General features: G+C 50.8%; 66 protein-coding genes and 1 tRNA gene (1 of these 67 cut by a window edge). 24 read left to right on the top strand and 43 right to left on the bottom strand.

The genetic code is table 11. The annotated features are described in order from the left end of the window. From QQ055_RS05370 to QQ055_RS05395, 6 genes are all read right to left on the bottom strand, one after another. A partial coding sequence (locus QQ055_RS05370) for a hypothetical protein (protein WP_286004322.1) occupies positions 1–357 on the bottom strand: 357 nt, incomplete at its 3' end. A gap of 1 nt (position 358) precedes the next feature. Then, on the bottom strand, positions 359–733 hold the full coding sequence (locus QQ055_RS05375) for a hypothetical protein (RefSeq protein WP_286004323.1): 375 nt from the start codon (positions 731–733) through the stop codon (positions 359–361). Next, positions 720–1,604 carry a hypothetical protein gene (locus tag QQ055_RS05380; RefSeq protein WP_286004324.1) on the bottom strand — a complete coding sequence of 295 codons (885 nt, stop codon included), beginning with the start codon at positions 1,602–1,604 and terminating at the stop codon, positions 720–722. Before QQ055_RS05380 ends, QQ055_RS05375 begins: the two co-directional genes overlap by 14 nt. Continuing rightward, positions 1,564–2,727 (bottom strand): hypothetical protein, encoded by a 1,164-nt coding sequence (locus QQ055_RS05385; protein WP_286004325.1) that lies wholly within the window; start codon positions 2,725–2,727, stop codon positions 1,564–1,566. The genes QQ055_RS05380 and QQ055_RS05385 overlap by 41 nt, the downstream gene beginning before the upstream one ends. Then, on the bottom strand, positions 2,672–3,298 hold the full coding sequence (locus QQ055_RS05390; RefSeq protein ID WP_286004326.1) for a hypothetical protein: 627 nt from the start codon (positions 3,296–3,298) through the stop codon (positions 2,672–2,674). The genes QQ055_RS05385 and QQ055_RS05390 overlap by 56 nt, the downstream gene beginning before the upstream one ends. Beyond that, entirely contained in the window at positions 3,264–4,121 is an 858-nt protein-coding gene (locus QQ055_RS05395; protein ID WP_284475461.1) for a hypothetical protein, read from the bottom strand. Before QQ055_RS05395 ends, QQ055_RS05390 begins: the two co-directional genes overlap by 35 nt. Here QQ055_RS05395 and QQ055_RS05400 point away from each other — a divergent pair. The 6 genes from QQ055_RS05400 to QQ055_RS05425 all read left to right on the top strand — a co-directional run bounded on the left by QQ055_RS05400 (position 4,120) and on the right by QQ055_RS05425 (position 7,620). After that, the gene (locus QQ055_RS05400; RefSeq protein ID WP_284475462.1) at positions 4,120–4,587 is read left to right on the top strand and encodes a hypothetical protein; all 468 of its coding nucleotides are present in this window, start codon (positions 4,120–4,122) and stop codon (positions 4,585–4,587) included. The two genes, QQ055_RS05395 and QQ055_RS05400, sit on opposite strands and share 2 nt — an antisense overlap. Positions 4,588–4,638: 51 nt before the next feature. Then, the gene (locus QQ055_RS05405; RefSeq protein ID WP_284475463.1) at positions 4,639–5,022 is read left to right on the top strand and encodes a type II toxin-antitoxin system RelE/ParE family toxin; all 384 of its coding nucleotides are present in this window, start codon (positions 4,639–4,641) and stop codon (positions 5,020–5,022) included. Beyond that, on the top strand, positions 5,019–5,345 hold the full coding sequence (locus tag QQ055_RS05410) for an XRE family transcriptional regulator (RefSeq protein WP_284475464.1): 327 nt from the start codon (positions 5,019–5,021) through the stop codon (positions 5,343–5,345). The genes QQ055_RS05405 and QQ055_RS05410 overlap by 4 nt, the downstream gene beginning before the upstream one ends. 366 nt (positions 5,346–5,711) lie before the next feature. Continuing rightward, positions 5,712–6,221 (top strand): Crp/Fnr family transcriptional regulator, encoded by a 510-nt coding sequence (locus QQ055_RS05415; RefSeq protein WP_284475465.1) that lies wholly within the window; start codon positions 5,712–5,714, stop codon positions 6,219–6,221. 37 nt (positions 6,222–6,258) lie between these two features. Beyond that, positions 6,259–6,672, top strand: a complete 414-nt coding sequence (locus tag QQ055_RS05420; RefSeq protein ID WP_284475466.1) for a Crp/Fnr family transcriptional regulator — start codon at positions 6,259–6,261, stop codon at positions 6,670–6,672. A gap of 99 nt (positions 6,673–6,771) precedes the next feature. Further along, a complete protein-coding gene (locus QQ055_RS05425; RefSeq protein ID WP_284475467.1) occupies positions 6,772–7,620 on the top strand; it encodes a sugar phosphate isomerase/epimerase family protein in 849 nt (282 codons plus the stop codon). Positions 7,621–7,747: 127 nt separating this feature from the next. Here QQ055_RS05425 and QQ055_RS05430 read toward each other — a convergent pair whose 3' ends face one another. The 16 genes from QQ055_RS05430 to QQ055_RS05500 all read right to left on the bottom strand — a co-directional run bounded on the left by QQ055_RS05430 (position 7,748) and on the right by QQ055_RS05500 (position 19,737). Further along, a complete protein-coding gene (locus tag QQ055_RS05430; RefSeq protein WP_286004327.1) occupies positions 7,748–8,365 on the bottom strand; it encodes a non-canonical purine NTP pyrophosphatase in 618 nt (205 codons plus the stop codon). Position 8,366: 1 nt separating this feature from the next. Then, complete coding sequence (locus QQ055_RS05435; RefSeq protein ID WP_284475470.1) at positions 8,367–8,993, bottom strand: hypothetical protein; 627 nt, start codon at positions 8,991–8,993, stop codon at positions 8,367–8,369. An 83-nt stretch (positions 8,994–9,076) separates the two neighbouring features. Continuing rightward, positions 9,077–9,490, bottom strand: coding sequence for a PIN domain-containing protein (locus QQ055_RS05440; RefSeq protein ID WP_284475471.1), 414 nt, complete (start codon positions 9,488–9,490; stop codon positions 9,077–9,079). Further along, a complete protein-coding gene (locus QQ055_RS05445) occupies positions 9,468–9,710 on the bottom strand; it encodes a hypothetical protein (protein WP_284475472.1) in 243 nt (80 codons plus the stop codon). The genes QQ055_RS05440 and QQ055_RS05445 overlap by 23 nt, the downstream gene beginning before the upstream one ends. Before the next feature lie 90 nt (positions 9,711–9,800). After that, positions 9,801–10,925, bottom strand: coding sequence for an NADP-dependent isocitrate dehydrogenase (gene icd / locus QQ055_RS05450; protein ID WP_432805997.1), 1,125 nt, complete (start codon positions 10,923–10,925; stop codon positions 9,801–9,803). Further along, on the bottom strand, positions 10,817–11,119 hold the full coding sequence (locus QQ055_RS10880) for a hypothetical protein (RefSeq protein ID WP_432805998.1): 303 nt from the start codon (positions 11,117–11,119) through the stop codon (positions 10,817–10,819). Before QQ055_RS10880 ends, icd begins: the two co-directional genes overlap by 109 nt. 114 nt (positions 11,120–11,233) lie before the next feature. Next, positions 11,234–12,619 (bottom strand): PEP-CTERM sorting domain-containing protein, encoded by a 1,386-nt coding sequence (locus QQ055_RS05455; RefSeq protein ID WP_285963130.1) that lies wholly within the window; start codon positions 12,617–12,619, stop codon positions 11,234–11,236. Positions 12,620–12,848: 229 nt separating this feature from the next. Then, entirely contained in the window at positions 12,849–14,129 is a 1,281-nt protein-coding gene (locus QQ055_RS05460) for an MFS transporter (RefSeq protein WP_285963131.1), read from the bottom strand. A 9-nt stretch (positions 14,130–14,138) separates the two neighbouring features. Then, entirely contained in the window at positions 14,139–15,911 is a 1,773-nt protein-coding gene (gene ptsP, locus QQ055_RS05465) for a phosphoenolpyruvate--protein phosphotransferase (protein WP_284475476.1), read from the bottom strand. A 126-nt stretch (positions 15,912–16,037) separates the two neighbouring features. Further along, positions 16,038–16,334 (bottom strand): HPr family phosphocarrier protein, encoded by a 297-nt coding sequence (locus QQ055_RS05470; protein ID WP_284475477.1) that lies wholly within the window; start codon positions 16,332–16,334, stop codon positions 16,038–16,040. A 6-nt stretch (positions 16,335–16,340) separates the two neighbouring features. Beyond that, complete coding sequence (hprK, locus tag QQ055_RS05475; RefSeq protein WP_284475478.1) at positions 16,341–17,168, bottom strand: HPr(Ser) kinase/phosphatase; 828 nt, start codon at positions 17,166–17,168, stop codon at positions 16,341–16,343. Beyond that, positions 17,165–17,287, bottom strand: coding sequence for a hypothetical protein (locus tag QQ055_RS05480; protein ID WP_286004328.1), 123 nt, complete (start codon positions 17,285–17,287; stop codon positions 17,165–17,167). Before QQ055_RS05480 ends, hprK begins: the two co-directional genes overlap by 4 nt. 35 nt (positions 17,288–17,322) lie before the next feature. Next, complete coding sequence (locus tag QQ055_RS05485; protein WP_349775321.1) at positions 17,323–17,727, bottom strand: ribosome hibernation promotion factor; 405 nt, start codon at positions 17,725–17,727, stop codon at positions 17,323–17,325. 255 nt (positions 17,728–17,982) lie between these two features. Further along, a complete protein-coding gene (locus QQ055_RS05490; RefSeq protein WP_286004329.1) occupies positions 17,983–19,131 on the bottom strand; it encodes a Na/Pi cotransporter family protein in 1,149 nt (382 codons plus the stop codon). Further along, positions 19,128–19,607, bottom strand: a complete 480-nt coding sequence (locus QQ055_RS05495) for a Na/Pi symporter (protein ID WP_286004330.1) — start codon at positions 19,605–19,607, stop codon at positions 19,128–19,130. The genes QQ055_RS05490 and QQ055_RS05495 overlap by 4 nt, the downstream gene beginning before the upstream one ends. A gap of 54 nt (positions 19,608–19,661) precedes the next feature. Next, positions 19,662–19,737, bottom strand: a tRNA-Gly gene (locus tag QQ055_RS05500). 3 nt (positions 19,738–19,740) lie between these two features. Here QQ055_RS05500 and QQ055_RS05505 point away from each other — a divergent pair. From QQ055_RS05505 to QQ055_RS05515, 3 genes are read left to right on the top strand one after another with little or no spacing between them, the layout of a single operon-like run. Continuing rightward, on the top strand, positions 19,741–21,699 hold the full coding sequence (locus tag QQ055_RS05505) for an ABC transporter ATP-binding protein (RefSeq protein ID WP_286004331.1): 1,959 nt from the start codon (positions 19,741–19,743) through the stop codon (positions 21,697–21,699). Further along, the gene (locus QQ055_RS05510; protein WP_284475484.1) at positions 21,696–23,510 is read left to right on the top strand and encodes an ABC transporter ATP-binding protein; all 1,815 of its coding nucleotides are present in this window, start codon (positions 21,696–21,698) and stop codon (positions 23,508–23,510) included. Before QQ055_RS05505 ends, QQ055_RS05510 begins: the two co-directional genes overlap by 4 nt. A 30-nt stretch (positions 23,511–23,540) precedes the next feature. Then, a complete protein-coding gene (locus tag QQ055_RS05515) occupies positions 23,541–24,281 on the top strand; it encodes a sulfite exporter TauE/SafE family protein (protein ID WP_284475485.1) in 741 nt (246 codons plus the stop codon). A 6-nt stretch (positions 24,282–24,287) separates the two neighbouring features. Here the strand turns inward: QQ055_RS05515 and QQ055_RS05520 are convergent, their stop codons facing one another. The 8 genes from QQ055_RS05520 to QQ055_RS05555 all read right to left on the bottom strand — a co-directional run bounded on the left by QQ055_RS05520 (position 24,288) and on the right by QQ055_RS05555 (position 31,916). After that, positions 24,288–26,339 carry a M16 family metallopeptidase gene (locus QQ055_RS05520; RefSeq protein WP_349775322.1) on the bottom strand — a complete coding sequence of 684 codons (2,052 nt, stop codon included), beginning with the start codon at positions 26,337–26,339 and terminating at the stop codon, positions 24,288–24,290. Next, positions 26,317–26,964 (bottom strand): M16 family metallopeptidase, encoded by a 648-nt coding sequence (locus QQ055_RS05525; protein WP_286004332.1) that lies wholly within the window; start codon positions 26,962–26,964, stop codon positions 26,317–26,319. Before QQ055_RS05525 ends, QQ055_RS05520 begins: the two co-directional genes overlap by 23 nt. A gap of 58 nt (positions 26,965–27,022) precedes the next feature. Beyond that, positions 27,023–27,466, bottom strand: coding sequence for a Minf_1886 family protein (locus tag QQ055_RS05530; RefSeq protein ID WP_284475488.1), 444 nt, complete (start codon positions 27,464–27,466; stop codon positions 27,023–27,025). Next, entirely contained in the window at positions 27,444–27,599 is a 156-nt protein-coding gene (locus tag QQ055_RS05535) for a hypothetical protein (RefSeq protein WP_284475489.1), read from the bottom strand. Before QQ055_RS05535 ends, QQ055_RS05530 begins: the two co-directional genes overlap by 23 nt. A 92-nt stretch (positions 27,600–27,691) precedes the next feature. Further along, a complete protein-coding gene (locus QQ055_RS05540) occupies positions 27,692–27,928 on the bottom strand; it encodes a hypothetical protein (RefSeq protein ID WP_284475490.1) in 237 nt (78 codons plus the stop codon). Beyond that, positions 27,925–28,785: a hypothetical protein gene (locus tag QQ055_RS05545; protein WP_286004333.1), complete on the bottom strand. Its 861-nt coding sequence runs from the start codon at positions 28,783–28,785 to the stop codon at positions 27,925–27,927. Before QQ055_RS05545 ends, QQ055_RS05540 begins: the two co-directional genes overlap by 4 nt. Before the next feature lie 107 nt (positions 28,786–28,892). Further along, complete coding sequence (locus tag QQ055_RS05550) at positions 28,893–30,944, bottom strand: thioredoxin domain-containing protein (RefSeq protein WP_285963138.1); 2,052 nt, start codon at positions 30,942–30,944, stop codon at positions 28,893–28,895. Positions 30,945–31,085: 141 nt separating this feature from the next. Further along, a complete protein-coding gene (locus tag QQ055_RS05555; protein ID WP_284475494.1) occupies positions 31,086–31,916 on the bottom strand; it encodes a phytanoyl-CoA dioxygenase family protein in 831 nt (276 codons plus the stop codon). Between the two features lie 245 nt (positions 31,917–32,161). Here QQ055_RS05555 and QQ055_RS05560 point away from each other — a divergent pair, with 245 nt between their 5' ends. Beyond that, the gene (locus QQ055_RS05560; protein WP_285963139.1) at positions 32,162–33,016 is read left to right on the top strand and encodes an AraC family transcriptional regulator; all 855 of its coding nucleotides are present in this window, start codon (positions 32,162–32,164) and stop codon (positions 33,014–33,016) included. 40 nt (positions 33,017–33,056) lie between these two features. Here the strand turns inward: QQ055_RS05560 and QQ055_RS05565 are convergent, their stop codons facing one another. From QQ055_RS05565 to QQ055_RS05575, 3 genes are read right to left on the bottom strand one after another with little or no spacing between them, the layout of a single operon-like run. Continuing rightward, positions 33,057–34,697 (bottom strand): PqiB family protein, encoded by a 1,641-nt coding sequence (locus tag QQ055_RS05565; protein ID WP_284475496.1) that lies wholly within the window; start codon positions 34,695–34,697, stop codon positions 33,057–33,059. Next, entirely contained in the window at positions 34,694–35,326 is a 633-nt protein-coding gene (locus QQ055_RS05570) for a paraquat-inducible protein A (protein WP_284475497.1), read from the bottom strand. The genes QQ055_RS05565 and QQ055_RS05570 overlap by 4 nt, the downstream gene beginning before the upstream one ends. Next, a complete protein-coding gene (locus tag QQ055_RS05575) occupies positions 35,323–35,841 on the bottom strand; it encodes a paraquat-inducible protein A (protein ID WP_286004334.1) in 519 nt (172 codons plus the stop codon). Before QQ055_RS05575 ends, QQ055_RS05570 begins: the two co-directional genes overlap by 4 nt. A 252-nt stretch (positions 35,842–36,093) precedes the next feature. On the opposite strand from QQ055_RS05575, the gene QQ055_RS05580 reads away from it, so the two are divergent. Beyond that, positions 36,094–36,537 (top strand): acylphosphatase, encoded by a 444-nt coding sequence (locus QQ055_RS05580; RefSeq protein ID WP_284475499.1) that lies wholly within the window; start codon positions 36,094–36,096, stop codon positions 36,535–36,537. 42 nt (positions 36,538–36,579) lie between these two features. On the opposite strand, the gene QQ055_RS05585 is transcribed toward QQ055_RS05580, so the two are convergent. From QQ055_RS05585 to QQ055_RS05595, 3 genes are all read right to left on the bottom strand, one after another. After that, the gene (locus tag QQ055_RS05585; RefSeq protein ID WP_286004335.1) at positions 36,580–36,861 is read right to left on the bottom strand and encodes a hypothetical protein; all 282 of its coding nucleotides are present in this window, start codon (positions 36,859–36,861) and stop codon (positions 36,580–36,582) included. Next, positions 36,846–37,619: a Clp protease/crotonase-like domain-containing protein gene (locus QQ055_RS05590; RefSeq protein ID WP_286004336.1), complete on the bottom strand. Its 774-nt coding sequence runs from the start codon at positions 37,617–37,619 to the stop codon at positions 36,846–36,848. Before QQ055_RS05590 ends, QQ055_RS05585 begins: the two co-directional genes overlap by 16 nt. An 89-nt stretch (positions 37,620–37,708) precedes the next feature. Then, positions 37,709–38,494, bottom strand: a complete 786-nt coding sequence (locus QQ055_RS05595; RefSeq protein ID WP_284475501.1) for a phytanoyl-CoA dioxygenase family protein — start codon at positions 38,492–38,494, stop codon at positions 37,709–37,711. A gap of 109 nt (positions 38,495–38,603) precedes the next feature. On the opposite strand from QQ055_RS05595, the gene QQ055_RS05600 reads away from it, so the two are divergent. The 3 genes from QQ055_RS05600 to QQ055_RS05605 all read left to right on the top strand — a co-directional run bounded on the left by QQ055_RS05600 (position 38,604) and on the right by QQ055_RS05605 (position 40,695). Further along, complete coding sequence (locus tag QQ055_RS05600) at positions 38,604–39,485, top strand: helix-turn-helix domain-containing protein (RefSeq protein ID WP_284475502.1); 882 nt, start codon at positions 38,604–38,606, stop codon at positions 39,483–39,485. Positions 39,486–39,607: 122 nt separating this feature from the next. Beyond that, complete coding sequence (locus tag QQ055_RS10885; protein WP_432805999.1) at positions 39,608–39,805, top strand: toxin-antitoxin system HicB family antitoxin; 198 nt, start codon at positions 39,608–39,610, stop codon at positions 39,803–39,805. Then, positions 39,802–40,695 (top strand): DNA-methyltransferase, encoded by an 894-nt coding sequence (locus tag QQ055_RS05605; RefSeq protein WP_284475503.1) that lies wholly within the window; start codon positions 39,802–39,804, stop codon positions 40,693–40,695. The genes QQ055_RS10885 and QQ055_RS05605 overlap by 4 nt, the downstream gene beginning before the upstream one ends. Here QQ055_RS05605 and QQ055_RS05610 read toward each other — a convergent pair. Beyond that, entirely contained in the window at positions 40,676–41,446 is a 771-nt protein-coding gene (locus QQ055_RS05610; protein ID WP_284475504.1) for a hypothetical protein, read from the bottom strand. The two genes, QQ055_RS05605 and QQ055_RS05610, sit on opposite strands and share 20 nt — an antisense overlap. Before the next feature lie 64 nt (positions 41,447–41,510). Between QQ055_RS05610 and QQ055_RS10815 the strand changes: the two genes are divergently transcribed. Beyond that, positions 41,511–41,624: a helix-turn-helix domain-containing protein gene (locus QQ055_RS10815; RefSeq protein ID WP_349775323.1), complete on the top strand. Its 114-nt coding sequence runs from the start codon at positions 41,511–41,513 to the stop codon at positions 41,622–41,624. 70 nt (positions 41,625–41,694) lie between these two features. On the opposite strand, the gene QQ055_RS05615 is transcribed toward QQ055_RS10815, so the two are convergent. The 4 genes from QQ055_RS05615 to QQ055_RS05630 form a co-directional block, all read right to left on the bottom strand. Beyond that, positions 41,695–43,014 (bottom strand): hypothetical protein, encoded by a 1,320-nt coding sequence (locus QQ055_RS05615; protein WP_285963140.1) that lies wholly within the window; start codon positions 43,012–43,014, stop codon positions 41,695–41,697. A gap of 390 nt (positions 43,015–43,404) precedes the next feature. Next, positions 43,405–44,154, bottom strand: a complete 750-nt coding sequence (locus QQ055_RS05620) for an ABC transporter ATP-binding protein (protein WP_284475507.1) — start codon at positions 44,152–44,154, stop codon at positions 43,405–43,407. Positions 44,155–44,161: 7 nt separating this feature from the next. Continuing rightward, on the bottom strand, positions 44,162–44,857 hold the full coding sequence (locus tag QQ055_RS05625) for a PHP domain-containing protein (RefSeq protein ID WP_286004337.1): 696 nt from the start codon (positions 44,855–44,857) through the stop codon (positions 44,162–44,164). Beyond that, the gene (locus QQ055_RS05630) at positions 44,854–45,522 is read right to left on the bottom strand and encodes an outer membrane lipoprotein-sorting protein (protein WP_286004338.1); all 669 of its coding nucleotides are present in this window, start codon (positions 45,520–45,522) and stop codon (positions 44,854–44,856) included. Before QQ055_RS05630 ends, QQ055_RS05625 begins: the two co-directional genes overlap by 4 nt. An 81-nt stretch (positions 45,523–45,603) precedes the next feature. On the opposite strand from QQ055_RS05630, the gene QQ055_RS05635 reads away from it, so the two are divergent. From QQ055_RS05635 to QQ055_RS05645, 3 genes are read left to right on the top strand one after another with little or no spacing between them, the layout of a single operon-like run. Next, on the top strand, positions 45,604–46,281 hold the full coding sequence (locus QQ055_RS05635) for a phosphatase PAP2 family protein (RefSeq protein WP_284475510.1): 678 nt from the start codon (positions 45,604–45,606) through the stop codon (positions 46,279–46,281). Next, positions 46,278–46,967, top strand: coding sequence for a glycosyltransferase family 2 protein (locus tag QQ055_RS05640; protein ID WP_286004339.1), 690 nt, complete (start codon positions 46,278–46,280; stop codon positions 46,965–46,967). Before QQ055_RS05635 ends, QQ055_RS05640 begins: the two co-directional genes overlap by 4 nt. Positions 46,968–47,021: 54 nt before the next feature. Further along, positions 47,022–47,231: a hypothetical protein gene (locus tag QQ055_RS05645; RefSeq protein ID WP_286004340.1), complete on the top strand. Its 210-nt coding sequence runs from the start codon at positions 47,022–47,024 to the stop codon at positions 47,229–47,231. A 123-nt stretch (positions 47,232–47,354) separates the two neighbouring features. Here the strand turns inward: QQ055_RS05645 and QQ055_RS05650 are convergent, their stop codons facing one another. Both QQ055_RS05650 and QQ055_RS05655 read right to left on the bottom strand, forming a co-directional pair. Then, positions 47,355–47,633: a hypothetical protein gene (locus tag QQ055_RS05650; protein WP_286004341.1), complete on the bottom strand. Its 279-nt coding sequence runs from the start codon at positions 47,631–47,633 to the stop codon at positions 47,355–47,357. Then, entirely contained in the window at positions 47,630–49,081 is a 1,452-nt protein-coding gene (locus QQ055_RS05655) for an ArnT family glycosyltransferase (RefSeq protein WP_286004342.1), read from the bottom strand. Before QQ055_RS05655 ends, QQ055_RS05650 begins: the two co-directional genes overlap by 4 nt. A gap of 767 nt (positions 49,082–49,848) precedes the next feature. Here QQ055_RS05655 and QQ055_RS05660 point away from each other — a divergent pair. The 6 genes from QQ055_RS05660 to QQ055_RS05685 form a co-directional block, all read left to right on the top strand. Next, positions 49,849–50,997: a tetratricopeptide repeat protein gene (locus QQ055_RS05660; protein WP_286004343.1), complete on the top strand. Its 1,149-nt coding sequence runs from the start codon at positions 49,849–49,851 to the stop codon at positions 50,995–50,997. Next, positions 50,994–51,302, top strand: coding sequence for a hypothetical protein (locus QQ055_RS05665; RefSeq protein WP_286004344.1), 309 nt, complete (start codon positions 50,994–50,996; stop codon positions 51,300–51,302). The genes QQ055_RS05660 and QQ055_RS05665 overlap by 4 nt, the downstream gene beginning before the upstream one ends. Then, positions 51,299–52,045, top strand: a complete 747-nt coding sequence (locus tag QQ055_RS05670) for a hypothetical protein (protein ID WP_284475517.1) — start codon at positions 51,299–51,301, stop codon at positions 52,043–52,045. The genes QQ055_RS05665 and QQ055_RS05670 overlap by 4 nt, the downstream gene beginning before the upstream one ends. Next, the gene (locus tag QQ055_RS05675; protein WP_286004345.1) at positions 52,042–53,796 is read left to right on the top strand and encodes a hypothetical protein; all 1,755 of its coding nucleotides are present in this window, start codon (positions 52,042–52,044) and stop codon (positions 53,794–53,796) included. The genes QQ055_RS05670 and QQ055_RS05675 overlap by 4 nt, the downstream gene beginning before the upstream one ends. 6 nt (positions 53,797–53,802) lie before the next feature. Further along, a complete protein-coding gene (locus QQ055_RS05680; protein WP_286004346.1) occupies positions 53,803–54,849 on the top strand; it encodes a hypothetical protein in 1,047 nt (348 codons plus the stop codon). A 231-nt stretch (positions 54,850–55,080) separates the two neighbouring features. Continuing rightward, positions 55,081–55,309: the start of a hypothetical protein gene (locus tag QQ055_RS05685; protein WP_284475521.1), read on the top strand. It continues 563 nt past the right edge of the window; only the first 229 of its 792 coding nucleotides appear in the window; its start codon is at positions 55,081–55,083; its stop codon lies beyond the right edge, outside the window.

Below are 55,309 nucleotides of genomic sequence, written 5' to 3' on the forward strand. Positions count from 1 at the left end.
TTTTGATGTGAGAATAAAGTCTTTTTCTGGGTCAGAATTATCATGCAGCATATTTACTAATACACCTGCATAAGGCTTAAACCATGTTCTATCATTAAAATAGTTTTCAAGACCGTGAGTTGACACATACTCTTTGGCAGATTGAATATTTTTAGATAACTCGGGTGGATTTTTAGTAAAAGAATCAGTATCACTGAAATCTCCATCAACCAAAATTGAAAAATATACATTTTTTCCAGAATGTTTAAAAAATGAAAAGTAATATTCTACTGGAATGCCAAATCTAAAAGCACGAGATAACTGAGTATTAAACTTAATTTTAAAATTATTTTCACTGATAAAACTATCCCATCTCATTTTAAAATCTCATCCCTGAAACAATAAAGATATCATTATCGATTTCTTGACTATTCCATAAAACTTTTTTTACTTTGAACGGTTTAATTTGATTAGGTATTTTGAGATAGATATTTTGACTTTGACTCTTTGGAATTATCATATCATTATTTCTATTAAGATCAGGAGAAACAAGGACAACAGCTTTTAAATTACTGAGTAATGAATTTGCGTATAGGGTGCTCGCATATTCAAAATATAGCTCTCTAGATTTTTTTTGTCCGGCAGTAACCGCGCTCAATTTACAAGTATTGTAATTATAGCTGAAGATCAAAAATATTATTATAATTATTCTAATTATCGCTTTCATCCCAAGATTCTCTTCAATTTTGCTCACTTTTCTTCTCAAAATATTTCACAAGCTTATCCAGAACAGAACGACCAAGGTCGGTCTGAAGCTGTGAACGTAGAACCTGCACATCTGGGGGCAGTTCGGTCACAGGGTTACCAAATTTATTGATCATTAAAGTGTAATCTTCAACGAATTTTGATGTGAGAATAAAGTCTTTTTCTGGGTCAGAATTATCATGCAGGATTTTTACTAATACACCTGCATAAGGCTTAAACCATGTTCTATCATTAAAATAGTTTTCAAGACCGTGAGTTGACACATACTCTTTGGCAGATTGAATATCTTTAGAGAATTCGGGTGGATTTTTAGTAAAAGAATCAGTATCACTGAAATCTCCATCAACTAAAACAGAAAAGTATAAATTTCTTTCAGAATCTTTAAAAAATAAAAAGTAATTTTCTACTGGAATGCGAAATCTAAAAGCACGAGATAATTCACTATTAAATCCGATTTTAAAATTATTTTCACTGATAAAACTGTCCCAGCTTATATTTATAAATCTCATCCCCGAAACAATAAAGATATCATTATCGATTTCTTGACTATTCCATAAAACTTTTTTTACTTTGAATGGATTAATTCGACTTGGAATTTTTAGATCATTATAAATATTTGTTTTTCTAATATCTTCCGCCTTATCAAGATCGGGAGAAACAAGGACAACAGCTCTCAAATTACTGAGTAATGAATTTGCATATAAGCTGCTCGCGTATTCAAAATGCAACTCTCTTGGAGATAATTTTTTTGTGTCAGCTCTAGCCTTACTGTCGATTAGATTTGAGTTAAACAGTATAAATACAATTAAGATAAATCTATTAATTAATTCCATTCCAAGACTCCCTTCTGTTTTGTGCATTGTCATTATCTGGCTCAAGTTCAAAATTATCTTCTAAATGATATGTAAAGTAATATAGATAAGCCTGTTTGAATATGTTTTCTTTTGCTTTCCACTCCATATATTTTGGCCTCTGCCAAACTGGCTTATTCTCTTCTGGTTGTCGTTGTAAAAATCTCATTGTAAATTGCAGTTCTTTATCAATTGCTGCTGAATACATTCCATATATAAGGCTTTTTGCTACCGAATCAGCTTGAGATTGATTTGCAAGAACCTCCATATTGAATCGAGCTTTTCCATTAGTTTGCATTTCGACATTGCTGTATGAATTTGTAATAAAGTGATGAACCCCTGCATTAATTGCTACATCACCACACCCACCATCCCCGATAGATTTGACTCCCAAATATTGATCCCGATGAAACTCTTCCTCAGCTTGAACCAGATTATAATACTGATTTGATACAGTATTAAATAGGTATGTGCCATTTGTTATCATAGCGCCTTGAGGCCATGCATCCATAATGACATTAAAATGTCCATCTCCCAGTTGCGTCATGCTAATTAATTGAAAATTCAAGTTTGTATTTGCAACATCATAATGAGAATTCACCCCTCCGTCTCCAATGGGAAGATTAACATTAATATTCGTTGTGACTGTTGTGCTAAATGGCTGACCACCTAATTCACCACTGATATGAGCCGTAATATAATAGTTTGGTTTATTGTCCTTACCCAGAGTCGTTGCTGGTTGGGTGAGGCTATATTGCCCGTATCCATACCAATAAACCTTTTCCACAGCCCCTGTCCAGGATTGCGATGGACTTTGGGTTGTATTTGTTATCGCATTATCTCCACTACCTGATCCGACGAGCACTTTTCCGATATGGTTGGTGGGGTTTTGTGTGTCCAAGGTGACCAACCAAGTCACATTGCTGATTGTAAGGACATTAGCTGGTGTTGTTGTAATAATAAATCGATTCGATTGACTGTCTTGTGCTGTATACGCATCAGGGGTCAGATTAAACTTAATCACATTGACATTGAGATTGGTGGTGCTTGTGCCCACGGTTGCCGTGACAGTGAAATTACTCATCGCATTGGTGGGGAAGACCACGGTATTCGATGCTGTCGTCCCGGACATGGCTGTTCCATTGGTTTCCCATTTCGGCCAGCCCGACGGAAATGTGCTTCCTCCCGAGGGAACCGCTGTGTAATTGTTTGTCGATCCGGCCAACACGTTTGTGGCTCCGATAATATTGCTGATCCCCACGATTGTCACGCTGATATTCGTCGTCCCGGTATTCGTGTAGCCCACTCCATTTAATAAGCCTGTGTGCGTCGCTGTCAGGGAAATATTTGTCTCCCCGAGGGTTGTGATGGATTGGATACTTGTATTTGTGATTCCTCCACCCGCCCACGAATACGTGGTGCTGTTTGTCGTCACAGTTTGTCCCGGAACAGATCGCCGAAGCCACCAGATATGCATTCGTGTCCCCGACGGCGATCAATCCCGATGGACTCGGGGTGATTGTCACCACCAAGGAACTGCTCGCCGCTCCCACTGCCAGCATCATTCCTCCCCCCATCACCACCATAATCAATTGTATCCGCAATCGTCCCAAGATTCCCCTCTCCTTTTCCCTGTTCTTCATCGTTTCCCCTTGCTTCATATTCTTTTTACTCCTTGGCTCCGAGATTTTGTGTGTTGTCATTGTTTACTTTGAAACTGATTCCCACCTCATCCAGAGGGATGTCCACGCCGGGTTCACCCTGTTGCGGGGTGTCGGTGCAGACTTCGCCCTGGGCGTTGACCACGGTGTTTAGCGCCTCGTTTTTCATCGCATTGAGTCCGTGTTGATCCGGCGAACCCGCCAGCAGGGGGAATTTCTCCAGATTCAGCGTTTTCTCGAAGCCCAGCGGCGGCTCCGCTTTGACCTCGATTCTTTTGCCTTTGAGGGATTCCCCCTCCAGCACCAGGCCAAATCGTGGCACTGACCACCATCCCATGACCCGCCCGTAAATGAAGTTCCATCCTTCCTTGAGAAAGATTTGTTGGTTCTTTTTCGGGTGCCAGTGGTAACCATTGTGATTGGAATATTGGTCATGCTCGATCAGGACATGATTGACCCAAACCATTTGCGTGGAGCCGAACATGCCGATATCCCCGTTGAATTGGGGTTCATACGCCGGGAAATGCGCCGTCACGACCATGTCCTCAGGACTTTTGATCCATGTGGCAAAAAAACACACACCGGAGGTTTGATCGTCACGGGCGGTGACGATATTGTCCGACACCTTCGACATCCGCTTGGTCCAGCGGGCGGTGTTTTTCTGTCCTTTGGCATCAACCGTCAGATCGTCCCGGTAGGAGGCGCTCGCCTCCAGCTCCTTGTCCGCCGGATATTCCGTCCGGAAAAGCAAGTCCATCAGATAGAGATTCGCGGAATGCGCATCCTGCGGATGATTCGGCATTTCCTTGTGCCCAAATGTGCCCCCGACCAGCCAGGTGCGAATCGGCACTTTCGCCTGTGCCATGACAGGAGCACACAGACACAGGAGCAAAAGCACCAAAGTAGAAGCGGCTTCCAGCCGCTTAACCTTGCTCCTGACACAAGCGGCAAGAGGCAGTTTCCACTTTGTGGACAAATGGGACAAGCGGGAGCTTATCCCTCCAAAAACACAAGCGGTAAGATGCCGCTTCCACTTGCCGAACGAAGCTTTCACGGCACAACCCCTCCAGAGTTTCGTGAGTGAATGTGTGCGCCATGAAAATCACGGGCGCATCTTTAACAACATCCTCAAATTTTTTTCAAACAGTTTCTTTTTATTGACTGAATATTATCAAATATATAATTCAATTTTTTTCAATGCCCGCTTGATTAAAATTAACTTTTCAAAATTTTTAATAACAGAAAACTGTCAATCATTAAACCTTTATCTTGACGTTATTATTTCATTCAAAATGAACCCTCTCTTTTCCTCTTCCATAAGAATCCGATGAGCAAAGACATCGACTTTGCGATTGACAAAGTCGCAATATTGCGAATATCCTATGAGGAACATGCCAGCGATTAACGTCCTGATTTATTGTGAGGAAAACGGGTCTTGTCCTTTGTTGGATTGGCTAGATGACATGCCTCAAAAGGTTCGTGCTAAATGTCTGGTGAGAATTGAAAGGCTGTCTGTCATGGGGCATGAATTGCGCCGTCCTGAGGCGGATTATCTTCGGGACGGCATTTATGAACTCAGAGCCACCTATCAGGGTGTCCATCACCGCATCCTTTATTTTTTCCATGGAAAAACAGCGGCTATTCTTTCCCATGGGATCGTCAAAGAGTCCGCTGTTCCTCCCAAGGAAATTGATCGTGCCATTGAAATGATGAAAAAATTCAAGTCGGATCCCGTCAAACACACTTATCAGGAGAAAACCCAATGAAAAAACGAACATCACGCACAAACGCCGTCAGCATCATTCACCGCCGTTATGTGAAATCCAGTCAGAAACGGTTGCTGGAACTCGAAGAGGAGCGGTTGAATGCCAAGGTCGCCAGGGAAATTCATCGCCTGAGGCAAGAGCATCAATTGACTCAGGCACAATTGGCCAAGCGGGTGGGAACAACCCCTTCTGTCATCAGCCGTTTGGAGGATGCCGACTATCAAGGCCACTCATTGTCGATGCTCCGCCGGATTGCCTCATCTCTTGATCAGCAGGTGGAAATCCGATTCATCCCGGTCAAACACAAACTCCAAGCCGCCTGATCTCTTGACTGGTTCGAATATTCCGTTCAATTCGCAGTGATTCTGAACCGCTCATCTCCGGTTTTGAATCCAGATGACCTCGGGCAGATCCAGTTTGTCGATCTCAAAGTGGAGCTTCTGCCCCATGACTTTCCCCTCCATGGGTTTCAGGGTCAAGGGGTTGACAGCTAGACACGCCCGCAGACATCTGTAGGCCCATCAAAAGAATTCCATTTCATTTTTCAATCTCCCCCCAGGGTGGAATCATCATTCGGGATCATTTCGATATTTTTGTGGACACCTGACTTTGATTCGGTTTGTCTGATGAAGGGAATCGGGCATCCGAAAATGGTTCCCAATCAAAAATAATCCGGGGATAATTCCATCATGACTTCCTTTATTGAAATGCTCACCCCTCTGCCGGTGAAAGTTTTTGAGCCGGGAGACGCCATCATTGATGAGGAATACGCCCATGCGCCGCTTTATTTTCTCAAACAAGGGCGTGTTCTGATCTCCCGTGGCGGTGTGTCCATCTGTGAGGTTTCTGAACCCGGCGCGATTTTTGGCGAATTGTCTTTTCTCCTCTCAACCCCCGCTACGGCCACTGTCAAAGCTTTGGATCGCTCGGAATTGTATTATGCGGAAAATGCGGAGCAATTCCTGCGCGAATACCCCGACACACTGCTGGAAGTGTCCCGCCAGCTTGCACAAAGGTTGATCGCCATTGACCGGCATTTTGTGGAAAGCAAAAACGCCTTTGATGAATTGCTCGCCGATCAGGAGTCCAGCCCCACTCATCAACCTCCCCCACCCACCACTGAAAATCATCCTCTCGTCAGTCTTTGGCAAAAAACACAAAAAAGCCTCGTGCGCTACTGGCACGGCGCCAAAGATTAATTTGATTTAAACAATCGTTCACTCAAGGAATCCTCCCATGAAGCCATTCGTCGAAATCGTCGCCTCACTGCCCGTCAGGCAATTTGCACCGGAGGAATTCCTCATTCGTCAACAATCTCCTGCTGGGCATGTTTTCATTTTGGCGGAAGGAACCGTTCGCATCATTCGCGACGACATTGAAATTTGCCAGATTCATGAGGTGGGGTCTTTTTTCGGTGAAGTCTCCAGTCTGACCAATCAACCCACCACAGCCAGCGTTCAGGCCGTCACCCCGGTCAAAGCCCATGTCATTGAGAATCCCATGCAATTTGCCTTCGACTATCCCGTGGCTGTTTACATGATGGCGGTGCAACTTGCCCAGCGTCTCGCACATGTGGACACGCAGTTGACCCAGATCAAACGGGACTATCAGGAGATGTATCGGCGACTGTCGGAAATTTCCATGGTCTAAAATAGTCCTGATACTTTCTTTTCCCAAAAGATTTCACTGTTCCCAACAACAACAAAAGATCACATTACACGTCAAACCCAAAACAAGGAGAACCCTGCAATGGCTATTAAAGTTGGTTGTTTTGCATTGATTAACCCTTTCCGCATTCTGGACGCTCAACTCCAGCAAATTCAAGATTGGGGATTCAAATACGGTGATGTCACGGATAATACCGACGGGGCTTGTCTCGGCGCTGAATTTGGATTCACGGCCGTCGCCAGTTTGGACGCAAATCCCTTCGATCTCAAACGCATGTTTGAGAGTCATGGAATCACGATCACCAGCTACTGTTGCCACGCCAATCTGCTGGATCCGGCGGCCCCGTGGCGCTACGGCACAGCCCAGATCATCAAGGGGGTTCGGTCCGCCGCTGCCATCGGTGTCAAACATGTCATCACCACAGAGGGGGAACCGCACACATCCTTCGGGCAAAAACTCTCGGAAAAAGAAATGGTTTTCAGCGTGCGTGAAAAATTGGCCGAACCCCTCCGCGTCGCCGCTGATCATGGGGTGAAAATTCTTTTCGAACCCCATGGGCCTGTGTCCTGCCGGATGAACCTGACTGAGGCGGTGCTTCATGAGTGTGATTCATCCGCCCTCGGCATTAACCTCGACACGGGCAATCTCTGGCTCGGCGGCGGCGAACCTGTCGAATACGTGAAAAAATTCGGCAAAAAAATCGAGCATGTTCATTGGAAGGACATGCCGAAGGATTTGGAGCATCAAAGGGGGAAAGTGTTTGGCTGTGGCATGGCCTTGATTCCGCTGGGCGCAGGGGTTGTCGGGATCAAATCCGTTTATGAGGAACTCGTCAAAGCGGGCTTTCACGGATTCACCACACTGGAAGTCGCCGGCGAGGATGCCGTTAAGGGAAGTTACAAATTCCTCAAAGACTTGGGCGCCGAATAGTCTTTCCAAACCCAAATTCACTCAAAAACCCCCTGAGTCTTCACACTCGGGGTTTTTCATGCCTTTTCCCTCTCTTCTAAAATGAGTGGCCGCAGTGAGCCGAATCACGGGGAGAGGAAAAACTCTCTCAACTGCTCCAATGCCCGCGCCCGGTGGCTGATTTTATTTTTTCATCATCCCCGAGCTGGGAAAATGTCTGGCAATATCCCTCGGGCACAAAAAGAGGATCGTAGCCAAACCCCCCCTCCCCTTTGGGTTGATGAATGATGACACCCCGGCAAATGCCCGTGAAAAGCCCTGCCAATGAATTTCTTTTTGCGAGGGCCATCACGCACTTGAATTGAGCCGCCCGCTCCCTCCCTTTCACCTCGGAGAGTTCCCGGAGCAATTTGCGGTTATTGGCGGCGTAAATGTGTTCATCAGGATGTTTTTCATCATCCGCATAGCGGGCGGAGTAAACTCCCGGTCTCCCCTTGAGCGCATCCACCTCCAGCCCTGTGTCATCGGCAAGCACGTAGTCAATCTCACGGCCTTCAGTCATCCGCGCCATTTGCCTGGCCACTTCCAAGGCTTTTTTTTCGGCATTCCCTTCAATGGTCGCCGCGTCTTCGACAACCTCGGCAATTTGCTCGAAAGCGCTGACAGGAAGCAATTCGACCCCTTGCCCGAGAATCTGCCCGATTTCCCGGAGCTTGTGTTCATTGCGTGTGGCGACGAGTATTTTCATTTGCGCAAATTGTTTCAAATCATCTTTGGGAGGTTTTTTTGTCTTTGGCTTCCGAAATCGTGATGACAACGGCAAAACCCACATCCTGATCATGATGTTTTTGAAATGAACCGCTCACGACAGAATACTCGTCCATTCGCAAAAACACTTTTGACTGCGTTTTGTGTTCTGAAAACGGCGGGTTCCGGGAATCATCAGCGCCCCGAATCTCCTCATCATGTGAAGACGGTTGATGAATTTCGATGTCACTGATCTGGAAATCCAGCATTGCCGAGCGTCCTTGGGGAACAGTTTCAATTTTGGCGGTCATGGAGACACCTTCACGCATGGAAGTTTTTTGGTCATTCCGGGTGACAATCACCTCCTGGAAATCTTCCGCACGCCCCACCTCACCGGGAATCACCCTGATTTTAAGGGTTTTATGTTGGATCTTTTTATCGCGCAGCAATCGAAAATATCTCGACTGAGGAATGCTGCGCACCCTTTGCTCCGTTTGCCCTGCTTGAGGCAGCAAATCTTTCATGGTGTCCGGATGCCCCTTAAAAATCGTGGCCTCAATTTCATACAGGCTCTGGGCTGCGAGAAATTGACCCGACGCAAAAAAACAGAGCCCCATGAGCGCAAACATGTGTTTCCATAAATTCATGGGAAGCACTCAAAAGGTTTTTTCCGATTAATTCAATCTCAGAGAAAATCACACGGACTCTGGTTGATAAAAATTGTCTGGGCTCAAGAAAATGGGTTGACCACGCTCAATCGTCCAAATTTCATGCCGTTTTGAAGGTCTTCGCTGCAAAGTTCACGACATTCCAGAGACTGTGCCGCCGCGATGATGGCCGCGTCCCAATAGGAGATTTGATACTGAGCTTTGATCTTGAGAGCGTTGTCAAAAATAGCGATGGACATATCAACCACTGGAAATCTTCTCCAAACATGAATAAATTCCAAAGCCTCGGCATGAGAGAGACGAACAGCGGACAGCTTTGTCGCATTCACATAGAACTCCTGCAATACTTGAACAGACAGCCCCAGATCATCCCTTTGAAGCAATTCTCTGGCCTTGTCCGTCTTGGGCTTTTCAACGGCATCCGTGCTCACGGCATAGAGCAGGATATTTGTGTCAACGAAGGCTCTTGCGGTCATGCAATTTGTCCCGGGATATTTTTGCCCCCACCTTAAATGTGCGTTTTCTGGAAAAGAGTTCGTTCATCTTTTCTTTCCTCACTTCGAATTCGCTTTTCTGTCCGGCAAGATTTTTGAGGAATCCGGTGACCAACATGCTGACCGAGGTGTCATTTTCCGCCGCCTTGATCCGGGCGGAACGATAGACATCATCTGACACAGAAACTGTGATATTTTTCATATTCTCACAGTATCACAGTATTTGAATAAAAACAAACAAAAAACCAATCAGTGTGCATCTGCGCCCATCTGCGGATAAACCCTCTGCTTCCTACATGTGGGCGATGATATTGTCGCCGAATTCGGAACACTTGATCTGGGCGGCTCCGGACATCAGGCGGGCGAAGTCATAGGTGACTTTTTTCGAGCCAATGGCGCCATTGAGTCCTTTGACGATCAGGTCGGCGGCTTCGATCCAGCCGAGGTGGCGGAACATCATTTCCCCGGAGAGAATGACAGAACCGGGATTCACCATGTCTTTGCCCGCGTATTTGGGCGCGGTTCCATGTGTCGCCTCGAAAATGGCGTGACCGGTGATGTAATTGATATTGCCGCCGGGGGCGATGCCGATGCCGCCGACTTGGGCCGCCAGCGCGTCGGAGAGATAGTCACCGTTGAGATTGAGTGTGGCAATCACATCGAAATCCTCCGGACGGGTGAGCACCTGCTGGAGGGTGATATCCGCAATCGCGTCTTTGATCACGAGACCCGCGCCGGGTTTTCCTTCCGGAATTTTGCACCACGGCCCCCCGTCGATTTCCACCGCGCCAAAATGTTTTTTGGCGACTTCATAACCCCAATCACGGAATCCTCCCTCGGTGAATTTCATGATATTGCCCTTGTGAACCAATGTCACAGACTTGCGCCCGAGACGAATGGCGTATTCAATGGCCGACGACACCAGACGGGCTGTTCCCAAACGGCTCACGGGTTTGATGCCGACACCCACCTCGACCTTGTGTGCTTCCGTCGATGTGCATCCCGCAGCTTTGGCGAATGCCTCCGTTTTTTCCGCTGTGCCAAAACGAATTTTCTGAAAGTCCTTCGGAGACTCTTTTTCCAGCCAGGACAAAAACTTTGCGGTCAGATCGGAGTCTGACGCCCAATCGATTCCCGCATAGATGTCTTCGGTATTCTCACGGAAAATCACCATGTCCACTTTCTCCGGAGCTTTCACGGGCGAAGGAACCCCGCTGAAATACTGGACTGGACGCAGACAAACATACAGGTCAAGCATCTGGCGCAGGGCGACATTGAGGGAACGAATTCCTCCACCGACCGGAGTGGTCAGGGGGCCTTTGATGCCCACGAGAAATTCCTTAAAAGCCTCCACCGTGTCATCTGGCAGCCAGCTATTGAAGCGTTTAAAAGACTCTTCCCCTGCAAAAACCTCCATCCAAGCGATTTTTTCTTTCCTCCGTAGGCTTTTTGCACGGCGGCGTCCATCACCCGTTCACTCGCCGCCCAGATGTCCGGCCCGGTACCGTCGCCGCGAATGAAGGGAATAATCGGCTGGTCGGGAACAGTCAGGTTGCCGTTTTGAATCGAAATTTTTTCCCCTGCGGGAACCTTGCATGTCGTGTAAGCCATAATCTTTGAATGTCCTTCGCGTGTGAAATTTCAGTAATTGAAGCAATTTGTTTTATCCGGAAAGCCGGATGGTTCAAGAAAATCTTTCCGATCATGTCATTTGATGGGAAAACGTCATTTGACAGATATTTCAACCGGCTGATAGGCGCGGCGCTTGCGACAAAGCGCCCCAAGTATCAAAACAGTCAGTAAAAGGGGCCAAGTGGCGGGTTCAGGAATGCTTTGAACCTCTTGTAGAAATGTGAAATAGGCGCCTTGAAGGCCGAGATCGTCAGCATATTTTAAATTCCAGACCAGGGAATGAGGGTCTGCTTGGAGAAGGGCAGAGGCAAATTTTTGAATTTCAGACTGAAAGCTCACACCCATCATGATATCACCCACACCAGAAAAATCCCCGGTGTAAGCAGGAGACCAAGCGTTGTCGGCAAATGACAATCCGGACAGAGATCCCCAAAAGCTGGTCAATTCAGAACCAATGCCCGCCATGAACACATTGTTACTGATGAGGGAGGCATCATGGGTGTTCGGGGCGATGACATCGAAATGAATGAGGCCAATCGTCGCATTGGTCGTAAAAAATGTGTTGTCAAAGACCAGACTCAAATCGAAACCGCCTCCTTCCATGTAATCCCCATAATAAAATCCCGAACGCCCACCGATCACAAAATTATCATGAATAACATTGCCCGATGAGAGAAAGACTCTGGGGTCATCTGCTGGCAACTCAGATGCGACTTGAATCCCCGAGGCGGGCCCATTTCCAAATCCATTCGTGACAAAAAAAGATTCGTCATACGTGCTGTATATCACATTTCTCCGCAGGATTCCTCCGACAGAACCATCCAGATAAATGCCCGCTGAGTAGACATCAAAAACCACATTCTCCTCTGCAATATTGCCAATGCCCGCCAAAATAATCCCCTCCCCATAACCACGATGAACGACATTATTCCGAACAACAGAATTTGACGAGCCGATCCCGATGCCATTATTCCAATGATCAGTGGCAGATCGCTCCTGATTGTGAAGGGCATACAGCGTGACGGTGTTCCCCTCGACAAGGAGGCTGTGGGTGCGTGTGCCATCAGCATTATTCCCCGTAACGATCGCGCTCCTGTATGCATTGCTCACCACATTGCCCACAATCGCGACATTGCTGATGGTGACCCCCGGATCAGCAAAAAAAGTGATCCCGCTTTCACGAGAGTTCCTGACCACGAGGTTGGACACAGTGATAAAGGAGCCACCGATTGTAATGCCATTTCCACCCCCACCGGGAGCAAGCCCATTGGAGCCGTCATATCCTCCGTCAAAAATCGCCTCTTGCCCAGGCACACTGGTCAGCAGGGTGCGATTCAACTCTGTGCCTGAAATCGAATTTGGAAGATAGGGCATGGAGCTGTAAACACCTCCATACATGAAAATTCTATCTCCAGGGGAGATGTGATTCCAAATCACATTCTGTAATCCCGAGCCTGCATCCGCATTGATCGGAGTCATATCTCCTCCGATCAATCCTGAGTCTGCCTGTGTCCAATCATACAAAGCTCCATTTGTGGAGAAATACCAATCCCGAGATTGGAGAGTTGTCATGCTTGCGAGAAAAACAACAGATGTCATCCACAGAGCAACAATTTTATGTGAGAGGAGCATATTAATTCTGTTTATTTGTATATATGCAGTGTTTTTGGGTTGATCGTGTCAATGAGGTTGTAATCATGCCTTAACTTTACACCACTTCCTTCTGTTCCTCATCAAACCGTCTCAGTGGCAGGAAAAAGATCGTGAGCATGCCGGGAATCGTTGCCAGGCACACCATCGTGAAAAACCAAGCATATCCGAGGCTGGCTTGGAGGTAACCACTGACCATGCCGGGCAACATCATTCCCATGGCCATGAAGCCGGTTGAAATCGCGAAATGAGACGTTTTAAAGCGTTCATCCACACTCCTCATCAGGATGACTAGGAAAGCAGTGAACCCAAAACCGTATCCAAATTTTTCCAGCACCACAAAGACCCCTGCGATTCCGATGTCCGGCAGCGCTGTCGCCATGTAGATGTAGGCGAGATTCGGGAGATGAATCGCCCCAACCATCGGCCAGAGACATTTGCGCAGACCAAATCGGGCAATCAAAATCCCTCCCAGAATTCCACCCACCAACAGCCCGATGGTTCCATAAGTGCCATTGATGATGCCGACTTGTTCGGTGTCAAACCCCAGCCCACCCGCGCCCGATTGATCCATCAGGAAAGGAGAGATCATTTTCACCAACATCGCCTCACCCAGTCGGAAGAGAAGGATGAAGGCGACAATGATCCCGATGTCTTTCTGGCGGAAATAACAGGCGAATGCGTCCAAAAATCCTTTGCCCATTTCCTTCAAACTGCTTTTTTCCCGTTGGCTGTCCGCAGCGGGCTTTGGCAAATAAATCCAATGAAAAAATGCAAGAAGCAGAAAAAGGCCGCAAACGAGTAAAAACACATATTTCCAACTCTCCGCCGGACTGATGCCTTGATTCATCCAATACCCGGCCAAGGCAACGAGCAATCCGGCCCCGGTAATCGCGGCGAGCCGGTAAAATGTGGAACGAATGCCGACATAGAACGCCTGCTTTTGCTTGTCCAATGCCAACAAATAAAAACCGTCCGCAGCGATATCATGGGTCGCAGAGGCAAATGCGATCAAAATCAAAAAGGCCAAAGATGTGGCAAAGAAAAACCCCGTGCCAAAGGACAGGGCCACCAGAAAAAATCCGATCGCCATGAGCGCTTGTGTGGCAAGAATCCAGGAACGTTTGGTTCCGGTCAAATCCACCACCGGCCCCCAGAGAGGTTTGATGACCCATGGCAAATAAAGCAGACTGGTCAAGCCGATGAGTTCATTCGACACTCCCATTCCTTTGTAAGCGACCACAGAGGCGTCATTGACCATCACATACGGAAGCCCCTCGGCAAAATAGAGTGTGGGAATATAAACCCAAGGCCAAGGGGACTTAAAAAAACGGCTCATCAGATAGGATTACTCCAAAAGTTGCGGATAATGCCTCTGCGCAAAAGCCTTGCAATGATCGAGAATCTCCTGGGGGTAATGCATTTGCATGACCTCTTGGGCCAGTTGTTGCGCCTCCTGATGGCTGAAGAGACGAATCGCCTGTTTGATAAAAGGAACCTGAATGGAGCCAGTGCTGATCTCGTCAATGCCCAGTCCAATCAGCAGTGGTGTCAGGGTGATTTCCCCGCCCATCTCACCGCAGATGCCACACCAGATGCCTTTGCGGTGCGCGGCTTCAGCAGTGAGCTTGATCAATTGAAGAATCGCGGGATGCGTGGGTTCGTAAAGGTAGGCAATTCGCTCGTTCACACGATCCACGGCGATGGAATATTGAATCAGATCGTTGGTTCCAATGCTCAGGAAATCAACCTCCTCAGCGATTCGATCCGCGGTCAGGGCGGCTGAGGGAACCTCAATCATCGCCCCCGTGCTGATGTGTTCATCAAAGGCTTTGCCCTCTGCTCTCAACTCATTTTTGCATTGTTCCAAAAGGGCATTTGCATCCAGCACTTCCTTCACCCCGGAAATCATCGGATACATGATTTTGACATTGCCCTCCGCGCTGGCCCTCAAAATCGCGCGCAGTTGCGTCTTGAAAACATCCTGTCTGGCCAGACAGAAACGGATGGCCCGCCAGCCGAGGAAAGGATTCATCTCCTGGGGAATTTGAAGATGCGACAAAAATTTGTCCCCACCAATGTCAAGAGTTCGAACAATGACAGAATGCGGCTTAATGGTTCTGGCCACCTGCGCATAAGCCTCATATTGCTCATCCTCCGAGGGCAATGTGTCACGGTTGATAAAGAAAAACTCTGTGCGGTAGAGTCCGATCCCCTCCGCGCCATTTTCGACGACATGCGCGACATCCTCCGGCAGTTCGATATTCCCTGCCAGATGAATCCGGCGTCCGTCAGTGGTCACCGGCTCGACAAAACGAACCTCGTCGAGCTTGTCCTCGATTGTTTGTTTCTGCGACTCGATCTGGCCGTATTCCCACAGGGTTTTTTCTGTGGGGTTAATGACCAACACCCCTTTGTAACCATCAATGAGGATATACTGGTCATTCTCGATAATCTCACTGATGTCGTGGAGTCCGACAACCGCCGGGATATTCAGCGACCGGGCCATAATGGCGGTGTGCGATGTGCGGCTGCCGATGTCCGTGGCGAATCCTTTCACATTGCCACGATCCAGAGTCGCAGTGTCGGACGGGGACAGATCATAAGCGACGATGATCCTGGGTTCAGGAAGGTCATTGAGAGTGCGATGCTCCAATCCCATGAGATTGCGAAGCACCCGACGGGTGACGTCCTCAATGTCCGCCACGCGTTCCCGCAAATAGTCGTCATCGATTTGTTGAAGCGATTTGATATAACGACGGGCGACACGACTGTAACAAAACTCTATGCACAAAAGCGAGGACTGCATCTCCTTAACCGCCTGCATGATCAGCGAACTGTCCTCGACCACAAGCAAATGAGCGTCGAAAATGCTGGCATCCTTTTCCCCGATGGATGAGGCGATTTGCTTTTGGATGGCGGTAATTTCCTCACGGGTTTTCAGCAGCGCCTGCTCAAGCTTCGCCACCTCTCCGTCGATTTCCTCAGGAGTAATGACTTTGCGGCGAACCCTTTGCGTGTATCGTCCGATGACAATTGTGCGTCCATGCGCGATTCCGGGGGACACACCGATCCCCTGAAATCTCTGTTCTTGCGCGCTGGAATTTTGTTCATCCGACATAGACTCGTTCTCTCTTAAAGTCTTTCAAGACGAGTCTCAATAGAAAAAATCGCGATGGAAGGAAAATCTTTGGAAAAAAATCAGGGGCAAATGACCCAAAAGAAGACTGAACAAGCAAAAACGAGACTATTCCTCACCGAATTTACGCTCAAGCAATGACTCCAAATCACGAATCGCCGCATCCGCATCAAACCCGCGTGCTGTCACACGGAGCTTCGAACCGCACCCGGCAGCCAGCATCATTAACCCCATGATACTCTTGCCATTAACCTGTTCGCCATCCTTTTCCACCCACACCTCGCACTTGTGATTGTTGGATGTTTTTACGAACATCGCCGCCGGTCTGGCATGTAATCCCATACGGTTGAGTATGGTCAATTCCTTGGTGATTTCGTGATCTTGTTTTTCAACCGTCTTGGACATAGGCACTTATTTACTTGAATTCATTCGTTCGATCAAGCGTTTATTAAAATCTTTTGCGGAATCGAACCCAAAGGATTTGAGCTTCGAGTCCAAAGCGGCGACCTCGACCAATCGGGCCAGATCGCGACCGGGGCGAACCGGAATCTCCACATGACGCACTTTTTCACCCAAAATCTCGTAAAATGAATTGTCCAGACCGGTTCGATCCACATTCTGAGCCTCATCCCACTCCACCAAGGTCACGACCAAATCCACCTTTTTCTCAACGGTGATGCTCTTGACCCCGAAAACTGAGGCGACATTGATAATTCCAAGCCCTCGAACCTCGATGTGGTTGCGGGTAATGTCCGGCGAGGTGGCGATCAAATCTTTTCTCTCACGCAATCGGATGTAGGTCACATCATCAGCGACAAACGAGTATCCCCTCTCAATCAATGCCAAAACGCATTCGCTTTTTCCGATCCCGCTTTTTCCCCGGATCAGAACCCCCACTCCGGCGATGTCCACCATGCTGGCAAATTCACTTGTCTGCGGGGCAAAGTGCTGTTCCAGCACCAAAGTGGCCTTGTTAATCAGCTGCATCGTCACCTGTGAGGATCGGAAGAGGGAGAAATTTTCCTCATTGGAAACTTTGATGAGTTCTTTGCCGGGGAGCAAATTGCGCGCGAAAATCAGGCAGGGAATCTTTCGGTTAAAAAGGGAACGGATTCGTTTGACCTGCTCGGCGGCGGGAAGAGACTTCAAGTAAGTCATCTCGGCGCTCCCGATGACTTGGACACGTTTGTCGGCAAAAAAACGAAAGAATCCGGCCAATGCCAGACCGGGGCGGTTCACCGTCGCCTCATCGAATTTTCGAAAAGCCCCCCTTCCCCGCTGAGCATCTCAATGCCCAATGTCCCGCCGTAACTATTGTAAAAATCCTCCACCGTGATGTATTCGACTTGTTTGGGCATGGTTCCTCGGGCGTGTGCGGGTGGCGGGGATGTGATTACTTTGTGGTGGGAATAATGACGGCAAAGTCTCCGTCTGGACGGCGATGAACGACATTAATAATCTCCGTCTCGGTGTTGAAAAACACCAGAAACGGCTTGTCATTAATGGACATTTCCAAAATCGCCTCGTCGAGGGACAGCGGACGAATGACGGTTTTCTCGGTGTGAATCTCCCGTGGCTTGACGTGTTCCTCATCTTCAGAAACCGTATGAAAATCCGCCCGGTAAACCGGCATGTTGATCTCTGTGGGGACATATTTGCGTGGACGGTGGCTCTTGAGCAATTTGGTCTTGTGCTTGCGCATTTGCTGGAGAACCTTGTCAATCGACAGATCGATGGACGCATACATGTCGTCGGTCGTCGCATGGGCCTCGATGACGATGTGGTTGTTGCAGTGCAGGACAAACTCGGCTTTTTGACGGTGTTTTCAATTGTCAAAATCGCATGGGCGCTCTGAATGCGGGGGTAATCGGGGGAAAGATGCTCGACTTTTTTTGCGCGTATTCCTTGAGCGCCGGTGTGATATCGACATGGCGACCGGTGACATGAATCGTGAAGTGATGGTCTTTTTGCATAAAATTTTCCCTCTGGTCGGATTTGGACTTTTCCCGATCTTAAACGGACGCCGTCTTCCGTGTAAATTCAGAACTTGTCCTCAGTCCCCGCCATTTGCGCTTTTGGCGGTTTCATGACTTTTTCCCGTCAGGGAGTCCATCGCCGCCTGTCCGAGATAGTGGGAGGCTCTCCATGTGTGATACCCGATTCTGTCCAACCATCTCATGGCGTCAAGCAATTCGAGACCTTGGTCGGGTTTCCAGACTCCTTGGGCGGACTCTTCCAGCACAGAAGCCCGCTCTTGCCTCCTTTCGTTGGCCAGTTCTGTGGCCGCTTTTTGAATCGTCTCCAGCCAGACTCCCCCGGGCTGTCCAGAGAGCAACCCCTCATATCCGGTTTGCAAGATCTGACGACAACGGCGCACGGCATCCTGCAAAATCTCATTTGTCCCGGGTGAGGTCATCCCCGGGGGCGCATCAAAATGTGTCTCCAAGCGCGTCAAATGGTCAATGGCATGGAGAAGATAAACCCGTCCTCGGGAAACTGGTTCAAAATCCGTGAGCACAGGGATGCGGGCGAGAAAATCCCGTGTCCGGATCAGCGCCTCCTGAACCCGGAGGCGTTGGGCCGATTCCTGAATTTCACCTTTTGCCGCCAGGCTTTGCTCCAGAAGCCTGAAAAGCTCCCCCGCTGTGTCCGTCATGCAGCGCCGCGTGGCCTCAAGCGCGACAGGAGGCATATTCAGCAGTGTGTCATCAAGATGACTCGTCAATATCGGCCCACGGTCGGGCAAGAGTCTCGTGATAAACGAGGCAAAAAAATCAACAAAGGGAAGAAAAATCAAGACTCCCACGCCTATGAAGAGTGTGTGAAATGCCGCCAGACTGGTCGCGCCAGGATCAAGTCCAAAATTTTCCTGTGCCCAAGAGATGAGTCTCAAAAAAACAGGCAAACAAATCACCGCGATCAGCCCCGAGGCAAGATTAAAGATCACATGCGCCAAGGCGGTCCTTTTGGCCGGCACACTGCCCCCGATGGCGGCGAGCGCTCCGGTGACGGTGGTGCCGATGGCCGCCCCGATGACCAGTGAGGCGGCTTGGTCGAAATTCACCACACCGGAATACAAAGCCGTCAAAGTCGTCGCCACCGCCGCGCTGGACGATTGCATGATCACGGTCAAAAGAATGCCGACGATCATCGCCAGCAAATGAGCCAGCAAACCGCCTGAGGGAAGTTTCGACAGGTTCAAATGTTCGGACAGGGATCCATCCCGGCTTGCAATGATTCAATTCCCACAAAAATCAGGCCAAAACCCGCCAAGGCCATTCCAAGCACACGCCATCTCCCGCGGGCGAGCAGCCGCATTAATGCCCCCACCCCGATGAGGGGCAGAACGTAATAGCCGATGCTCACCTTTAATCCCAGCGCCGAAACGAGCCAGCCGGTGCTGGTCGTGCCGAGACTCGCGCCGAAAACCACACCGAGGGCCTGGGGAAATGTCAGCAGTCCGGCGCTGACGAACCCGATCACGGTTACCGTCGTGGCGCTGGAGGATTGCACCAATGCGGTGATGATTGTTCCGCTCATGAATGCTTTCCATGGCGCCCCCGTGAATCGAACCAATGTTTTTTTCAGGGAATCCCCGGCAAAGGCTTTCAGTCCGTCGGTCAAAAGAAGCATTCCCACCAGAAAAATTCCGATTCCCCCGGCGAGTTTGAAAATCATCTCAGTCATGAGGAAAATAAACTAAATCAAAACCGGATTTGTCGGAAGAGAAAATGGAGCGGGTGAAGGGATTCGAACCCTCGACATCAACCTTGGCAAGGTTGCACTCTACCAACTGAGTTACACCCGCATCGTGGAACGCATCCTGCCTCGTTCCTGTCTTTTCTGCAATACAAAAATTTACTGTTTCAATTTTCTTTGTTTTACCCCCATGATCAAGGGCGGATCAATCATGAGCACGGAATCATCCACAGTTCAAGCACCGGACTACTCGACAGGCGCATTGGCGCGAAGACTTTGGGGATTGGTCGGCGAATACCGGTCGGATTGCCTTAAAATCCTGCTGGTTCAATTGGGCGTTGTGATTCTGACCTTGGTCGCCTTGGCTCTGACGGGAACGGCGATTGATTTTCTCCATCATTCGATTGACCCGGCTTCCTCCAATTTCCGTGAGCCATTTTATTTTCCCTGGTTGCCGGGACACAGTCCCATGTTGCGAATTGTTGAGTTGTCCGCATTGATTCTTTTTTTCGCCCTGCTTCGAACATGGCTCAATTACAAGGCATTCATGATGCTGGCGGTCACCACCGAAAAAGACATCGTCGCGACATTGCGCTCCCGCGTTTATGACAAAATGCAGCGTCTCAGCTTTCGATTCTTTGACGCGAATGCCAGTGGCAGCCTCATCAACCGCGTCACGGGCGACTCGCGCGGAGTGGCCATGTTTTTCAATGCGGTGCTGATTCCGGCCATTATTCTCATTCTCTCACTGGGTGTCTATCTGGCATACATGATTCATCTGAGTCTGAGCCTGACACTGGTTTCTCTCGCCACGACTCCCCTGCTCTGGTGGCTGACGACACGGTTTTCCAAGGTGGTGCAGCCGGAATACACCCGCAACCGTGAGCTGATGGACAAGCTGGTTCTCACGCTGTCCGAAAGTGTTCAAGGCGCCCAAGTGATCAAAGGCTTCAGCCGCCAAAAAGACCGCAAGGCAAAATTTGGCGCGATCAATGACGAGGTGAGCTCCCATCAAAATGAAATTTTCGAGAAAGTTAGCCGTTTCACCCCGATTGTTGAATTCATCACGCAGTTTAACATCATCATCGTTCTTTCCTACGGCGGATGGCTGGTCATCGAGGGCAAATTGCCTCTGGGCGCGGGACTCATTGTTTTTGCCGGCCTGCTCCAGCAGCTCTCCAACCAAGTGGCCAATATCGCCAATCTGGCCAATACGGCCCAGCAGAGTTTCATCTGCGCAAAACGGGTCTTTGAGGTGCTGGACAAACCCTTGGAGATTCAGTCCAAACCCAATGCGCTGTCACCGCATGATCTCAGAGGAGAATTGGAATTCCAAACGGTGTCCTTTTCCTATGATGGCGATGATGCGGAGCTGGAGAATATTTCTTTCAAAGCCTCGCCGGGGCAAAAAATCGGGTTCATCGGCGCCACGGGCTCGGGCAAGAGCACGCTCTTGAGCCTGATTCCCCGGTTTTACGACCCGTCACAGGGTTGCGTGCGGATCGACGGCCATGATTTGCGCGATCTCGACTTGGGCGCATTGCGCGCGCGGATCGGGCTGGTTTTTCAGGAGAATTTTCTTTTTAGCAACACCATTGCCGCCAATATCGCTTTCGGTCATCCGGAGGCCTCTTTTGAAAAAATCCAGCGCGCGGCGCAACTTGCCTCGGCGGAGGAATTCATCACCTCTCTGCCCGACGGATACAACACCATCATCGGTGAGGACGGGGTCAATCTCTCGGGCGGACAAAGACAGCGCATCTCCATCGCGCGGGCCATTCTGCTGGAGCCGACGATTCTTCTGCTTGACGATCCCACAGCCTCTGTGGACGCGGAAACCGAAAAGGACATTCTCGACTCTTTGGAGACCGCCTCGGCGGGGCGGACGACGATTTTGATTTCAAACCGCATCAGCGCGATTCGGAAATGTGACCGCATTCATGTCCTTGACCGGGGACGAATTGTGCAGTCGGGAACGCATGAGGAGCTGGTGTCTCAGAATGGCATTTACCGAACCTTCACCCATATTCAGTATGGGGAATCCTCCCGTCAGGAGGTATCCGAGCCATGAAAAAGGAGACTTCCAAAGACACTTTGGTCAAAAGGGCAAGCCCCGCTGATGAGGTGGAGGAGCAGTTTCAGACAGTTCATTTCAACTGGTCCTTGGTGCGGCGCCTTTTTGACCTGACACTGCCCCACCGCAAATTGCGCGACAAATTGCTCCTGACAGTCGTGCTCCGCGCCATTCAACTGCCCATTCTGACTTGGATGATCGGGGTGATCATTGATGGCCCGATTCGCCGCGGGGACTTTGGCCAAACCCTGCTTTATTGCGCGGGGCTTCTGCTTTTGGTGGTTTTCACGGAGGTGGTTTTCTACTATCGGATGAAATTTGCGTTGATCCTGGGAGAGAATGCGGTCAATGACCTGCGCCGCGAGTTTTTTGCGAAGCTTCAGCAGATGCCGATGAGTTATTACCACACGACCCGTCTGGGCCGCATCATCAGCCGCGTCACCTCCGACATCGAAAGCCTGCGCGTGGGCATTCAACAGGTCTTTTTTGTTTCAATGGTGCAGGCTGGTCAGATGATTTTTTCGGCGATCTTCATGATTTATTATGACTTTGTGCTTTTTTGCATCGTCTTGGCCATGGCTCCGGTCATTTATCTCTTGAACCAACAATTCCGATCCCATGTGACCCGGGCCACACGGTCGGCGATGGAGAGTTGGAGCCGGGTCACGGCGACGATTGCGGAGTCTGTCAGCGGCATTCGGGTCACTCAGGGTTACTCGCGTCAGGAACGCAACGCCCGGCTTTTCAAATCCCAGGTGGATGAACACAGCTCCCTGAATGTCGAAGTCGCCCGTGCCCAAGCTGTTTTTCAGCCGCTTTTGGAGTTTAACAGCCAGTTCTTTATCGTGGCCCTGATTCTCATCGGTGGATGGCAGGTGCTGCATCCTTCGGCGGCCACAAGCATCGGGGACATCATTCAATTCTTCTTTTTGGCCAATCTCTTTTTTGCCCCGATTCAGGTTTTGGGAACCCAATATGCCATGCTGATGCAGGCGCTGGCGGGGGCGGAGCGCATTTTCAAGGTTCTGGACTCGGAACCGGAGTGGACGGACAGTCCCACGGCCATTGACCTGCCGGACATTTCAGGGCATGTGATCTTTCGGGATGTCACTTTCGGTTATCACAAAGACCGTCCGGTTCTTCACAGCATCAGTTTCGAGGCCCGACCGGGGCAGTCGGTGGCATTGGTCGGTCACACGGGCAGCGGAAAATCCTCCATCATCAATTTGCTGGGGAAATTCTATCTCCCGGATTCCGGCCAGATTTTATTCGGAGGCCGGGACATTCGTGAAATCACCTCCTCCAGCCTCCATCGCCGCATGGGCATTGTTCAACAGCAGAATTTCCTTTTCACAGGAACCATCCTCGACAACATTCGTTTTTCAAAACCGCTTGCCACAAATCTTGAGGTCATTGAGGCGGCGAGGAATCTGGATTGTCTGGACATGATTGAATCCCTGCCGGAGGGATTCAACACCCAAGTCGGCGAAAAGGGCGCGAGCCTGTCCTTGGGGCAACGCCAGATGGTTTGTTTTGTGCGCGCTTTTCTGGCCGACCCCCGCATCCTGATCCTCGACGAGGCGACGAGTTCCCTGGATGTTCTCACGGAGAAACGCATCCAGAATGCCATCGGCAAATTGCTCGAGGGCCGCACGAGTTTTATTGTCGCCCACCGCCTGAGCACGATTCGGCACGCAAATCTCGTTCTGGTGCTTGATCAGGGGCGCATCGTTGAGGCGGGCACTCATGAGTCGCTGCTTGCCCTCGGCGGTTATTACTCCTCGCTCCACGAGCAGTTTGTTCACTGAAACCCCCATCCATAAAATTCACCGATTGTCATGATGTCCTGGGAAATTCTTCTGCCGCTGTGTTTGGGAATGGCGCTGGTCGCATTCCTGTATTCCTCTGTCGGGCATGCGGGTGCGTCGGGTTACATCGCTGTCATGGCCTTGGCGGGGCTGGCTCCGCAAATGATCAAACCCATTGCCCTGACTCTCAATATTCTTGTCGCTTTTGTCACCGCATGGAATTTTCTCCGTCGCGGGCATTTCTCATGGGCCATTTTTCTCCCCTTTGCGCTGGCATCCGTTCCCATGGCCTTCCTGGGCGGCTATTTGCATGTTGCCGACACACTGCTCCGCATTCTCATTGGCTGTGTCCTGCTCTACTCGAGTTTTTATTTTCTTTTTCATCCGCAGGAACCCTCCCAAATTCATGCTCCCTCCAAGCCGGTTTCATGCGGCGCGGGAGGAGTCTTGGGGCTTCTCTCCGGGATGACGGGAACAGGTGGCGGCATTTTTCTGACTCCTCTGCTTTTGCTGATGAAATGGTCGGGCACAAAAACTGCCGCAGGAATTTCCGCCCTTTTTATTTTGGTGAATTCATCAGCCGGTCTTGCGGGCCATTGGTTGAAATCTCCGGGAATTCCGGGCTTGGTTTGGCCAATGATCGCCTGTGTTCTCATCGGGGGATGGACGGGATCATTCCTCGGGAGCAACCGCTTCAGTGCTCCGATGATTAAGCGGCTGCTGTCGATTGTCCTGTTTGTGGCCGGTCTTAAGCTGATTTTTTCGCGGTGAGTTTTGCTATTGTGCGGTGAATTCCGGGGACACCACGACACTGACAAATCCTTCCGTGCCGAGATATTTTGCGGCGACGGCATTGACTTCCTCCAGCGTCAGAGCCTGAATTTTTTCGGCGTAACGGCTCTCGAAGTCCGTGCCGAGTCCGTAGAGTTCATTCAAAGCCGTTTTATAGGCGAGTATGGATGCGCTTTGGTTGGCGAGTTGTTGCGCTCCAATGAGTTTGGCCTTGGCCCGGTTAAATTCCTCCGGGGTGAGCCCTTTTTTGGCGAGGTCTTTGATCTCGGAGAGCATTTCCTTCTTTACGGCATCGACTTTTTTTGGGTCGGTGCCCACGTAAAAGACAAAACTGCCGGGATCCACACCGAGGAATTGACGCGCTCCGACAAAATAGGCCAAGCCCATCTTTTCACGAATGCGGATGAAAAACCGCGAGGCCAAATCGGAGGAGGCCTCCTCAATAATTTCGAGCGCGAATCGGTCGGCGGACTTGATGTCCACACCGTTAAACCCAAAGAGCACGATGGCCTGGGCTTTATCGACTTTCTCACCGACGAGAACGGGCTGATCCCTCCGAGTCTTGTCTCCTGGGCCCGTGGCAACATGCTTTTGTCCCGCAGCTGGCAGTGACCGAAAGGCGGCCTCCACCTTTTTGCGGACATCAGAGGCATTCACATCCCCGAAAACGGCGATGACCAGCTCTTGCGGGTTGAGCAATTTGCTGTGGAATGCCTTCAGCCTCTCCCGGTCCACGGAGGAAACTGTTGGTTCAGTGCCATTGACCGGGCGTGAGTAGGCATGTTCCCCGAAAAGATTCCGGTTGAGCAAATTGCGCGCGATGGTCATGGGCTGTTCGAGTTCGGCCTTGATCTCGGCAAGTTGCGCGGATTTTTCACGGTTGAGCGCGTCCTCGGGGAATGCGGGGTTCAGCAAAACATCCGCAAAAATCTCCAATCCGAGGTCGAAATCGGTTTTAAGAACCTCGACACTGGTGGAAAATGAGTTGTTGCCGCTGTCCGCGCCGATGCTGCCGCCGACCCCCTCGATCTCACGCGCCATTTGCTCCGCGGAACGTTTGGCGGTGCCTTTGAGAATCATTTTCCCAAGCAATTTGCTGATGCCATTGTCCTCGGGGGTTTCGGAAAGCAGTCCTCCACGGGTCACGGCCCGAAAGGTCACGAAAGGAACCCGGTCATCGCGGCATACGAGCAGACGAATCCCGTTGTCCAATGTGAAGGATTCCACTGCGGAACGCTCGGACTCCGATGCTGCATGTGATTGCGCATCCAGTGAACCCATCGGATTGAGAGAGGTTACGGTGAGGTTATTCGTGCGCAGATATGTTCTGGCCACGCGCATGACATCTTCCGCTGTCACTTTTTGCAGGTCTTCCAAGTAACCGGTGGTGAAATCCAGGTCGCGGGTCGCGAAATAATTGCTTCCGAGTTCCGCCGCCATCCCCTCGACCGTGCGTCGGGCGCCGAGAGCGGAGCTGATGAATGATTTTTTGGCTTTCTCAAGCTCATCCCTTGTCACAGGCTTGTTTTTGATCTGCTCGATCATTTCCAGAATCGCCGATTGCGCGGCGGCACGTTTGTCGGGTTCGCAAATGGCCGCCACGCCGAAAAGACCGGGATAACCGGGGGTGTAGGCGAAAGCGCTGATGGATTTGACCAGCTCCCGTTTTTCACGAATCTCCTGATAGAGACGTGAACTCCTCCCCTGCCCCAGAATCAGGGACAGCACGTCCAGAGCCGGGACATCGGGATTGGTCAGGTCGGGAATGTGAAAGGCCAGATTCAACCGGGTCAACTGGACATTGGACTCCTGATTGACCTCGTGCATGCTTAGTTGCGGGGGCTCGGCCTCAATCAAAGGGGGCGGCAGAGGCCCGCGCTTCCACCCGGCGGCGAGTTCGCGCACCTTTGCCTCGACGGCGTGGCTGTCCACGTCACCGACGATGACAAAGGTGATATTCTGCGGGACATACATTTTTTTGTAATACTCCATGACATCGTCACGGGTGAGCTGATTATAGACATCCAGATGACCGATGACGGGGGAATTTTGTAAGGGGTGCCGGGGTGTAGCCCTGCTCGAACATCAGGAGCATCGACATGCGGTCGGGATTGTCGTAGCCCATGGCGAATTCCCGCCGGATGACCTCCTGCTCCTTGACATATTCGTCCGGCGGCAGGGTGGAATTCCGCATCGCGTCGAAAAGCACGTCAGTCATTGTCGTCCAAGCGTCCGCCGGGCCGCTGATGTAATAAACAGTGCGGTCAAAGGACGTATAGGCATTGATCTGGCAGCCTTTGTCCTGCACTTCCTGCGCGATTTGCGAGTTCGACCGCGTGGTTGTCCCCTTGAAAAGCATGTGTTCGAGAATGTGGGACAACCCCGCACCGAGCCATTTGCCCTCGGTGATGCTCCCCGCGCCCACCCACATCTGTGCCGACACCACGGGGGCATTCCGATCCTCTTTGATGATGACCGAGAGTCCATTGTCCAGCACGACCAACCGTGCGCCCAGGGGTGGAACTTCGATGGAACTCTTCGATGGCATGCCTGTCATGATTTTTTGTCTCCCGGATGATTTTTTAAAAAGCCAAGCCGCCGCCGTGGCGAATGCCACGATGAGAATAAAAACGGCCAAAACTTGTCGGAAATAAGATGTCATTGGTTGTGATTTTGTCCACAGGGGTCGAGGGCTCGGCGCTTTTCACACGCACGGGCGGTCACTCGGGATGAATACCGGCGCGGAGAGTTTTGTTGCGCTTGGATTTTGCGGCGGTTTTTCCTTTCGGGCGGAAAGGCGCGTCAAATGCCTCCGCGAAATCATAACCGACATAGAAATCCTCCACACGGTCATGGTCGGTTTTTCCCAGAATCCCCTTGTCCACCATGTTAAAAACAATATGCCCGAAATCCTCGCATTTCTCGATCCCCCAATAGGCCAGCACTGTGCGCGACATCGGGCCAAATTCCGCAATCGCATAGTCCCGGATGCCTTCGAGCAGCTCCTGCCCGCTGACATGGCGGTTCGGGTTTTTGGAGTCTTTTTTATGGGTTTTGAGGGTGAAATCCAACGCCTCACGAACGAAGTCGTAGGACTCAGGCGCGTAACGGGGATCCTCGGAGAGAATCATGTCCAGCGCCTCATTGAAACTGATCTTCTTCATGCGAAATTTTTTCCTCCGGGATCGGTCGCGATTCAAGCGTCGATCCGCGCCAGATCATCACCAGCCCTCCGAGCAGTCCGGCCGACAGGATGACGGCAATCAGGATTTGTTCTTGTTTTGTCAGTGAAAACATTGCCCCGCCTTTTGACAAGTCTTTATGTCTCCGATCCTATGCCCCGTTCAGGCGTGTGGCAAATTTTTTCGCAAGAGCGCATCTTCGGATTGTTATTTTGCACCACCAGTTTGCCCGGGGGCGTCGGCGTCGCCGCCGAGTTCCGGAGGCCAGTGGGACAAATCATCTTGAGTGTTAAATGAAGCATGGATTCTTTCGAGCTCCTCCATTCTTTGCTCATACGGAAGCCTCGCCCAATCAGCTTTTTCCCGTCCGAACTCACGTTCCAGAAGTTCGTAATACTCCTCGGGAAACGGTTGATTTTGTGGTGTGATCGGAATGTGTTTCATGGCAGCATCACCTCCAAAGGGGGAAGAACACACTGAATTTCTTCGTCTCTTGCTGACAGCAATATTTGAGTGTCTTCACATCCTTTTTCATAAATTCTGGATTTTTGATCCAGTCCATTCAAGGGCGCTTTTGGCAGGTTATATCTTTCCGCCGCCTCCAAAACTCTCTCGTGCTGAAAGGCAAATGATTCATTTGTGGGCCAAGCGCCCACTGAGTCTTTTTGCCAGCTTCGATAAAAGGTTTTCCACTCGGATTGATAAATCTGGTATCGCGAACGGTTCACGCGTTCCCACAGGCTTTTTTCAATCAGCAAAAATCGTTCCAGCAGAATATCGGAACAATCATCAATACAGTTCAAGAGAGGACGGCTTGTCGACAATAATTGGCGTTGCTCTTTCCCGATCTGTCCCCAGGCTTTTCTGAGCAGGGACAAATCTCTCAAATGAAGCAATCCACTCTGCTCCCCGGAGAGCCATTCCTGCGCCGCCAGACCATTGACGAATGGCCAATCCTTCTGACGGTCCGTTTTTTTCATTGAGGCAACTGTGGAACGCGAGGCAATTAACCCGGATTCATATTTCAACAACTGGGGATTCACCCGTGGGGGTCTCCCAAAAAAATCAAGATGCTCCTCCGGCGCCAGCGCATGATTCCAAATGGCCAAATGACTCGTCCACCCGCCTTGGTGATACTCACGGCTCAAGGGTGCTCCGAAAATTCCCCGGTAAGAAATGCGCCAGTTGGCTCCGCTTAAACCTTTCTCTTGACGGCAGAGAAACGCCACGAGATTTTCAAAGTCATCAAGGTGAATGATCCAGTCGGTGTCCTTGGTGGTTTCTTGAATGCCATACTCCACACAGGCCATCCCGGAGGTTAACAAAGCCCGTATTCCCTGCTCCTTAAGCAAGTCCCGAAATATGCGGTAGAACTGGATGGGCGTGGTCATGAATAATCGCCAACAGATTATGCCTTTTCCAAAAGAGTGGCAAATTTTTTCACGTCGGTCACGGGCTCCTGACAGGCGAATGACTCGCAGACATAGGCGGTTCCCTGGCCGCCCACGGGCTCTTTGCCTTCCAGCAGGGGCAATTTGCCGGGGGCGGCGGCGACCACGCAGAAGGGAGCGAATTGCCCGCGCAGGATTTGCTCGAATGGGGCAATTTGCGCGCGGTCACCGGCCAGAACAATTTCCCGTGGCTTGGACGCGTGGAATTCCGCCGCGCAGAGCCAGTAGCCGAAGAAAAGCGGGGAACGCCCCACCAGATCGCGCACGAGCCGGAGGGACTGGTCGGCGGAGAATCCAAAATGCGGATTGCCCGCGAGTAGCGCGAGCTTTTGCAGGGCAAAGGCCATGACGCTGTTGCCGCAAGGGGTGGCATTGTCGTCGAATTCCTTGGGCCTTTGTATGAGCCTCTCGTGATCCTGCGAGGTGAAAAAGTATCCGCCCTTGTCCTTGTCGGCAAAGTGCTCCTGCACGATGCGCGCAAATTGCGCGGCGTGGGTGATCCATGCCTCATCATAGGTGGCTTGGTGGAGTTCGACCAAGCCTTCAATGACCAGCGCGTAATCCTCCAGATAGGCATTCAATGTCGAGCGTCCGTCCTTGTGATTCCTCCACAACCGCCCGGTGTCCGGCACGCGCAAATTGCCCAGGATGAATTCCGCATTTTTCCGCGCGGCCTCGGTGTAGCGGGGTTCCCCGAGCAAACGCCCCGCCTGGGCAAAACTCGACATCATCATGCCATTCCATGCGGTGAGGATTTTTTCGTCGCGTCCGGGTTTGATTCGTTTTTCACGGGCGCCGAAAAGTTTGCACCGCCATTCCTTCGCCTTCCGCGCAAATTGCCCGGGGTCGATCCCGTGCTCCCGCGCAAATTGCGCGGGCAATTTGCGGAGGTTCGGAATATTGGCATGTTCCCAATTTCCCCCGGCGCTGATGTCGAAATATTCCGCGGCCAGCGCGGCGTCCTCGTGTCCAATGACGGAATCAAATTCCTGTTTGCTCCAGACGAAAAACTTCCCCTCCACCCCTTCACTGTCCGCGTCCTGGGTGGAATAAAATCCGCCTTCCGGCGAGGTCATCTCGCGCAGAACGTATTCGAGAATGTCCACGCAGACATCCTTGTAAAAGGTATCCCCCGTCAGGAGCCACGCCTCCAGATAGAGCCGGCTCAGGAGGGCATTGTCATAGAGCATTTTTTCAAAATGCGGCACGAGCCATTCCGCATCGGTGGAGTAACGGCAGAATCCCCCCCCGATCTGGTCATACATTCCCCCACCCGCCATTTTGTCGAGAGTCAGCCGGAGCAATTTGCCCGCAGTTTCGTCTCCCGTGCGATGAATGTATCTCGCCAGAAACATCAGCGTCATGGCCTGGGGAAATTTCGGGGCGGCGCCGAATCCTCCATTGTAGGGGTCGATCTGCCGAACCACCTGCTGGGCGAGTTTGTCGAGCACGGGCCGGGTGAATGAATTTTGCGACGGTTCTGCCTTGAGAAAATCGCCCATCTCCTCGACGAGTTGATGTCCCTGCTTGAGCAATTCATCCTTGCGCTGGCGGTAGGCGGCGGCGACGGATTCGAGGACTTGGACAAATCCCGGACGTCCATAACGCCCCTCGGGAGGGAAGTAGGTGCCGCCGTAGAAAGGAATGCCCTCCGGAGTCAGGAACACATTCAAGGGCCAGCCGCCTTGGCCGGTCATTTGTTGAACCGCCTGCATGTAAATATGGTCGAGATCGGGGCGTTCCTCGCGGTCCACTTTGATATTGATGAAAAGCCGGTTCATCACACCCGCGATTTCGGGGTTCTCAAATGACTCATGCTCCATGACATGGCACCAGTGACAGGCGGAATACCCAATCGACAAAAGAATGGGTTTGTCCTCGGCCTTGGCCTTGGCCAATGCCTCCGCTGACCAAGGGAACCAATCCACCGGATTGTGCGCATGTTGCAGCAGATAGGGGCTGGTTTCGTGGATGAGTGAATTCGTGTGTGGGGAATGTGTCGCGCTCATGGCACTGACACCATCGCAAAAAAAGCAATTTGCGCAAGCGAATCAACTGAGCGAATTCAATCTGGCTGTCATGACATCAAATGATTGAAGAATGAATGGAATATTTCCGCATTTGGGAACCCACTTAAAATGATCGGTCACTCATTCGGGATCGTTCACGCGATAGACAATGGGGTTCAGCTCAGTCTGAATGACTTCTCCGGGTTTCGTGCCGGGCATCCACCAGTTCATGTCATTGATCTGATCCTTGTTCTTTGGAGCAAACATTTTTGTGCCATCCTCGATGTAAATCACTGTCATGACAGCGCGCATCCGATCTGTGAGGTTGGCTCCAGCCCGGTGGAGAGTCCAGCCATAGTGAAAGCTCACTTCACCCAAGTCGAAAGGGGTATCCACCACGGGCAGATCCTTGACACGAATGGTTTCCCGAATCACTTCCTCACTCTGGTCACTGATTTCAATATCGTGAGCGACTTTGATTTTGTGGCTGCCGCAACTAAATGCCAGAGGCCCCATTTCCATCGGGGTGTCTTGTAATGGAATCCAAGCCGTAACCGTATTGAATGTGTCCACAGGCCAATAATACTGATCCACATGCCAGGGAGTCGCGCCGCCTTGGGGTTCTTTATAGAGAGCCTGATCATGATACATGCGCACGCCTGAAACGCCTAAAAGCTCCGTTGCGATTTTAGCCAGCCGTTTGCTGAAAGAAAATTCGCGAACTTTATCGTCCTTACGCCAGAGATTATGGATTTGTTGAAAGGCTTTTTCGTATGTGCTGCGCTCGTGCATCGGCTTGGTCATGGTGTTGTATTGGGCGACAGCCTGGCTGATAATGGGTTCCCAATATGCGATTTCCTCGGGGGAGAAAACATTTTTGAGCTTGATAAACCCATTCTCTTGGAAGAAGGCAATTTGCTCCGGGGTGATGGCGTAATGGGTGTTGATCGGGGGAATTGTTTGAGCATTCATAAGGGATAAAGGGGATAAAATTCTGCGATTCATAAGATTGAAGCCATACGCAAGAGAAATCATCCCGTTTTCAGTCAAAAACTGATACTTTTTTGACTCGTCCCTCAGAATGATTCCGCTGCCCTCACCAAAACAGGCTGTATTCTTGGTGTGATTTCATTTCCGAATCGCCGTCTGGACGTGACAGTTTCGGTTGAGTTCTCGACAATCAAACGCGATGGGGTTAACCTGACATCTCCCCCTTCATGAAAGCTCAATTGGAAAAAATACCATTTGGACAAACGGCTTGGATTTGTCGGAAATTCTCCCTGCCCCGGTTTCATTATCCTTGGCATTTTCACCCGGAGTTGGAGTTGACATTGATCTTATCCAGCCGTGGCACACGTTTCGTGGGAGACAAAATCGACTCTTTCAAGGAAGGCGATCTGGTTTTTCTCGGGGCGGATTTGCCCCATGTCTGGCTCAATGATAAAAATCACAAAGGCAAAGCCGAGTCAATCGTGCTGCAATTCCGTCAGGAACTCTTTTCCTCACAGCTTATCCCGGAAAAGGAACACATTCGGATTCTCCATCTTTTCCAAAAGGCCCGGAGAGGGTTGCTCTTGGGTGGGCGTCTCAGAGACAATGTCGAAAAGTCACTCACCAAGATGATGACCTTGGAACCAATTCCCGGCTTGTCGTTATTTCTCGAAATCTTGGATGGGATGTCCTTAAGCCGTGAATACCGTCCCATTGCTTCAGCAGGATATGAGCCTCTGCTCAATGGAGAGGACAGTTTGAGAATGAACAAAGTCTTTCAATTCCTTCACGGGCATTTCAAAGAGGATATTTTCGAAAAAGAAATGGGAGCTCTGATTGGAATGAGTCCTTCGGCTTTTAGCCGGTATTTCAAAAGGAGAACAGGAACCACATTCGCCTCATTTTTAATTGATTTGCGATTGTCCCACGCCTGTAAATTGCTCATCGAAAGCGACCGCACAATCGCCGAGATTTGCTTTGAATCAGGTTTTTTAAATCTGTCGAATTTTAACCGTCAATTCCTGCGCAGAAAAGGATGCAGCCCCAAAGCCTACCGTCAACGTGCCATCGCACTCATTTAAACCCATTCCAAAATTTTAAATCATTCAACGCACGACTCATTCACCTCGCCGGAATCGCGGGCGACCATTTCAGCCATTCATCCTGGGGTTTGTCCGCAACAGTAAAGATTCGCCCCGGCTTGGCTTGTGCCGCCAGTCGCCCGCCCTGTTGTTCCGGAGTGGCAAATGCGACTCCCCCGGCGATCAATGCCTGCAAGGGCGCGACATTGAGGGTCGCCCCCATGCCGAGAAATCCGAAATTGGCATTAATCCCGCCCGCATTCCAGAAAACGGAATTCTCCCGGAGCAGATGCCGGTATTCATGAAAAATCAAAGCCTTCATCTCGGCTTGTGTGGCATTCGCGCTCAACCCTGTGGAGACAATTCGCCCGACAGGGATATTCTTGTAATAAACAGGAGCGCCCTCATTGATTTTGAGCGTGGATGAATGAAGGCGCACCAGCAGTCCATCGGCGTGTTCGGTCGTAATCTCATCGACGAGCGACCAGTCGGTGACTTTGAAGGAATCCTGCACCGCCCCTTTGCCGGGGAATGCCTCCAGATAAATGCCGCTGAATGCCGTGTCGGCTCCGCTGACACCCTCCCAGCCGATTTTGGGCCGAACCACCCAGTAGCGCGCGCCTTCCCGCACCAGACTTTCCGCCTCCGGGCGAAGGGAGGCCCGGGCTTTGATTCGTCCCAAACCGCCGTCAAACTCGACGGTTTCGATCACCCCGACATTCATCCCCTGATGTTTGATGAAGGTGCGTTGCGGCCCGATTCCCGAGGCGTTGTCGAGCGTCAGCTCCACCGACAGCCCTGAATTCCGCGCCAACACAGGACTGTCATAAAGCCGGAATTTGTCCAAATCCTTGGCGGGTTCGCGCCCGAGCGCTGAATCGAAATTGTCAAACGTGATGCCGCCTTCGATGAATTCCTTGAGAGAATCAATCTGAACATTGAACAGCCCCGGGCCCGCGCTGGCTGTCAGGCGAGGCATCCGGAAAAACTTTGTCGAGGCATTGATCATGGAGATGTAATTGGTCTTGATGTAAACGCGCATGACGACATTGGACATGTCTTCGGAAAGAAGGAGTTTTTCGACCTTGCCCACAGGAACCCGGCGGTAGTAGATGGGCGAACCCGGATTCACCCCGTCAGAGGTCGCCGCGATTAATTCCAGACTCAGTCCGGGGTCATTAAGCGGAATGATCGGGGGTCCGGGAAGCGCGACAAAATCGTATTGAGGTGGGCCGCTCCCGATGGATGATGCGATGTAAACACCGGAGACAATCGTGTCCAAGCCGCTGACATTGCCCAGGCTGATCGTCGGTTTCACCACCCAGAAGGCGGAACCCCCGACAGCCAGAGTCTCCGCTTCCCGGATCAAACGAACTTTGACCAGAACTTTGGAGAGCGCCTCATTGAATCCGATGCCGATGACTGTGCCGACATCCACCCCAAGATGTTTGAGACTGGACTTGCCGGGTTCAAGCCCCGTCGCGTCGTCCATTTGAATGGTGATCACCGGCCCGCGAACAGACAAAGTTTGATAGACCAGCCAACCCGCCGCAATCAGCGCGATCAATGGAATGATCCAAGCCGCGGACACACGGTCATTTTTGACGACAACCGCCTCGGGAATCCCGCCCACAGAAGCAGGGGCTTTCGGCTGTTTTTCATTTGAGGAATCGTCGGTCATGCTGTTTGGCAGTTAACCCGCTTTTCATCCCAAATCAACCTTGGATCGAAAAAATCGGCGGCAAAAAGTGTGAGAATGACCACGGCGGCAAAGGCCACCGCCCCCACTTGGGGGACAACCGTCGCCAACACCCCCAACTGACCGAGCGCCACGAGGATCGACAGGAGAAAAATGTCCACCATCGACCACACCCCAATCGCCTCGACAATCCGGTAGAGCCGTGTCCGGTCACGCCGGGAAAAGCGGTTCGATCCGGCCATGACACACAGATAGAAAAGCACGGCCAGCTTGGCAAAAGGCACGATGATGCTGGCGCAAAAAACCAGCAAAGCCACAGGGGCCATGCCCGAGTCGTAAAGCTCCATCACCCCACCCCAGACGGTGAGGTGCTGCACATCGCCTTTGAGGGTCAGGGTCATCACCGGAAAAAGATTCGCGGCGGGGTAAAGAAACAATCCCGCCAGAACAAAGGCCCATGTTTTCTGGAGTGAGTGCGGTTTGCGAATCGAGAGCCTTTCCCCACAGCGGTGACATGAGAGTGTCTGGCGCGGGGCAAATTGCGCGGGCAGACGGTTCTCCGCCCCGCATTCGAGGCATTTGACGATGCCATGTTCCCGTCCTGTGCTCATGCGCGGGCCCCCGATGTCTGTCCGGAGATTTCATTCCACACCCGATCCTCGTCGAGTGACCATGTCGCCGCCAGGGAACAAACAAAAAGGGCAAAGAGCACCCACGCCCCTGTGTCCAAGGAGGCATGCCCCATCTGGTCGAGCTTGGTGATCGCCACCAGAATCGCGGCGGCATAGACTTCGATCAATCCCCATTTGCCGACCTTGCGGCAGAGCTTGAAAACAGGGCGCAGTCCCGGCGCTGCAAACCCGCATTTCAACGGGAGCAAAACGTAAACCAATCCGGCCATTTTGAAAGCCGGTGCAAAAAGACTCGTCCAGAGAATGAGCAGCGCCACTGGCCAGTATATCCCATGCATCAGGCTGTCAGGCCCGGTCGTCAGATAGTTCGAGGCTTGACTGCCTTGGAAAGTGAAGGTCAGAACCGGGAAAGCATTAGCAAAAAGCGCGAATAAAAGTCCGGCCAGCGCAAACGAGAGGGTTCGATCAATCGTCGCGGGTTTGTGCTCAAGCAAAGTGCATCCGCAGGCGTAACATTCCAAGTCCCCCTTCTCCATATGGATCGGGGGAACCCGGTTCATCCGGTCGCATTGGGGACAAATGATCGTTTGTCTCTGATCGGTCTGTGGCACGGGAGTTGGGATTACCATTTTGAACCCATCCCTGAAAGGATATTTTTGCGCTGGATTCTTCGGCGGGAGTCATTTCGATCAAATTGATCCATGAATCACGCGATCCTTATTTTTTGCTTTTTGGGTTTATGCCTCATGAGTCCTTCATTGATGAGGGCTGAAACAGCAAAACAAATTGCTGTCCAAGGGATCGTCACAGGAACCGTTCAAAAAGTGGGGTTTCGCGCCCACATTCTCAAAACGGCGATTCGATACAATCTCGCCGGCATGACAAAAAATCAGGATGACGGAACGGTCATTTTCACCCTGCAAGGAGACTCCAAACGGATCGAAAGGGCTTTGAATGAAATCCGGGCTGGCACAAAAAAATCAACGGTGGAATCCGTCACGGTCACTCCTGCGGAATTCAACCCCGCGATCAACACCTTCACGGTTCTGGCATGGACATCCCACAGTCGGAAGATCACGACACCCTATGACCTGATTTTCACCCAGAGACAAAAGGATGACATCATCTCCAGGGCCGCCGCAAAAAAGGAATTTGACCGCATCCTCGAAACCACGATCAAAGTCCCCTGACGCTTTTTTTGCGCGCTTGAGGATTTTGCCATCGGTCAGAACTCAACAAATCGGCAAGGGCTTGCGTTCCCACTGTTTGCCGCCGTTTTTGCTGATGCTCTGCCAGCTGGAACGGTCATTCATGGAGACCCAGCGGCGTTCCTCGGTGCGGTAGTGCCAGTCCTTGTCCACGAGGTAATGAATCTGGCGTCCGTCACACTCGATGATGTTGCAGATTTCCGAGACGTGATGATTCTGCACGTCGCTGTCCTGGCGTTTTTCCTTGGCAATCTCCGAGTAGAGTGAGTTCAGGTCGCGCAACCCCGTTTCTATGCCCGAATCCAACGGCTTGACATGGAGTCCGATGCGAACCGCCTCCCGCGCGGTGATCGGGTAGGAGTGCGAAGGGTATTCGCTGTTGAGCTCCCGGCTGATGCGCCGGATTTTTTCCGGTCGCGGAGATGGTAGCTCAGCAGCTCCTCACACACGCGCATGGACAACGAACTCGACCGGTCCAGCGCCCCGATAACCAGAGGATGCAGGTATTTGTAAACCTCGGGGAATGGGTTTTGCGCGCCGGTCTGCTGTTTCCACAGGCGCAAAATGCGCGAGACCTCGTCCTGACTGACTGAGACGAGGTAATTATTGTGATCCACGGGGGAAAGATCGTGTTTGAGGGAGCTGTCCACGGCTGTCAGATAGGAGGTCGGGCCCATGTGAATTTCATTGGCTCCGAGAGCGACCATCGTGGCCGCTGAGGCGCACTCGAATGGCGCCAGCAAAATGATTTTTTCAAACTGGGTGCGGAGCAAATGCACCAGACGCAGGGCCGCCTCGGGATTGCCGCCATTGGATTTTAGGAAAAGCGCCAGCGTTTTGGCTTTGGGCATTTCAGCCAGCAGATGGGAAAAGACAATGATGTCATTGTGGCAGATGGAGCCGCCCGAGCTCGTCCAATAGGAGATGAATGGCATTTTCATGCGCACGGCGAGCCGTCGGAAAATGGCCTGGGTTTTTTCCACTGCGGCGATGTATTCATCCATGAGCATGGGCGCGGGGGAAGGAATGCGGGCGGTCGGTTTTTTGCGGGAAATTTTTGCCATGCATTCATTAAAGCAAAACCCGGCACGGACGCAAGGAGCGCATTCGTGCCGGATTTGATTTTTTTGGGGGGAGGATGGAGAAATCGCACTTAAACGGTCACGGCATCCTCTTTGACCGCATACGTGCCGGGGTATGCCACTCGTTTACCGTCTTTGACAAAAGGAATGTCAAAGGCCCAGGGGGCGGTTCCTTCCTTGTTCATAATCACCTCGGGGGAATACTGGGGCAGGTAAACCCGGCGCATTTTATTCGTGCGGTTGAATCCGCTGCGATGGAAAAGCTTGCTGGAGAAAGCCACCACACTGCCCGCCGGGCAAATGACCGGCACGCCGGGATCATCCCCGAAATAACCGACCAGATCGTTGCTCCCCTCTTCCTTCACATGCTCGATTCTTTCGCGTGTGCCCGCCCGGCTGTAGGGCAGGACATAGACCGTGCCATTCTCCTCATTGACATCATCCAGTGGACACCAGCACGTCAGGTAGGCCTTGTGATCATGGCTGACATAACCACTGTCCTGATGCCATGAGAATTTCGAACCTTTTTCAGCCGCCTTGATGACGTATTGTTCGTGAAAAAGATAAACATTGTCGCCGAGGGCCGCTGTGGAAACCTCATACATCAGATCGCTGAAAAGGAAATCGGTGAGAATGCGGCTGTGCTGGTGTTTGTTATGAACGAAATAGCGGCTGTTCCGGTGGTTGATCCCAATGACATCAGTGCCTTGGGCATCCATCTCACGGTGGAGCATGCCGATGTAACGGTCCGTTTCGGCGCGGAGACCTTCGAGCTGGTCCTGGCTCATGACGGCTTCGAGGATCATGTATCCTTCCTCGTGGAATTGGCGGAGTTGTTCGGGGGTGACGACGGACATGTTTTTTTCCTTTGGGTCAATGTTTGGGGTTTAGAGGATGAAAAGAGTCCTAATCGCTTTTTCGGATTTTGTCCTTCAATCCATCACATCTTTATAGCATAATATCACCATGCCGAAAAAACGTTACGGATACGGGGAAATGGGCGTGGACACGACTTTGCGTTTCCACGCTGGATTCACAGAGCTCAATGGCACGGACTTCGACGATCACACACACGCCTATTCGGAGCTGGTCATTGCCTTGTCCGGTGAATCCGAACATCTCGTCAATGGTTCGCTGGAACGCATCACGGGCGGCGATGTCTTCGTTTTTAATGGGAACTCCTCCCATGCCTTTCGGAAGACGCGCAATTTGCGCCTGTGCAATATCGCCTATGACCCCGGCAAATATCTCACGGGCCTGCGCGACCTGCGCAAATTGCCGGGCTACCACGCGCTTTTCATGATCGCGCCCAATGTGCGCGGGGGACATTTCCGCAGCCACCTTCATCTGTCGCCCCGTGATCTGGCCATCGCGCTGGACATGGCCCACAGGCTGGAGAGTGAATATCTGGAAAGAAATCCAGGGTTTCAGGCGATGATCCAGAGTGTCTTTCTCCAGTTGGTCACATTTCTGTCCCGCCAATATGGTGAAGTGGGCCGGGAAAAGAAAAATCCGGACGCGGTTCGACGCCTAGCGGCATCGGTGGCATACATGGAAAACCACTTTGGCGAGGACATCACCCTGGAGCAATTGGCGCGGCTGGCGCACCTGTCGAAAAACCAATTCCTCCGCGTTTTTCGCCGAACCTACTCCGACACCCCCATCGACTATCTCAACGCCCTCCGCACCGCCAAGGCCTGTGAAATGATGCGCGACCAGCCGGACACCAAGCTCGTGCAAATCGCCCTGGAATGCGGCTTCGGCGACGGCAACTATTTCTCCCGTGTCTTCCGCAAAAAAATGGGTTGCTCCCCCAGAGAATACCGTGACCGCTTATCTCTCCGATGAAAGGAAGGATAATGCAAGGTTTGTAGTGGTTGGGGGCTGCATTCGGTAAATCGCATTGTTGGGCCAGTTTTTCATATTTTTGTTTTGACTTACCTTACTAACTTAGGTTACTTTTCTTACTAATGCAGACCGAAAAATCAAAAAAGAACACCAAGACCTTCCCTCTCGAAATTGAGGATGATTTGCACAAACAGCTCAAAATGAAAGCGATAGAGGAGGACAAAACCCTTCATTCTCTCATCATCGACACTCTCTCGGCTCGGGTTCATGAGGAGCCTTCCATATACACCACTCGCCACACAAAAGGAGAGAGGGCATGAAAATCCAATACACCAACGGGGCGAATCCATGGCCGATCAGATGCAGTGAGCGTGAACCTGTGCAGATCATCTCTGGTGATGTGCGTGAAAAGCTCAGGGAGATTCCTGAAAACACCTTCCACACATGCATCACATCCCCTCCCTATTGGGGAATGCGCGATTACGGGCATGAAAATCAAATAGGCGCAGAAGATTCGCTGCCCGAATATGTAAACAACTTGGTTTCGTGCTTCCGTGATGTCCGCCGAGTGTTGCGAAATGATGGAACATTCTGGCTGAATATTGGCAACACCTACACGTCAGGGGGAAGGGCATGGAGAGACAAAGACACCAAGAACAAAGGCCGCGCCATGTCCTATCGCCCGGACACTCCGGAAGGCTTGAAGCCAAAAGATTTGATTGGTGTGGCTTGGATGGTGGCAATGGCATTGCAGTTGGATGGTTGGTATCTTCGCTCAGACATTGTCTGGCACAAGCCGAACTGCCAGCCAGAGTCCGTTAAGGACCGTGTGACTGTGTCGCACGAATATCTTTTCATGTTCTCGAAAAGTGAGAATTACTACTTCGATCAAGAGGCCATCAAAGAGACCACGGCGGACGGAAAGGCCAAAAAAAACAAACGGACAGTATGGTCCATAAATACCGAGCCTTGCAAAGAATCCCATTTTGCAGTCTTTCCCCGCGCACTCGTCCGCCCATGCATTCTCGCGGGGTCTCCCCATAATGGTCTTGTCCTTGATCCGTTCTTCGGGAGTGGAACTGTAGGCGTGGTGTCAATCGAAACCGGAAGAAAATGCGTGGGAGTCGAGGCAAAACCAGAATATGTCAAAATCGCGAAAAACAGAATAAACGCTGCAACACCATCGTTGTTTATGGATTGTCTGCAATAGCAGGAAAATCCCAGGTTCCATGGACGACGCAAAGCTCTTTTCTGAGGCCCTTAATCTGCAATTTTCTTTCACCGCCGCCGTCGAAGTAGAGCGAGAACAAGAGATCATCCCCTTCCTCAATATGGCAGTATCCCGGTTTGGGGTTCTGCGAACTCTCCGTTTTCATTTCGAGGCGGCCAGTGGCCGCCTTTGCAAGCAATGGTTTCGGAATCTCAACCAATTCATAGCGATAGGAAGGAGTCCCCTTCCGCAAGGCTCTGAGGATGAGAATTCTTTGAATTCCTGCAAGATTGTTCAGAAACTGTTGGCGAAGACCAATGAGATCCGCCGGATCGCTCCCCCATTGACCTCCTCCCAATTCCATAAACTTTGAGATGTGAATTGCGCTCTCCTTGATGCCCTTGGCCGCTTCAGTCTTGAGAGAAAACCGTTCCTGCCCGATCTCAATGTCATAACCGCGCGATCCCCTTGCCGCCAGCTTGGCCGCAAAGCGTGATTCCACAAGCACACGTTCAAGAGCATACTCAAACTTATCTTTGGAAAAGGGTTCACGGGAAAAAGCGTGATGCAGGCGCAGAACATCGCCAAAATCTTCCAGAACCTGACTGGTGATTAAAGTTGAACCTTTATTGCGGGAATAAGTTTTGGGGGTCTGGAAAACCCCGACAACTTTGTCAACTAACTGGAGGCGGTATGAGGAAAGTTTGGGAATTGCGTCGATGAGCCGCTGTATTCTTTCATTTTTGGTCATTCAAATTGATCTTTGAGCATCCGATGCGGATTCGCGAGTATTTTTTTTGCCCAACGACAAACTCGTGCAAATTGCGCTGGAATGCGGCTTCGGCGACGGCAACTATTTTTCCCGTGTCTTCCGCAAAAAAATGTGTTGCTCCCCCAGAGAATACCGTGATCGCTTATCTCTCCGATGAAATGTCCGATGATGCAAGGTTTGATGTGACGAGAGGATCCATTAATCTCCGCCTTCTGATTTTATGATTGTCATCTCTGCCATCCTTCGATTTTGAATACACGCTCAGCAAGCTTGCGTTCCGGTTCGCCAGAGTCTGGTGCAAACCAGACTTCGAAACGAGCAGCATATGGTTTACCCCAATCACCTTCGTAAATCGTGAACCCAGCCTTCGCACTAAATCTTTCTGAAGAGTCGGCTGACCATGTCATGCGAGTTTTCGATTTTTCCTCCAGTCTCTCAACGGATAGTGCGGTCCCGTTGGTGACCTCGAATGCTTTTAAATAAACTGTGCCAGGTTCTCCGGAATTAAGCATATATACCACGCTGTAGATACCTGGTTGCATTCCAGTAAGCAGCCGAAATGGATGTTCGTCATCGCCTGCGAGACGACTAGCCAAATCATGGGATCTGGCACGAGCCGCAGCCACTGCGGCTTCGGGGTTCCTCAGGAACTCCGAGAACTCCTCCTCCAGATTAGCCACCGTGGCTTTAGTCACCCGGCGTTCAGGATTGTCTGATTGCTCAAATATCTCGACCCAAACTCCGCCACAATCAATCATCACTCGGCTCTCTTGTAGCTTGTTGCCCATGCTCATGTCCGGCTTAACCGATTTGCTGCCTTCTTGAACATGCTGCACGGCATACCCACTCCACTGCTTAAGATCCAAACAGAGGAGGCAGCGAGTCTGAAACCGGGAAGCATCATTGAAGTCTGAAATGTAACCATGCAGTGTATCCCGAGGTTCTCCCCCGTAGCTCCATTGTCGCGATGCAAAGCGATTACCCTGTTCAATGAAAACATGCCAGTCTGGAGAAGCTTCTACGTAGTCACGAAAAGTCTTGGAGTGTTCTGTCGATGCCCTGCGTAGCGAGGGCATTGATGGTGTAAACTCCGATTTACCAGTTCCCGGAACAGTCAGAGCAGTGCGAACAGAGTTCTGAAATCCATCACTACCTTTGGGCCAAGGATCTATTGTGTCTTGATCAGGTTCAGCAATCTCAATGCCATCAGGAATCGTCAGTTTATCAGCAAATCCATCTTCGCTAGGGCCAAACATGGACGCAAACATAATAAAGCTATAGGTAAAGAAGGCAGCGGCACCACAACCGAAGACAAGAACGGCATTGATGCTGCCTTGAACCCATCGTTTCTTGATCAAATTCCATATTGCTGCGGCAATAACACCAAGAAACGCGAGGGCTGTGAGGCAGAACAGGCCATTAGCCACAATGGCGAGAAAACTCCAACGAGGAACTGCCGTTACCGTGAAGCAGGCAAGCAGAAGGAGGAAAAGGAGTGCTGGTAGCCACCAGCTAGAGAAGTATATCTTGAAAACGCTATTTATCATTTCTAATTGAGTCTATATCAGACAGAAATCATTTTGTCTATCTCCCAAAATTCCGCCAATCTAGAAAATCCAAATGTGAGATGAACGACTGATAGGAAGCCATTTTATGAATGATGAGGTTATTTCTGAGAGGTTCTTTTTTTCAGCATAGCCATAATACACACAATAAGAATCGGAAACGGAGTGGATATTATCAATAGATATCCAAATAAAACCAAGGCTGTCGTAGATGGGGTAGATGTATCCTCATAACCCCAAGAAAATGTTTATTGCCACCAATATCCGATCAATAAAATACCTGCTATTGGAAATAGAATTGTCAGTAAAACCGCTAACATCAAAGGTTTTTTCAAGAGAACTTTCATGACACGGTTTGTTTGTTAAAAAGTATTATCCCTCCCCCTCCTCTTCGGTCAGCTTGAGAAAGACCTCCTCCAGTGCGGAGGATGAACCCCCGGCATTTTGGAGTTCCTGCGGGTGGGCGCAGGCGATCAATTTGCCTTTGTGAATGATGCCCACGCGGTCGGCGAGTTCCTCCGCGAGATTGAGTTGGTGGGAGGAGAGGAATACCGTCATCCCCTCGCCCGATTTTTTCTTGAGAATATCCTTCACCAGACGCGCGTGTTTTGGATCGAGGCCGACCATGGGTTCATCAATGACAAAAACTTTCGGGTGATGCAGGAGGGCGGCGGCAATGGCCACGCGCTGGCGTGTGCCATGGGAGAGATACTCGATGAGCGAATGGCGGTAATCCCCGAGATTCAGGTAGTCCACCAGTTTTGCCGCCTCCGCACGGGCATCGGTGCGGGGCATCTCGAAAAGGTCCCCCACAAAATCGAAAAATTCCAACGGAGTGAGCTTTTCATACAGAAAAGGAAAGTCCGGCACGAAGCTCAGGAGCTTTTTGGCCGCGACAGGATTTTCCCGAATATTGATCCCACCCAGAAAAACCTCCCCGGCGGTGGGACGGAGCAGACCGGCCATCATTTTGATCGTCGTCGTTTTTCCGGCGGCATTCGGCCCGAGCACGACGAAAAATTCCCCCTCGGGGATGTCCAGTGAGATGTCATCCACGGCGGTGAGATCGCCAAATTTTTTTGTCACATTTTCGAGTCGGATCATGGCCAAAGCATCTGTCAAACCGGCATCAGGATTTGCGTTTTTTGCCCCGTTTGATGCGAAAGACGTTATTAAAAGTTTTTTTGAAACTGTCCTTGAGCGTGAGATACTCCTGGCGGAGTTCCCCCCCGTTTTTAATCGCCTCCAGAACCCCGCGAACTGAGAACTCTTTGACCTCCAGAATCGTGTAGGCGGTTCCCAGCGCCTCCGCGTGGTGGGCGTCACTGGAGGAGGTCATGGGATATCCCTTCTCCTTGGCGTATTCAAAAGCCTGACGATTGTAGCGTTTCATCGTTGTCGCCGCGTTAAAAACCTCCAGCGCGTCAAACTCCATCGCATCGAGGTCCGACTCCCGGATTCCCGCCCGGAAAAGATCGTAAGGATGGGGGGGAATGGCAATTCCTCCTTTGCGCCGAATGAGCTTGGCGACCTCGGTGGCCGGGGACATGCGCAAGTCGGGCAAGACCACCCCCAGCCCGAGCAAATGCCCCTGGGCCGTGGTGACCTCCTGACCGGGAATGATCAGAAAGTCGTCCACAGGCATTCCGTCCTCGCGCATCATGCCATGGCGGAGAAAATACTCCACACACTCGCAGGTGTTGTGGTCGGTGATGGCAAAGCCATTCAATCCCCGCTCCTTGGCGACACGCACCATGTCCTCGGGTTCAGCGACCCCGTCAGCGGAGAAACGGGAATGACAATGAAGATCGAATTTCAGTTTCATTGGACTTTGACCTGTCGGATTTCAAGATAGGTTCTGGATTTGGAGCTCGTTCGTCCGGGATGGAATGTGGACACCTGCATTTCTTTGACGACCCAAGCATCCCCCACCCTTTGCACCCCGTTGACCTCGACCCGTTTGATGGTCTGACCATTTTTGTCTTTTGCGTCCACCCGGATCAAGGCGAAATATTGACTGGACACCCAGAAACGCACAGACGCATAGGCGCTCTGCCCGGCGGGGGCGTCCACATCATACACATAAGCCGGGAGCGTTTTGACACTGTCAACGCCCACCTCCCGAATGTCCGGCCAGTTGAGAAAACTCAAAGCCAGGTCCTCGTATGAGATGTCGGTGTCCAGAATCGGCGCTTTTTGCTCCCGCGCCGTGAGAGCCTTGAGATTCCTGCCTTGGCCGTCCCCGCGTTTGACCGATGTCGTCGAGCTCGAAAAAGCAATTTGCACGGACAGATTCGCCTCGGGCACGAGCATGAGGATTTCCCGGTCCTTGGTGCGCATTTCCATGGGATAGGTCTTTGACGGTGTGCGCAAAATGCCCGTCATCGTGGCATCGGCCATCGAGAAATTTTTCCACAGTCGCGCCATGACGAATTCCATCGAGGGTATCGCCGCGGTTTTATCCTGCGCGGACAAAGGAATGGCGAGCATGAAAATGACGGTGAATAAACAAATCTTCCTCATAAGAGACCCTTGCTTTTACCCATCCCTTCTGATTAAAGCGAGTGTGAAATGGATCATTTTTTTCTGCATGCCATCAATGCCGGTTTGTCCAGTCCTGTGGCCGATTTCTTCCTTGTGACGGCTTCGGACTTCGACTTATTCACACTGCCTTTGCTCATTGCCGTCGTCCTTTTGCTGTCTCTGGGCGGCTGGCGGGGACGCATTTTTGTGGGAATGATGGCTCTGTGTCTGCTCATCGGGGATTCAGGAATCGGTTGGTCGATCAAACGCGCCACTTCCCGCCCCCGCCCCCATGAGGCGGTGGAATGGGTGACCTACCGGAACTTGGAGACAAAACCCATCCGCCTCGGGCCCCTGAAAATTCCGACCACATTTCAGGTCAAAAGCCAACCCGCCCGCGTGACGATGAATCCCAACGGACGCTCGATGCCGTCGGGCCATGTGCTCAATAATGTCGCGCTGGCGATTTTGGTCACCATCTACTACCGAAAATGGGCGATTCCTTTTTGGATATGGGCCTTGATAATGGCTGTGTCACGGGTTTACACGGGCTCCCACTATCCCAGTGACTGTCTGGTGTCCTTTGGGCTTGCGATTTTTTACACGCCTGCCATCATTTTCGGTCTTGATTGGCTCTGGAAACACCTCCCGTTTCCTTTTTTGGAAAAGTGGCGCAGAACCATTCCCAGCCTGGCCTTCCCCGGCCCGGCGCATAAAAAGTCATGAATGCCTCATCCACGCCCGAAATTTCCATTGTCGTCCCCGTTTACAACGAGGAGGAGAATATCCCCGCCCTTGTTCAGGAAATCGCCTCAGCGATCACGCCTCTGAATCAACCCTATGAGATCATTCTCGTCGATGACGGGAGCTCGGACAAAAGTGTTTCCATCGCAAAGTCCCTGCAAACGGATTTCCCCCCGCTGCGCGTGCTGGAGTTTGCCCGCAATGCCGGACAGAGCGCCGCACTCCACGCCGGACTCAATGCCGCCCGGGGGGGCTGGCTGGTTTCACTGGATGGCGATTTGCAAAATGATCCGGCGGACATCCCCCGCCTTTTGGAATTGCTGAAAACCCACGATCTGGTCTGCGGATACCGCCGCCAAGCGCAAGGACACCCCGGCCAAGCGAATCGCCTCCCGCATTGCCAATTTCATCCGTTCCCGATTTGTCGGCGACGGCGTTCGGGACACGGGCTGCACGCTCAAGGCCTACCGCCGCGAGGTCGTCGTCGCGCTGCCTCTTTTCCGGGGAATGCACCGATTCATCCCCGCGCTGGTCAAAGGCGCGGGCTTTTCGGTCACGGAGACTCCGGTCAATCACCGCCCCCGCATTCACGGTGTCAGCAAATACAGTGTGGCGGGCCGGGCGTGGAAAGCCACGATGGACATGTTCGGCGTGCGCTGGCTCAATAGCCGCCTCTGTCCTTACACTGTCAAAAACCCATAACGCAGGAGAGATTTGAGGCCATGGACTTTTTGCATGTGGAATTTTTCCAAGTCACGATTCCAATCATCAACAAAACCTATTTGCTCACGGGCTGGAAATTGATCGGCTACACGGGGGTGATTCTTTTGCCGGGCGTTGGTTCGTCCAGATCTGGGCCTCGCACCATGCGAAAAACCGGTGACCCCGCGCGTTTTCTGATCATGAGCTGTGCGGGAGCATTTTGCTCCTGAGTTACTTCATCTTCGGGAAAAATGATTCGGTGGGCATCCTGAGCAATCTTTTCCCCTCGGTCATTGCGATCTATAATCTCTACCTCGACATCACCCACCACAAGAGCCTGCAAGCTCCGGACATCACGGGCGACGATACACCTGCAAAATGACGAATTGACTCTTGGCGTAGTTGAATCCCACCACGGCCGTGACGGGTTCGAGCCCGTCCACATCCGCGAGCCATTCGACGGGTTCATAGGCGGTGGGATAAAAGGGTGTCGCGGCGGGCAGGTTGAATATCCTCGCAAAAAATGCCTGCTTGAGAAATTTGTCCACGTTCTCTTTCTGGGCTTGAACGATGAGCAATGCGGGCGAGCGCTCCCGCGCAAATTGCGCGGCGTGGGCGGTGTCCCCGGTCATTTCCCAGACGCGGTTCCCGTAGAAAACCAGTGACGGTTCGCGGAATTCATACGCGATGGACGGAACCCCCTCATTCTCCGCAAAACCCGCTCCAGCGCCACCACCGGGCTGAGTGATCTCATGGTGTTGGCCAGCATGAAAGTGACTCCGGCCAGCGCCAGCAGGGAAACGGTCATGTGGCCGACAAGCGTTTTGCCCCGCGCCTGATCCATGATGTAAAGCAAACATCCCAGCAGACAGCCCGCGAAAAACATCAGCATCAGAAAGTCCCGGGCAAATCCGTCCACCTTGAAAACCAGCGGCGCAAGCAGGAGGAAAACCATCACGAGGTAATAGATGGCTGTGACAACCTGAAAAAACTGGCGCGCGCGTTTTCCCTCTCGCATGGTCTCCGGTGTCGCGAGCAAATGGCCCAGCAGCAGAAAAAACGCCGGAAATCCGGGCATGATGTAATGGGGCAGGCGCGTGGCATAGGGCGTGAAAATCACAAAAAGCGCGGCAAACCACGCCACCAGAAAGGCTTTCGGCGCGGTCCATTCCCCGCGCAAATTGCGCAGGACAAATCCCCCGAGCGCGATCCACGGCGCAAGGCTGAGGAATACACTGCCAAAATAATAGAGGAAAGCGCTGGAACGCTGATTGAATTCCTCCACCCCGCGCGCCACGACATGTTGGCCGATGCCGACATTCCAAAAAAGTCCGCTGGTCTGGATCAGCGCGGGAATCCCCCAAATGCCCACGACCAAAAGAATCACCACAATGCCGGGGAGAATGCGCAAATGGCTCCAAGGAATCGCCTTCCTCCAGAAAAGAAACCGGTAAAGCAGGAGCGACAAAATCACGACCGCTTGGGTAATCGGGCCTTTGGCGAGGAACCCAAATCCTTGCGCGAGGTAAAGAGTCCAGAACCATTGGTCTTTCCAGAATGCGGGCGATTTTTCCCCGCGTTGGAGCAATTCATAAACGGCCCACATGCTCAATGTCACCGCAAAAACCATCGGCATATCCGCCACATTGCTGCGGCCATGAATGAGAATCTGCACGCTGGCCATGAAGGCCAGCGCCCCCCAGAACCCCGCCAGTGCGCCGAAAAGCCGCCGGCCCCACCAATACATCACCAGAGCGGTCAGGATCGTGAAAAGCGCCGAGTGCAGCCGCGAGGTGAGCTCATGAATGCCGAACTGATAAAAAACCCGCATGAGCCAGTAGGTCATGACGGGTTTGTCAAAGCGGTATTCGCCATTAAAGTAGGGAATCACCCATTCCCCCCGATCCATCATCTCGCGGGTGGCCTGGCCGAAACGGGGTTCATCCCGGTCAATCAGGGGAATGGTTCCGGTGCCGGGCAAAAGAATCAGCAGACCCGCCAGAATCAGCAGCTTGGCCCCATGCCGCGCTGCGAGTGATTCATCGATCACGCTCCGGAAAAATGTGATGAGTTTTTTCATGTCTTAAAAAAAAGTGGTGTTCAACGTAACCAATCCCCGCCTGAGTTCAAAAGAAAAATCGGATTTGATGACTCTAAACAAGCAGAAAATGGGTTAAAAAAATTTCAGCGACTCTGCCGCGTCACTTCCTTGGGCCGCGTTCTCGTTCGCAATATATGCATGCCCTTTGACACCCACCTCCGGAAAAACACAGCGGCAAAATTCTCCCGCGCTGTTTGAATAAAAGTTTTTTGAAATATTTTCACCATTTCGACACATGTAAACATTTTTTAATCATTGACGCAATTTAGCGTATAATGATGTGTTTATATTTTCAGTGCGGGCTTGGATTGTATTAATTTTTAGCACATATAACCCCTGTCAATATTGGCATTTGTCAATTTTTATCATTTTGCGTGTTGGGGGATTTTGCGCTTGCGCGATTGTTCATTCCTCATGTAAAAGCTCGACCGCTGAAATGAATCTCGAACAAAAATATTCTGCCGTTCTGCCGTTTCGCGGTGAGTCCTTTTTCAATGGATCGGGGAGCGCACCCGTCCCGGGTGCGGGTAAGGGCGTCCCGCCCGAACCCCATTTTTTCATTGGAGGGTTGGGCTCCCGTCCGACCCACTTCTTCTTCTGAGTTCATGGAATCATGGGACGCTCAGGAGATCATCCCTCACGCCAATGGAGGGACAAGCTCCCGCTTGTCCCAAATCCACGGACGGGCGGGAGCCCGTCCCTCCATTCATCCATTTTGTGATTTTTGCGCCTGTTTGTGGCAAGTCATGGGCAAGCGGCCTCCTGCCGCTTTTTGTCTGTGGGTTCTACTGATGGCCTTCATGCTGGACTGCCCAGCTCAGGAATCCGCCCCTGCGCCTGATCCCGTCACGGCCCTGTGGCAGGAGGCTCATGGGCAATTTGCCTCAGGCTCCTTCAAGGATGCGGCCAAGGGTTTCGAGCAATTTGTCTCCCGGATTCCCCAAGACGACCCCCGGCTGCCTGAGGCCCTGTATCTCCAAGGTTCGGCTCTGACCCGCGACAAAGGCATGGCTTTCGCCAGCGCCCTGCGTGTGTGGGAAACTCTGCCCCGCCGTTTTCCCTCCTCCGAATGGTCGGCGCGGGCGCTGGGCGACATCATCACGCATTACGACGCCAATAACGATCCCCAGTCGGAACGCTTTCGCCGCCAGCTTTTGGAGCAATTTCCCTCCTCCCCGGTCACGGTGTCCATCATCACCGCGCAGGCGGAGAAACTTTTCACCGCGAAAAAATACCCCGCGGCGGCTTACCTGTCTGTGGAGAGTTCGCTGGATGAATCCGGACGGCGCAATTTGCTTCTGGCCCGAACCCTCGCCGAGGCGGGGAGCAACCCGCGCAAATTGCTGGAGGCCGGGGACATGCTTTTCCTCAGTGGCGGGGATGAACAGAAGGACATCCTGCAAGCGGCCAGGGACATTTATCTGGAGGCGCTCAAGGGGCAGAATCAATTGTCGAAGGATGAGTTGGCCCGTTTGAAAACCCGTCTGGGTTGGGCTTATTACCAAGGCACACCCGAGTGGAAAGACATCGACAAGGCCGAAACCCTCTGGCGCGAGGTCATCACCCAGAACCCCAAGGACAACGAGTGGGCCATCGAAAGCCGCTGGTATCTAGTCCAATTACACGCAGGCCCCAAACAAATGAAAGATGATGCGTCTTGGAAAAAAGCGGTTCAATACGCTGACGATATAATCAAAAACGCTCCAGCGGGGACAATTAAACACGAACAATCCATGTTTGCAAAAGCTTGGTTGTGTTGGGCTCACAGTTCATGGGCGGATGCGCTATCCGCATTTAATGAATTCATCCGCCTGTATCCTGAAAAACGTGAAAATCCATTTGTAAAAAGCTACATTGCTGAATGCAAAGAGAAAATCTCATCACCAACCCAATGAGATCATCACTCTTCATCGCAGTTTTGATTAACTTCTTTGCTCTGATTCAGGCGGCTGAGATGAATCTTGAGGGGGTAAATCTGGATGTTTTGAAGAAGGGCTACCCTGAAGCAACCAAAAAAGCGATCCTTAAACAGAATTTCTGGAATCTTTCAACTGAGTTGGTTCCTGGAAAAACAACCTCACTGGATACTCTCAAAAGCATCAACAGCATGGCAATGGAGGCGGCAAAGTCATATCCAGACATCCGCAAGGATGACCTCTGGCGGAAATGTTTTGTCAATAGTCTCTTCATATTTTCATGAATGAAAATCAGGATTTTTCCGACTCTCTGGAGCTTTACACGTCATGGATGGATTGCTTGCGAGCGCCATCCCCTGATGGCTGGACTCATTCGCAAGAGTCTATGGCGCTTGTGCAGTTGGGCGCTTGGCTTTTGTCGCAGGTTCCCTCGGAACAAGACGAAACCGCATGGAAAATCATTTCTCTGACAGACACAAGAAGCGGAGACTTCCCCCGCAATGAAGTCATCATTTCTTGGGCCTTTGCAAAACGAAAATTTTTGTCATCCCAGTATCGGCTCCTCATCAAGGGAAAATTCCATCAGCCAGATGATGAAATCGCCGCTCAAAAACTGACTGAACAGATGGACTCAATTCTCACAGATGAAAGGCTTCCCCTTGATTTTCGGGCAAACACATTGGATGAATTCGCGCGCATGTTTTATTCCAGTGCTGATTTTGGCATGGCCACACAACTGATAGAAAAATATCCAAGCTTGAACGGACTTCCTGTCATTATGAATTTGTTATTCTGTATCCGGCTCTACGGACATGGAGACATGGAAGGGGCAAGGAAAATTTTTTCTGAATGGGAAACAAAAGTTAATAAGGGTAAATTATCCAAAGATGACAACTGGTATCGGATCACATCGCGAGCCTATCTCGATAATCTTGGAAAAAGCGAATTTGAAATCAAACAACAATCTAGGCGATTTATCGAATCAGCCCGAAAAAAACACCCTCATCTATTGAAGGAGACACCATGAATCCACTCAAAAAAACTTTTATCTCTATTCTGTTTCTATTGACCACCACTGTTTTGGCTCACTCAGCACCGAGTCCTCTTTCAAAAAACATGGGGCTTTCACCTGCCTCACCCAATGACAATTGGAGCTTTAATATCCTCTACCTGCAAACGGCGACATTAACAGTCACTATCTCCGAGAGCGGAACCGTCGGCGCTCATACTTATCGACTGGCGGCCAATCCAAATATTTCCATTGATTCAGGCACATTCTGGACAACAGTCACCGACAATAGAAACACCAAAGTTGTTAAAGCGACCAACCTTTCCCTCAACCAACAAACCGATTCCGTCAGTGTCTCTTGCACATGGAATCCTGACCCACCTCAACTATCAAGTGGAACCGCAGAGAGTGCGCTTCCCAGCTTGCCCCCACCAATTTCAGGGCTGGCATTTGCTTCCGCTCAGAGTTCAGAAGGCGATACAATATGGGAAATCACACCTGTCATCGCACCATCAAAACAGGTGTCCCCCCCAATTCAGTGGGAAGTTTCTGTTGTTGACACTAACAGCGGAAATAAGATACCTGTCACATGGAGTGCGGCGACACAGGAGGCAGTCTCTCCCTCTGATATTTCATGGCAAGTCGGACCATCATCAAGCGGGTTGCTGAACACATATGCTGGCACAGTAAATTCTCAAGAACCGTCGAAAGGAAAAATAAAAGCCACCTATGAACAAAGTCAGACAACCACCTCACCAGAATTATCATTCTATGGAGTTCGACTTTATCAGGTGAATCATCCAGATGGTTCCTCAACGGAAATCCCCGATAGTGGCAAAGCATGGATCACAAAAGACCCGGAGATGCCTCAACTCCAAATTAAGGTCAGCCCCGATAATCTGCCATCCAATCTGACGATCTCATGGAAATTGCAAGTTACCTACAACAGGCCAATAAACTCAGGATTACCTCAGGATACCGTTAGTATCCCGGCAAATGGTCAATTCACCTCTCCGGTCAGTTGCGCTCAGCCGATCAATATCTTTCAACACGCGGATTGGTCTCAGGCGGTTAATACGGGATTTTTCGGCGGAACGGCCACTCTTACCTACAGCATAGGTGGTTCACCTGCCCAATCCGTCTCATTTACAATTGCCGGTAAAAATCCAGACCCATCACAAGCCCGCTCATACATTGACCAAAATAATCAGGGCATCTCCTATGCCTATGCCATCGCAAAACATGAGAGCAAGGGATATGCACAAGCGTATTACAATCAATTTGAAAACTCAGGTATTCCTTTACATCATGAAGATGACACTGGTCCAGGCGGATTCGGGGTATTTCAAGTGACTGGCTCAGCCACTGATAATGAATACAAAATCCCCAGAAAAGAAATTTGGAATTGGAGGGAAAATATTGTAGCGGGTATAAACATCGTGTCAGCCAAGCGTAATTATTGGTCTACAATAGGAGAAGAGCACAGATCAGGTGCTTTAGCTTGGATGAATATGACAAATTTAAATCCAAAAGGAATTCCAAAAGGACAAAGACCTCAAGCAAATCTGCAAATGGGCACAACAGTTCCTGTTCCCGATGAAACACAAGGGGCTTTGACATTTTCTGATTCAGGAAACTTTAAAATTGAAGAAGCTGTTACAATAAAAATGTATAACGGAGCATCTGCACACTATTGCGCTTGGGATAATATTGGTCAAGTTTGGAAATTCAATCGAACCAGAAGTAATGTGAAAATTACGTTAATCTAGTCGCAAATGAAATCGATTAAACATACAACCCTTTTCCTGCTCTGTGTAATTCAATATCATTCTTTAGCGCTTAGTCCTGAATTTTTAAAAGAAAAAATTCATTACTACGACACAACGAGTCTGAATTTAACTGATTGGACAGGAAATTATGACAAACCACATAATACAAACTACCCGTTAGGCGGATACCTATTTAGATTCAATTATCAATCAGGGACAAACCAATATCTTTTTTTCAAGCATGAGGTTTCGGACTGGAAATCATACTTGGTTGGTGAAGACAAGCATACATTTCTTAATGATATTTCATGGGTTAAAACATATTTTTTTCATTACACGGATGCCAGTAGTAGACTCGTGATCCGGGTGCCATTCTGGTATCGAGATTATGATGATCTAAATACTCCCGCCTATGGATGGAAAGGGTATTTCACGGATTATACTTTTGAATCAGATGGCACTGTCACGACCAATCAAATTCAGTGGACAGATGAAATGATGAATGATTTTCAGCAATCGGGTGGAAAGCGGTATAATATCGGCGACAATGAAACCTTGATCGGACTGACCAATTATTTCATTCCAAAAATCGAAAAAATCACGCTCTATGAATACCTCCACGACACCAACGCCCCATGGCGGCCTTTGTATGTTCCGGAAAATACCGAGACAATGGGATACACAGACTGGGCCGGAAGACCCATGGGCTTTCTATTAAATAAGCAGAATCTTGATCCTGCCGATCAGGAGGTTATCAAACAATCCTTAGACTTCACCCCTCAACAAGCGCGTCAATTGCTCGAAAATATTCTCGGCTACGAGATCGTCATCACTAATCTCTCCGAACAGGTAGAAAAACCGCCTCAGACCACAATCGTGACAAACCAACCCCCTGAAACGCCGACACCTCTCCCCTCTGTTGCAGAACCTGAATCTCTGGAAGAAATCCACGGCCTGACCAAGCGCAACTGGCTGTCGGTGCTGATGATCGCGGGCGGGAGCGCCCTCGTGGTCATGGTACTCCTCTACGCATTCTGGCCTCGGAAAAGATAAGATTTCTACACTCTGGAGTTTTGAGCCGCTTTCTGTCAGTCTATCTCTATGAACCCTAACAGCGTTTTTTCCATTGGCACGAGTATTCATTTAGTAGGCACATTCACAAGCGCCCCCTTCACCACAGTCGACCAAAAAACGACACTTTACTTGGATGAGCAGTCCAATAAATGGAAATTAAAAATTGAAAAGGGTGGAAGAGTTTCTGAAATTTCGGAACCTTAGACCATCATGAAAACATTCCAATTCTCCATAATTATTTCCATTGCGGTTTTATTCAGCATGCACTTGCATGCAAATGATACAACATTGGGCATATTAGAAAAGCAAGCTTTTACAGAGCTTGACGAGTTCAAGAAGAATCCAACCTATGAAGGGTTTGTAAAGCTAAGAGATACCACTCATAAGTTGAGAATTACATTAAATCACAACGCTCCTCTTGAGGATAAAATAGCCCTTT

Source organism: Geitlerinema calcuttense NRMC-F 0142 (assembly GCF_030285425.1).

Excerpts from the sequence above, each read along its gene's own strand:
- QQ055_RS05380 (WP_286004324.1), bottom strand. The coding sequence starts at position 1,604 with ATGCACAAAACAGAAGGGAGTCTTGGAATGGAATTAATTAATAGATTT.
- QQ055_RS05385 (WP_286004325.1), bottom strand. The coding sequence starts at position 2,727 with ATGTCCGGGACGACAGCATCGAATACCGTGGTCTTCCCCACCAATGCG.
- QQ055_RS05390 (WP_286004326.1), bottom strand. The coding sequence starts at position 3,298 with ATGACAACACACAAAATCTCGGAGCCAAGGAGTAAAAAGAATATGAAG.
- QQ055_RS05400 (WP_284475462.1), top strand. The coding sequence starts at position 4,120 with ATGACAGGAGCACACAGACACAGGAGCAAAAGCACCAAAGTAGAAGCG.
- QQ055_RS05395 (WP_284475461.1), bottom strand. The coding sequence starts at position 4,121 with ATGGCACAGGCGAAAGTGCCGATTCGCACCTGGCTGGTCGGGGGCACA.
- QQ055_RS05405 (WP_284475463.1), top strand. The coding sequence starts at position 4,639 with ATGAGGAACATGCCAGCGATTAACGTCCTGATTTATTGTGAGGAAAAC.
- QQ055_RS05410 (WP_284475464.1), top strand. The coding sequence starts at position 5,019 with ATGAAAAAACGAACATCACGCACAAACGCCGTCAGCATCATTCACCGC.
- QQ055_RS05415 (WP_284475465.1), top strand. The coding sequence starts at position 5,712 with ATGACTTCCTTTATTGAAATGCTCACCCCTCTGCCGGTGAAAGTTTTT.
- QQ055_RS05420 (WP_284475466.1), top strand. The coding sequence starts at position 6,259 with ATGAAGCCATTCGTCGAAATCGTCGCCTCACTGCCCGTCAGGCAATTT.
- QQ055_RS05425 (WP_284475467.1), top strand. The coding sequence starts at position 6,772 with ATGGCTATTAAAGTTGGTTGTTTTGCATTGATTAACCCTTTCCGCATT.
- QQ055_RS05435 (WP_284475470.1), bottom strand. The coding sequence starts at position 8,993 with ATGAATTTATGGAAACACATGTTTGCGCTCATGGGGCTCTGTTTTTTT.
- QQ055_RS05440 (WP_284475471.1), bottom strand. The coding sequence starts at position 9,490 with ATGACCGCAAGAGCCTTCGTTGACACAAATATCCTGCTCTATGCCGTG.
- QQ055_RS05445 (WP_284475472.1), bottom strand. The coding sequence starts at position 9,710 with ATGAAAAATATCACAGTTTCTGTGTCAGATGATGTCTATCGTTCCGCC.
- icd (WP_432805997.1), bottom strand. The coding sequence starts at position 10,925 with ATGGAGGTTTTTGCAGGGGAAGAGTCTTTTAAACGCTTCAATAGCTGG.
- QQ055_RS10880 (WP_432805998.1), bottom strand. The coding sequence starts at position 11,119 with ATGGCTTACACGACATGCAAGGTTCCCGCAGGGGAAAAAATTTCGATT.
- QQ055_RS05455 (WP_285963130.1), bottom strand. The coding sequence starts at position 12,619 with ATGACTCCGATCAATGCGGATGCAGGCTCGGGATTACAGAATGTGATT.
- QQ055_RS05460 (WP_285963131.1), bottom strand. The coding sequence starts at position 14,129 with ATGAGCCGTTTTTTTAAGTCCCCTTGGCCTTGGGTTTATATTCCCACA.
- ptsP (WP_284475476.1), bottom strand. The coding sequence starts at position 15,911 with ATGTCGGATGAACAAAATTCCAGCGCGCAAGAACAGAGATTTCAGGGG.
- QQ055_RS05470 (WP_284475477.1), bottom strand. The coding sequence starts at position 16,334 with ATGTCCAAGACGGTTGAAAAACAAGATCACGAAATCACCAAGGAATTG.
- QQ055_RS05480 (WP_286004328.1), bottom strand. The coding sequence starts at position 17,287 with ATGCCCAAACAAGTCGAATACATCACGGTGGAGGATTTTTACAATAGT.
- QQ055_RS05495 (WP_286004330.1), bottom strand. The coding sequence starts at position 19,607 with ATGATTTTCAAACTCGCCGGGGGAATCGGAATTTTTCTGGTGGGAATG.
- QQ055_RS05510 (WP_284475484.1), top strand. The coding sequence starts at position 21,696 with ATGAAAAAGGAGACTTCCAAAGACACTTTGGTCAAAAGGGCAAGCCCC.
- QQ055_RS05515 (WP_284475485.1), top strand. The coding sequence starts at position 23,541 with ATGATGTCCTGGGAAATTCTTCTGCCGCTGTGTTTGGGAATGGCGCTG.
- QQ055_RS05525 (WP_286004332.1), bottom strand. The coding sequence starts at position 26,964 with ATGACATCTTATTTCCGACAAGTTTTGGCCGTTTTTATTCTCATCGTG.
- QQ055_RS05530 (WP_284475488.1), bottom strand. The coding sequence starts at position 27,466 with ATGAAGAAGATCAGTTTCAATGAGGCGCTGGACATGATTCTCTCCGAG.
- QQ055_RS05535 (WP_284475489.1), bottom strand. The coding sequence starts at position 27,599 with ATGTTTTCACTGACAAAACAAGAACAAATCCTGATTGCCGTCATCCTG.
- QQ055_RS05540 (WP_284475490.1), bottom strand. The coding sequence starts at position 27,928 with ATGAAACACATTCCGATCACACCACAAAATCAACCGTTTCCCGAGGAG.
- QQ055_RS05550 (WP_285963138.1), bottom strand. The coding sequence starts at position 30,944 with ATGAGCGCGACACATTCCCCACACACGAATTCACTCATCCACGAAACC.
- QQ055_RS05555 (WP_284475494.1), bottom strand. The coding sequence starts at position 31,916 with ATGAATGCTCAAACAATTCCCCCGATCAACACCCATTACGCCATCACC.
- QQ055_RS05560 (WP_285963139.1), top strand. The coding sequence starts at position 32,162 with ATGAAAGCTCAATTGGAAAAAATACCATTTGGACAAACGGCTTGGATT.
- QQ055_RS05565 (WP_284475496.1), bottom strand. The coding sequence starts at position 34,697 with ATGACCGACGATTCCTCAAATGAAAAACAGCCGAAAGCCCCTGCTTCT.
- QQ055_RS05570 (WP_284475497.1), bottom strand. The coding sequence starts at position 35,326 with ATGAGCACAGGACGGGAACATGGCATCGTCAAATGCCTCGAATGCGGG.
- QQ055_RS05580 (WP_284475499.1), top strand. The coding sequence starts at position 36,094 with ATGAGTCCTTCATTGATGAGGGCTGAAACAGCAAAACAAATTGCTGTC.
- QQ055_RS05590 (WP_286004336.1), bottom strand. The coding sequence starts at position 37,619 with ATGGCAAAAATTTCCCGCAAAAAACCGACCGCCCGCATTCCTTCCCCC.
- QQ055_RS05595 (WP_284475501.1), bottom strand. The coding sequence starts at position 38,494 with ATGTCCGTCGTCACCCCCGAACAACTCCGCCAATTCCACGAGGAAGGA.
- QQ055_RS05600 (WP_284475502.1), top strand. The coding sequence starts at position 38,604 with ATGCCGAAAAAACGTTACGGATACGGGGAAATGGGCGTGGACACGACT.
- QQ055_RS10885 (WP_432805999.1), top strand. The coding sequence starts at position 39,608 with ATGCAGACCGAAAAATCAAAAAAGAACACCAAGACCTTCCCTCTCGAA.
- QQ055_RS05605 (WP_284475503.1), top strand. The coding sequence starts at position 39,802 with ATGAAAATCCAATACACCAACGGGGCGAATCCATGGCCGATCAGATGC.
- QQ055_RS05610 (WP_284475504.1), bottom strand. The coding sequence starts at position 41,446 with ATGACCAAAAATGAAAGAATACAGCGGCTCATCGACGCAATTCCCAAA.
- QQ055_RS05615 (WP_285963140.1), bottom strand. The coding sequence starts at position 43,014 with ATGATAAATAGCGTTTTCAAGATATACTTCTCTAGCTGGTGGCTACCA.
- QQ055_RS05625 (WP_286004337.1), bottom strand. The coding sequence starts at position 44,857 with ATGAAACTGAAATTCGATCTTCATTGTCATTCCCGTTTCTCCGCTGAC.
- QQ055_RS05630 (WP_286004338.1), bottom strand. The coding sequence starts at position 45,522 with ATGCTCGCCATTCCTTTGTCCGCGCAGGATAAAACCGCGGCGATACCC.
- QQ055_RS05635 (WP_284475510.1), top strand. The coding sequence starts at position 45,604 with ATGGATCATTTTTTTCTGCATGCCATCAATGCCGGTTTGTCCAGTCCT.
- QQ055_RS05640 (WP_286004339.1), top strand. The coding sequence starts at position 46,278 with ATGAATGCCTCATCCACGCCCGAAATTTCCATTGTCGTCCCCGTTTAC.
- QQ055_RS05645 (WP_286004340.1), top strand. The coding sequence starts at position 47,022 with ATGGACTTTTTGCATGTGGAATTTTTCCAAGTCACGATTCCAATCATC.
- QQ055_RS05650 (WP_286004341.1), bottom strand. The coding sequence starts at position 47,633 with ATGACCGGGGACACCGCCCACGCCGCGCAATTTGCGCGGGAGCGCTCG.
- QQ055_RS05655 (WP_286004342.1), bottom strand. The coding sequence starts at position 49,081 with ATGAAAAAACTCATCACATTTTTCCGGAGCGTGATCGATGAATCACTC.
- QQ055_RS05660 (WP_286004343.1), top strand. The coding sequence starts at position 49,849 with ATGGGCAAGCGGCCTCCTGCCGCTTTTTGTCTGTGGGTTCTACTGATG.
- QQ055_RS05665 (WP_286004344.1), top strand. The coding sequence starts at position 50,994 with ATGAGATCATCACTCTTCATCGCAGTTTTGATTAACTTCTTTGCTCTG.
- QQ055_RS05670 (WP_284475517.1), top strand. The coding sequence starts at position 51,299 with ATGAATGAAAATCAGGATTTTTCCGACTCTCTGGAGCTTTACACGTCA.
- QQ055_RS05675 (WP_286004345.1), top strand. The coding sequence starts at position 52,042 with ATGAATCCACTCAAAAAAACTTTTATCTCTATTCTGTTTCTATTGACC.
- QQ055_RS05680 (WP_286004346.1), top strand. The coding sequence starts at position 53,803 with ATGAAATCGATTAAACATACAACCCTTTTCCTGCTCTGTGTAATTCAA.